The sequence below is a fragment of the Enterobacter sp. HSTU-ASh6 genome, assembly GCF_026319105.1.
Lineage (GTDB): Bacteria > Pseudomonadota > Gammaproteobacteria > Enterobacterales > Enterobacteriaceae > Enterobacter > Enterobacter sichuanensis.
Genome location: NZ_WSPD01000020.1, coordinates 1 through 57,671 on the forward strand (window position 1 = coordinate 1; position 57,671 = coordinate 57,671).

Sequence of the window (57,671 nt, forward strand, 5' to 3'; positions counted from 1 at the left end):
ATGGTGATACCACGAGCTTTTTCTTCTGGTGCGTTATCGATCTGGTCGAATGCACGAGCAGAACCACCGTAGGTTTTAGCCAGAACGGTAGTGATTGCAGCAGTCAGGGTAGTTTTACCATGGTCAACGTGGCCGATAGTACCAACGTTGACGTGCGGTTTTGTACGTTCAAATTTTTCTTTAGACACGGCTATATTCCTTACTATAGTGCTCTCCCCTTGGGAGAGAGCACGGGACTTAGGTTTTAATCCTGTGGATTACTTACCACGGGCTTCAATAACGGCCTGAGCAACGTTGTTAGGCGCATCATCATACTTCAGGAATTCCATGGTGTATGATGCACGACCTTTGGTCAGAGAACGCAGCTGAGTTGCATATCCGAACATTTCAGACAGCGGAACTTCAGCGTGGATCTTAACGCCAGTCACTTCGGATTCCTGACCACGCAGCATACCGCGACGACGGCTCAAGTCACCGATAACGTCACCGGTGTTCTCTTCAGGAGTTTCTACTTCAACCTTCATGATTGGCTCAAGCAGAACTGGTTTTGCTTTCTTAAAGCCTTCTTTAAAGGCAATAGACGCAGCCAGTTTAAACGCCAGTTCAGAGGAGTCAACGTCGTGGTAAGAACCGAAGTGCAGACGGATACCCATGTCAACAACCGGATAGCCAGCCAGAGGGCCCGCTTTCAGCTGTTCCTGGATGCCTTTATCAACGGCTGGGATGTATTCGCCAGGAATTACACCACCTTTGATGTCGTTGATGAACTCGTAACCTTTCGGGTTAGAGCCCGGCTCCAGTGGGTACATGTCGATCACAACGTGACCGTACTGACCGCGACCACCAGACTGCTTAGCGTGTTTACCTTCGATATCGGTAACTTTCGCGCGAATCGCTTCGCGGTAAGCAACCTGAGGTTTACCCACGTTCGCTTCAACGTTGAATTCACGCTTCATACGGTCAACGATGATGTCCAGGTGCAGTTCACCCATACCAGCGATGATGGTCTGGTTAGATTCTTCATCAGTCCATACGCGGAATGATGGGTCTTCTTTCGCCAGACGGCCCAGAGCCAGACCCATTTTTTCCTGGTCAGCTTTGGTTTTTGGTTCAACTGCGATGGAGATTACCGGCTCTGGGAACTCCATACGCTCCAGAATGATTGGGTGATCCGGGTCACACAGGGTGTCACCAGTGGTCACGTCTTTCAGACCGATAGCGGCAGCGATGTCGCCCGCACGAACTTCTTTGATCTCTTCACGTTTGTTAGCGTGCATCTGTACGATACGGCCAAAACGTTCACGCGCCGCTTTCACGGAGTTCAGGATGGTGTCACCGGAGTTAACCACACCAGAGTATACGCGGAAGAAGGTCAGGTTACCCACGAATGGGTCGGTAGCAATTTTGAACGCCAGTGCAGAGAATGGCTCTTCGTCGCTTGCGTGACGCTCAGCCGGAGTATCTTTACCGTCGTCCAGGATGCCGTTGATCGCAGGAACGTCAACCGGGGATGGCAGGTAGTCAACTACCGCATCCAGCATCGCCTGAACACCTTTGTTCTTGAACGCAGAACCACAGGTTACCAGGATGATTTCGTTGTTCAGAACGCGCTGACGCAGAGCTTTTTTGATCTCTTCTTCAGTCAGTTCTTCACCACCCAGGTATTTCTCCATCAGCTCTTCAGAAGCTTCAGCAGCGGATTCGATCAGGTTCTGGTGCCATTCGTCAGCCAGGTCCTGCATTGCAGCTGGGATATCTTCGTATTCGAAGGTAACGCCCTGGTCTGCATCGTTCCAGTTGATGGCTTTCATTTTCACCAGGTCGATAACGCCGGTGAAGCCTTCTTCAGCACCAATTGCCAGCTGCAGCGGAACAGGGTTCGCGCCCAGACGGGTTTTGATCTGGCCAACAACTTTCAGGAAGTTAGCACCCATACGGTCCATTTTGTTAACGAACGCGATGCGTGGAACTTTATATTTGTTCGCCTGACGCCATACGGTTTCAGACTGTGGCTGAACACCACCAACTGCGCAATAAACCATTACCGCGCCGTCAAGAACACGCATGGAACGTTCTACTTCGATGGTGAAGTCAACGTGCCCTGGGGTGTCGATGATGTTTACGCGATGCGGTTCATACTGCTTAGCCATACCTGACCAGAATGCAGTAGTCGCTGCGGAGGTGATAGTGATACCACGCTCCTGCTCCTGTTCCATCCAGTCCATGGTGGCTGCGCCGTCATGAACTTCACCGATTTTGTGGTTTACACCGGTGTAGAACAGAATACGTTCGGTAGTAGTGGTTTTACCGGCGTCGATGTGCGCACTGATACCGATGTTACGGTAGCGTGCGATGGGTGTTGTACGAGCCATTTGATTCCTCGTTTATATCTTTAGACGTTCAGTTAAGTTACCCAGAGCGGGCGGCTTCTCTGAAGCGCCCGCCTGGTGACTAATACTCCGAAGGGATTACCAACGGTAGTGTGCGAACGCCTTGTTGGCTTCTGCCATACGGTGAACGTCTTCACGTTTCTTAACTGCAGTACCTTTGTTGTCTGCAGCATCAGAAAGTTCGTTCGCCAGACGCAGAGCCATGGATTTATCACCGCGTTTACGAGCAGCTTCAACGATCCAACGCATTGCCAGAGCATTACGACGAACCGGACGAACTTCAACTGGAACCTGATAAGTAGAACCACCAACGCGGCGAGACTTAACTTCTACAGTCGGGCGCACGTTGTCGAGAGCGACTTCGAAAGCTTCCAGTTCATTTTTACCAGAGCGCTGAGCCAGGGTCTCCAGCGCGCTGTATACGATTGCTTCTGCAGTAGATTTTTTACCATCTACCATCAGGATATTTACAAATTTTGCCAGCAGTTCTGATCCGAATTTCGGATCTGGAAGAATTTTACGCTGACCAATGACGCGACGACGTGGCATGGGAATACTCCGTTGTTAATTCAGGATTGTCCAAAACTCTACGAGTTTAGTTTGACATTAAGATAAATCAGTTTGGCCTTACTTAACGGAGAACCATTAAGCCTTAGGACGCTTCACGCCGTACTTGGAGCGAGCCTGCTTACGGTCTTTAACACCTGAGCAGTCCAGCGCACCACGAACGGTGTGGTAACGAACACCCGGAAGGTCTTTAACACGACCGCCACGGATCAGGATCACGGAGTGCTCCTGCAGGTTGTGACCTTCACCACCGATGTAGGAAGTCACTTCGAAACCGTTAGTCAAACGCACACGGCATACTTTACGCAGTGCGGAGTTTGGTTTTTTAGGAGTGGTGGTATATACACGAGTACATACACCACGTTTCTGCGGGCAGGCTTCCAGCGCAGGCACGTTGCTCTTTGCAACTTTGCGTGCACGTGGTTTGCGTACCAGCTGGTTAACTGTTGCCATTAAATAGCTCCTGGTTTTAGCTTTTGCTTCGTAAACACGTAATAAAACGACCTCATACAATATGAGGACGCGAAATTTTAGGGCTACGTCGAAAAGGTGTCAAGAAATATACAGCGATCTCAAATCACCAGTTCATTTGACTGGCGTGCGTCACAGTAAGATTGACGAAATCAGTATAGCCAACCACGTCAATTTTGGCTGAAATTTGACCAGAAAGACCCCGCGCATCCAGATCCTCCTTCAGCGCAGAGACCGTTATGGGGGCATTTGTGAGGATTTCAACGAAACGGCTGCCGTCCAGCGCAGCAAGCACGCCATCCTGAATCAGCAGCAGATCATCGCCTTCGCGCAGCATGCTCACGAGCGTGTCGATATCACATTGCCACGGTGAGCGGCTCAGGGTATGGAGCATGGCAGCCTCAGAAAGTCAGAACAGTGTCGTAATGCGAGAGTTGCTCGCGCAGGGCAGCGGACGTCAAGCGCGTCGCATCCAGCACCAGGGGCGTCTTGTCATTCAATCCGCGCGCGGCCAGCGAATCGGCGCAGACATACAACGTTTCAATGTCGTACAGCGGTAACACTTTGAAGGTGGCGATATAATCCCGCGCCAGAATGGCCTGTGGCTGCTGACCCGCCAGAAGCTGAAACACCCCGTCCCCCAAAAAGAAGACGCCGATATCTTCAGTCAACGCGGAAGTCGCGAGCAGCGCATCCAGCCCTTCTCTGCCGGATGCATTGCCGTGCGGTGCCGAGGTAAAAACAAACGCGACACGCTTCATCAGAACTGCACCACTCTGTCGCAGGTTAACGCCGCCTGGGCCAGTGCCCCGAGACCACTCAACGAAAAACCGGGCTGCAGGTTAGCGCCTGCTAAACCAAGACGCCCGGCTTCAGTTGCATCAGCGACACCGCGACGCAGCGCCGCCGCGACGCAGATATGCAGCGCAACGCCCTGCTTTTCGTTTAAAGCCTGCCACGCACGCACCAGATCAAACTCGTCGCTTGCCGGCGACGTAAACTGGTTCGCGTTATACACCCCTTCCCGATAGAAGAAGACGCTCGCCAGCTCATGCCCGGCCGCCAGAAGCGCATGCGCAAACTGCAGCGCGCTGCTGGCCTGCTGTGTACCGTACGCCGGGCCTGTCACCATTAACGCAAAACGCATTACTTGTCTTGTCCCAGGAAATCACCGCTTTTGAACTGGCGGATGTAGAGGTAGACCGTGTGCTTGGAGATGTTCAGACGATCGGCCACCTGGTTGATGGCGTCTTTGATATCAAAAATCCCTTTCTCGTAGAGATTAAGCACGATCTGGCGATTCTTGGCGTTGTTCGAGACGTTGCGATCGGCATTCACCTCTTCAATCGTAAACTCAAGCGTCTGCGTGACCAGATCTTCGACGGAGGAGGCAAAGTTAACCGATGAGCCAACATCCGGCGTTTCAGGTGGAATAAAGGTGCTCATGATTTGCGAGAATGGCACATCAAGGTTCATGTTGATGCACAGCAGCCCAATCACACGATGCTCGCGGTTTCGAATCGCGATAGTTTCTGATTTCATCAGCACGCCACTTTTGGCGCGGGTGAAATAGCATTTGGAGACGCTGCTGTCCGCGCCGGTCATGTCATGCAACATACGCAATGCAAGGTCGGTGATTGGCGAACCAATTTTACGGCCAGTATGCTCACCATTCGCAATGCGGATAGCGGAACACTTCAGATCTTGCAGGGAGTGCAATACGATTTCGCAGTGGGAGCCAATGAGCATCGCTAACCCGTCCACCACCGCTTCATAGGATTTCAGAATATCGAAGTCGGTCTGGTCAAAAGGACGTTGATCCAGCAAATCAAGTTCACTGGTTTCGTTGGTTAAAAGCGACCTGGACATGAAAAAAACACTCCTTTTCAGGAGCCTGTCATTCGGTTTTCAGGGCAGGCTCATTATCTACACGGACAACTAAATTAATACAGCGTGTATAGCGCTTTCCAGTGTTAATTATATCTGCCCCACAATAAAAAAACCGCCGCCTGAAAGGCGGCGGTTTTTGTCACATTACTTCTTAGCGTCTGTCGCTGCTTTTTCTTCAGCCGGCGCGTCTGCCTTCGCATCCGCTTTCGGTGCCGGTTTGATGTCCAGCAGCTCTACGTCAAAGACCAGCGTAGAGTTGGCAGGGATACCCGGAACGCCGGTTTTGCCATAGGCCAGATCTGGTGGGATAACCAGCTTGATTTTGCCGCCTTTCTTGATGTTTTTCAGGCCTTCAGTCCAGCCTGGGATCACACCATCCAGACGGAAAGAGAGTGGCTCACCACGGGTGTAAGAGTTATCGAACTCTTTACCGTCGATCAGCGTACCTTTGTAGTTCACGACAACAGTGTCGCTGTCTTTAGGCGCATCGCCGGTGCCTTCTTTCTCAACTTTGTACACCAGGCCAGTAGACGAGGTTTTCACACCTTTCTCTTTAGCAAAGGTATCGCGGTAGGCTTTGCCTTTCGCTTCGTTGTCTTTCGCGTCCGCTTCCATCTTAGTCTGAGCGGCACCTTTCACACGCGCTTCAAACGCCTGCAGAGTCTGTTCGATTTCCTGGTCAGAGAGCTTGCTCTTATCAGCAAAGGCGTCCTGAACGCCGGCGATCAGCTGGGCTTTATCCAGTTTGATGCCCAGTTTCTCTTGTTCTTTCAGAGAGTTTTCCATGTAACGGCCCAGAGATGCGCCCAGTGCGTAGGCGGATTTCTGGTCGTCATTTTTGAACGCCGCTTTGCTGTCTGCCGTGGCAGCAGGCTTCGCAGCAGTGTCAGCCGCGAATGACAGCGGCGCGTTCAGCGCAACAGCCATTGTCGTTGCCAGCAGCGTTACTTTAAACAGTGATTTCATCCATATCTCCAGGGCCTGGGGACTCTCACCCCAGCATTAAACGTAAAATGAGTGACGTACTATAAAACGTTGCGGAAGAAATCTACAGACAGACACTTCCAATTCTCGCCACTTTTCAGACTATTTTTGTTTAAATAAGTTTCTTGCCAGGGGGATGCAGACTGTACTTAAGGATAAACTCAGTTAAACTGCGCCGCCGCGGGGCCATTATGGCGAATCTGAAATAAACGAGGTGAATGATGAAGGATACAGCATTAGAAGCGAGAATGGCTGAGCTGGAAAGCCGCCTGGCTTTTCAGGACATCACCATCGAAGAACTGAACCAGACCGTGACCGCACATGAGCTCGAAATGGCGAAACTGCGGGATCATATGCGCCTGCTGACGGAAAAGCTGAAGGCCACCCAGCCGTCGAACATTGCCTCTCAGTCGGAAGAGACGCCACCTCCTCATTATTGAGGCATAAAAAAAGCGGGATTCTCCCGCTTTTTTGTGCCCGGTGTCGCGAAGCTTACCGGGCCAGCCTGTCAAACGACAGGCCTTAGTGGCAGCCGCAGCCGCCGTTACCGCAACCACCTTTACCGTGACCGTGGTCGTGACCATGGTCATGGCCGTGGCCACCGCAGCAGCCGTCGTGGCCGTGATCGTGGTCATGGTCGTGACCGTGCGCACCGTGAACGTGGCCATGAGCCAGCTCTTCTTCGGTTGCTTCACGGATAGCGACAACTTCAACGTTGAACTTCAGGTTCTGGCCAGCCAGCATGTGGTTGCCGTCAACCACAACGTGGTCGTCTTCCACTTCGGTGATTTCAACAGGAACCGGACCCTGGTCGGTTTCAGCCAGGAAACGCATGCCAACCTGCAGCTCGTCAACGCCCATGAACACGTCTTTAGGCACGCGCTGAACCAGGTTGTCGTCATACTGACCGTAAGCGTCGTTCGCGCCTACAGCAACGTCAAATTTGTCGCCAACTTCATGACCTTCCAGCGCGTTTTCCAGGCCAGAAATCAGGGAACCGTGACCATGCAGGTAGTCAAGCGGCGCACTCACCGGAGACTCATCAACCAACACACCGTCTTCTGTACGTACCTGATAGGCCAGGCTGACCACCAGGTCTTTTGCTACTTTCATGATATCTCCTGAGCGTGGGAAAATTGCTGGCGCAGATTGTAGCGGAAATCTGCACCCGTGTACCCTTTAGCTTAAAAAAACTCAGGGCATATCGCTAGTCCGGATGAAAAATCCCGATAACTTGCTCTTCTTTGCGCACATGATCGCGGGCCTCTTTATCAGCTTCTCGCATCTGGTGACCGCACTTAACACACTCAACAACATCAATATTATTCTCCCGCCACATTGCCAGGGTATCTTGCGCCTGGCAGGAGGGACATTTTGCACCCGCAATAAAGCGTTTACGTACAACCATCTTTCGTTACCCTTTATTCAAATTCATCCCAGCCATCAAGCTGGCGTCGTTCCTGTTGCATCTCGCGCTGGAAGATCTCCTCCAGTTCGCGACGCGCTTCCCGCACGCGAGAGATCTGCGCCGTATCGGTATGCACCGGCATCAGCTCGCGTAACATTCGCATATCCAGCCGGCGGAAATGCATCTGGGCGCGTTGCGCCTGGTGAGGATGCATCCCCAGCGAGATTAACGCTTTGCGACCCAACTCCAGCGCACTGGAAAACGTTTCACGAGAGAAGTGTTTCACACCCGCCTGCAACAGTTCGTGAGCTTCAACACGTCCACGCGCACGCGCCAGAATGTGCAGATGCGGAAAATGCTGCTGACAGAGCTCCACCAGCTTCATCGTGTCTTCTGGATCGTTGCAGGTAATCACAATGGACTCGGCGGCCTCTGCGCCAGCAGAGCGCAACAGCTCGAGCTGGGTCGCGTCGCCGTAATAAACCTTATAGCCATATTTGCGCATCAGGTTGACCGCGCTGATATCGCGCTCCAGCACGGTAATGCGCATCTTGTTCGCCATCAACAAACGTCCGATAACCTGTCCGAAGCGGCCAAAGCCCACCACAATCACCTGCGGCTTGTCGTCTTCCACCCACGGAGCTTCATCTTCATCGTCAGACGGGTTTAAGCGACGCGACAGAAGTTTATCCACCAGCTTCATCAGCAGCGGCGTGGTCATCATCGACAGCGTAACCGTCACCAGCAAAAGCGCCATCTGATCGTCTTTAAAAAGCTTCTGGGAGGAGGCGGTGGAGAAGAGCACAAACGCGAACTCGCCCCCCTGGCTTAACACGCTGGCAAACTGCATACGCTCCGAACTGCGCAAGCCGTAAATGCGTGCCATGACGTACAGCACCAGTGTTTTTACCGCCACCAGAATGGCAACGCTGACCACAACCCACAGCAGATGGGTATAGAGCACACCGAGATTGAGCGCCATCCCCACCGAAATAAAGAACAGCCCTAACAGCAACCCTTTAAAGGGATCGATAGCAATCTCCAGCTCGTGGCGATATTCGCTCTCTGCCAGCAGCACCCCGGCGATAAAGGTGCCGAGCGCCATCGACAGCCCCAGCGCGTCCATAAACAACGCCGATCCCAGCACCAGCAGCAGCGTCGCGGCGGTAAAGACTTCGCGCACGCCCGAGGCGGCAATAAAACGGAACACGGGACGTAACAGGAAACGTCCGCCAATCAGCATGCCCGCAAAGGCCAGCACCTTCATGGCAATTTTCGCCCAGTCAAAATGATCGTCGCCGGAACCAGCCAGCAGCGGCACCAGCGCCAGCGCCGGGATCACCGCTAAATCCTGGAACAGCAGCACCGAAAAGCCCAGTTGACCGGCTTCGTTGCGGTTCATCCCTTTGTCGCGCATCAGCTGCAGGGCCATCGCCGTCGACGACATCGCAAGGCCTATTCCGCCTATCACCGCCGCCTGCCAGGAAAAGTCCGTCAGCATTAACAGGCCGCCCAGAATCGCGGCGCTGAACAACACCTGCGCGGCACCCACGCCAAAGATAGAGCGTCGGAGCTGCCATAATTTAGAAGGATTCAGCTCCAGGCCGATGATGAACATCAGGAACACCACGCCCAGCTCGGAGAAGTGGAGTATTTCATCCACATCACTGATGAATCCCAGCCCCCAGGGACCAATCGCGATCCCCGCCAGCAGATACCCCAGCACCGCCCCGATTCCAATCCGTGCAGCAAACGGCACCGCGACAACGGCCGCAAATAAAAACAGCACCCCGGCGAGGAGCAAATTCGATCCTTCCATTAACGACCTCCTGCCGGAATCGGTGACGCCAGCCATTCACCATAGGCTCGGGCGTGGCTCGCCAGCTCTTTGGGATCCTGACGCCGCGCCCAGTAGACAATAATCGGGCTCATCCAGTGCATACGGCACATTGCCGCCGTCAGCTCGAAAGGCCGCAGGATGTCGCTCATCGGATAGCGGTTCAGCCCGTCGTGGCGGTAAGCGCTTTCTGGCTCACCGGTGGTGATCACACTACGCCAGTACTTTCCCGCCAGTTGGTTGCCCCCCACCCCGCTGGAAAAGCCCCGGCTCAGCACGCGGTCCAGCCACTCTTTGAGCAGCGCCGGACAGCTGTAGGTATAAAGCGGATGCTGGAACACAATCACGTCATGCTGACGCAGCAGTTCCTGCTCATAAGGAATATCAATAAAGAAATCAGGATAGTGCGCGTAGAGATCGTGCACCGTCACGTTGCTGAGCTGAGTAGCCGGCTTAAGCAGAACCCGGTTCGCCACCGAGTCCTGAGATTCCGGATGGGCATACAGCAGCAGCACTTTTGCTGTCTGAGACATCATTCCCCTCCCGGTCTTGTTTCTGTTTTTGTGTATCGTCGTTGTTTTGGGCTACCATGGCGGCCCGGTGCGGAAAATGGCCCACACCTTACATTATCATAATGACAAATTAACATAGTCGGAACATACGGCGCTTCTATGATTGTTTTCTCCTCGTTACAAATTCGTCGCGGTGTGCGCGTCCTGCTGGATAACGCCACTGCTACCATCAACCCGGGCCAAAAAGTGGGTCTGGTCGGCAAAAACGGCTGTGGTAAATCCACGCTGCTGGCGCTGCTGAAAAACGAGATTAGCGCGGATGGCGGTAACTTTACCTTCCCGGGGAACTGGCAGCTCGCCTGGGTGAATCAGGAGACGCCCGCCCTCAGCGAACCGGCACTCGACTATGTTATCGACGGGGACCGTGAATACCGTAAACTCGAGGCGGAACTCAACGCCGCTAACGAGCGCAACGACGGCCACGCCATCGCCACCGTTCACGGCAAGCTGGACGCCATTGACGCGTGGACCATTCGCTCCCGCGCCTCCAGCCTGTTGCACGGCCTGGGCTTCAGCAATGAACAGCTGGAACGCCCGGTCAGCGACTTCTCCGGCGGCTGGCGTATGCGCCTCAACCTGGCGCAGGCGCTGATCTGTCGCTCTGATCTGCTGCTGCTCGATGAACCGACCAACCACCTCGATCTCGATGCGGTTATTTGGCTGGAGAAGTGGCTTAAGAGCTATCAGGGCACTCTGATTCTGATCTCCCACGACCGCGACTTCCTCGACCCGGTGGTGGATAAAATCATTCACATCGAACAGCAAACGATGTTCGAGTACACCGGTAACTACAGCTCCTTCGAGCGCCAGCGCGCGACGCGTCTTGCCCAGCAGCAGTCCATGTACGAAAGCCAGCAGCAGCGTGTCGCGCACCTGCAGAGCTTTGTGGATCGCTTCAAGGCCAAAGCGTCTAAAGCGAAGCAGGCCCAGAGCCGCATCAAGATGCTGGAACGCATGGAGATGATTGCCCCGGCGCACGTGGACAACCCGTTCCACTTCAGCTTCCGCGCGCCGGAAAGCCTGCCAAACCCGCTGCTGAAGATGGAAAAAGTGAGCGCCGGATACGGCGATCGTACAATTCTCGACTCCATCAAGCTCAACCTGGTGCCGGGTTCACGTATTGGTCTGCTGGGACGCAACGGTGCCGGTAAATCCACGCTGATCAAACTGCTGGCGGGCGAGCTTAACCCGGTCAGCGGCGAAATCGGGCTGGCGAAGGGCATCAAGCTTGGCTACTTCGCCCAGCATCAGCTGGAATTTTTACGCGCGGATGAATCCCCGATCCAGCACCTGGCGCGTCTGGCGCCGCAGGAGATGGAGCAGAAGCTGCGCGATTATCTCGGCGGCTTCGGCTTCCAGGGCGATAAGGTCACCGAAAACACCGAACGTTTCTCCGGCGGCGAAAAAGCCCGTCTGGTGCTGGCGCTGATCGTCTGGCAGCGCCCGAACCTGCTGCTGCTCGATGAACCGACCAACCACCTCGATCTCGACATGCGTCAGGCGCTGACCGAAGCGCTGATTGAGTTCGAAGGCGCACTGGTTGTGGTTTCGCACGACCGTCACCTGATCCGCTCCACCACGGACGATCTCTACTTAGTGCACGACGGCAAAGTCGAGCCGTTCGACGGCGATCTGGAAGACTACCAGCAGTGGCTGACGGACGTGCAGAAGCAGGAAAACCAGCCGGAAGAGCCAACGAAAGAGAACGCCAATAGCGCTCAGGCGCGTAAAGACCAGAAACGCCGTGAAGCGGAGCTGCGCACCCAGACGCAGCCGCTGCGTAAAGAGATTGCCCGTCTCGAAAAAGAGATGGAAAAGCTCAACGCCACGCTTGCTACCGTTGAAGAGAAGCTTGGCGACAGCGGTCTGTATGACCAGAGCCGTAAAGCGGAGCTAACGGACTGCCTGCAAACCCAGGCGAAGACCAAATCGAACCTCGAAGAGTGTGAGATGGCCTGGCTCGACGCCCAGGAACAGCTGGAAGCGATGCTGCAGGCCGACTGAGTATTTCCCCCGTTTTGCGAACAGGATCCGTCCCTGGTTCGGAAATCCTGGCTAAACGGGGTACAATTCGGAAAGTATCGTAAATTTCCGACAAGAATCAGCATCGCGCTTATGACCCAAATCATTCCATCAGACTTCGACATTGCGGCCGAAGACAGCACTGAGTTCGTGCCTATGCGCGGCGTGGCCAATCGCCATTTGCAGACCATGCTGCCGCGACTGATCCGCCGCAAGGTTCAGTTCACCCCGCACTGGCAACGGCTTGACCTGCCGGACGGTGACTTTCTGGATCTCGCCTGGAGCGAAGCACCTGAGCAGGCCCGCCATAAGCCGCGCCTGGTGGTCTTTCACGGTCTGGAAGGCAGTCTGCACAGCCCTTATGCGCATGGGTTAATTGAGGCGGCAAAAGCGCGCGGCTGGCTCGGCGTGGTGATGCATTTTCGCGGCTGTAGCGGCGAACCCAATCGTCAGAAACGCATTTATCACTCGGGTGAAACCGAAGACGGTACGTGGTTTTTGCACTGGCTGCGGGATAATTTTGGCAACGTGCCAACCGCCGCCGTGGGCTACTCGCTGGGCGGCAATATGCTGGCCTGTCTGCTGGCCAAAGAGGGCGAAAGCGTACCGCTGAATGCGGCCGTCATTGTCTCCGCCCCGTTTATGCTGGAGCAGTGCAGCTACCATATGGATAAAGGCTTTTCCCGCGTCTATCAGCGCTATCTGCTCAACCTGCTGAAAGCCAACGCGGCGCGTAAGCTGAAGGCTTACCCGGATACGCTGCCGGTCAGCCTGCGCCAGCTGAAAAAGGTGCGCCGAATTCGCGAGTTCGACGATCTGATCACCGCCAAAATTCACGGCTTCGCCGATGCGATTGATTACTATCGTCAGTGCAGCGCCATGCCGCTGCTCAGCAAGATCACGCAACCGACGCTGATCATTCATGCCAAAGATGACCCCTTTATGGATCACCACTCGATCCCCGCGCAGGAGTTTCTGCCCGACAACGTTCACTATCAGTTGACCGAGCATGGCGGCCACGTCGGGTTTATCGGTGGCACGCTGCGCCGCCCGAAAATGTGGCTTGAGACGCGTATCCCTGACTGGCTAACCCCTTATCTGGACGGTGCAAAATGATTATTCCCTGGCAGGATCTGGCTCCCGAAACGCTCGATAATCTGATTGAAAGCTTTGTATTGCGCGAAGGCACCGATTATGGTGAACATGAACGCTCGCTTGAGCAAAAGGTCAACGATATAAAGCGCCAGCTGAAAAGCGGCGACGTGGTGCTGGTGTGGTCAGAACTGCATGAGACGGTCAATATCATGCCCCGCAACGCGTTTCACGGCTGATCTTCCACCCTTTTCAGTCAGGGAGTTGTTATGTCTGCCAGACATCCGATTATTGCCGTTACGGGGTCGAGTGGTGCGGGAACCACCACCACCAGCCTCGCCTTTCGCAAGATTTTCGCCCAGCTGAATCTCCGTGCGGCGGAGGTCGAAGGTGACAGCTTTCACCGCTACACGCGTCCGGAGATGGATATGGCCATCCGTAAGGCGCGCGATCTGGGTAAACACATCAGTTACTTCGGCCCGGAGGCCAATGACTTCGGCCTGCTGGAGCAAACCTTTATTGAGTACGGACAGAGCGGCAAAGGGCAGTCCCGCAAGTATCTGCATACCTATGATGAAGCCGTTCCCTGGAATCAGGTGCCGGGCACCTTTACTCCCTGGCAGCCACTGCCGGAACCTACCGACGTCCTGTTCTACGAAGGTTTACACGGCGGCGTGGTCACGCCGCAGCATGACGTGGCGCGCCACGTGGATCTGCTGGTCGGCGTGGTGCCTATTGTTAACCTGGAGTGGATCCAGAAGCTGACGCGTGACATGAGCGAGCGCGGCCACTCGCGCGAGGCAGTGATGGATTCGGTGGTGCGCTCCATGGAAGATTACATCAACTACCTGACGCCGCAGTTTTCCCGCACCCATATCAACTTCCAGCGCGTGCCGACGGTGGACACCTCCAACCCGTTTGCCGCCAAAAGTATCCCGTCGCTGGATGAGAGCTTTGTGGTGATCCATTTCCGCAATCTCGAAGGCATTGATTATCCGTGGCTGCTGGCGATGCTGCAGGGCTCGTTCATTTCTCACATGAATACATTAGTGGTGCCGGGCGGAAAAATGGGACTGGCAATGGAATTAATTATGCTACCGCTGGTAAAAAGGCTGGTGGAGGGGAAGAAATCCCAGAGTTGTTAAGAGGATAACCTGTTTCTCGTTCAATTATCTTACGCAAGAATACCGTGCGCGGTGTTCTTGCATTCCCCGCACCATAGCCCTTCCAATTTAAATACATAAAACAAACACTCCTCACCTGAAATGATTATTTAAAAGTAACAAATATTATTATTTAAAAAATCTTAAACCACTTTCAAATATAACTAATTCGCCCAGTTCCTTTTCAAACATTATTATCATCTATGAATAACATCATTTTATTACTCTCTGCACAGGGATACGGATTAATTGTTCCTTGCAAATGAGTTACTTGATAAAAAGGAATTTATTAATGGAAAATAGAAAAAAAGTGCTTGCAGTTTGTATAGCACTCGCACTGAGCAGTAAAGTGTATGCTGAAGAGCTCAGTGATACCCGCAAGTCATGCCCGCAAAATACCAGCAGCCTCACCAAATCCCAAAAAGATAAGTTACCGGATGAATGTAAACGCGAACAGTGGGGGTGGGCTGCGGGGGGGATTGCCGCCCTGCTTACCGGCGTTGCAGTCGGCGTTCACAACAGCGGTGGCGATGGCGATCATACATCGTCAACGCCCGCAGATAATGACAATGACGATGGCGATCATACATCGTCAACGCCCGCAGATAATGACAATGACGATGGCGATCATACGCCGCCAACGCCCCCGGATGATGGCAATGACGACGGCGATCATACACCGCCAACGCCACCGGATGATAACAATGACGACGGTACTGATGACGGTGGCGATGTCACCCCACCGGACACCAGCGTAACAACTTATAATAACGGCGTTACCCTGGACCGCGGCGCGAAAACCGTGACGTTTGATACTGTCACCCTTAATGGCGAGAGTTGGCAAAACGTTACATTCAGCTATGTGCAGGATGGTAACAACTACATCCTTACCGCGCCGGATGGCCGCACGCTTATTATTAATCAGAAATATATCACCAGCGACAACAATGCTGTCATGGCCGGGATACAGAGCGGCACCGGCTATGTCTGGAAATATGACAGCCAGGGGCGCTTCTGGTTTGCCACTGCCGACACAACGATTATTGAGGGTAATGGTCAAACCAACACCCTTGACAACAGTACCACAGCCAGCGGCGCCAACAGCATCGGCACGCTGATTTCAGGTGATAAGACGGAAAATAGTCTTAACGGTGATATTACCGCTGGCGAGAGCGCCATCGGCGTCGTCATCAGCGGTGATGAAACGAACACCACCATCAACGGAAATATTTACGCCTCCGGCGGCGCAACAGGGCTGTTTGTTTCCGGCAATGACGCATCCGTGACCAACAAAGGTACCATTACCGCCGTCGACACCGGCTCCGTCGGCGTGGCGATAGGCGGTAACCATGCCACGTTCAGCAATGTCGGCAACATCGACAGTTCCCTCAGCGGCACCGGGGTCAGCATTACCGGTGACGATGCGACGGTACGGCTTGACGGCGCGGTTAACGTGCATGTTGAGCAGAATAAGGACGGCATTTACCAGGGCGCAACGGGCGTCAGCATCACCGGCGATCGTTCTGACACCACCATTACCGGCAATATCACGCTCACCAACACGGACACGACTAACTCAGCGACGGGATTGTTAACCGGTCTGGACGTCACCGGTGACAACAATAACGTCACCCTGGACGGCACGCTAGCGCTCAATTTGACCTCTTCAGTACAAAGCCCTTTCATGGCGCAAGGTATTGCCGTGAGTGGCACGGGTAATCATGTACAGCTCAAAAGCGGTGTGGCGATAAATGCCACATTATTGGATTACGCGAACCCCATTTTGAGTGCTCTCAGTATCACGGGAGATAATACTGTCAGCGTGAGCGGCAACTCTACACTATCTACGAATGAAGGGGCGTCCCAGACGCCGGTATCGCTGGCGTACGTCGAGGGCGGGGGAACACTGGTTCTTAATACCGATTCCGTACTGGATATCAACATCAAGCCTAACCCTGCTCAGTTCGATTACTATGGCTCTCTGTATGCCACTGGCAGCGGCAGCACGATTGATAATAAGGGGATAATCAATGCCACAGGATTCCCTACTACCATGAGTGCCGCAAATGGCGCAGTGGTCAGCAACAGCGGCGCCATAAATGCCGCGCCATCGTCTGATGCGTTCCGGTCAGCGCTGCTCATAGCAAATGGCGCCAGCAGCATGGCGCTCAACCGTGCTGGCGGTGAGATCAACATCCTTTCAACCAGCACGCCCTTTTCCTCTGGGGGAGTCGCTATTTTCCCTTTAATGTGGATCAAGAATACGGCATACGCCCTGCTGGCAAACAATGGTGGAGCGGTAGAAAACCAGGCGGACGCCACCATTACCCTTCAGGGGGCAGGACTGCACGGCGTGGCAGCATCAATGGGAACGGCCAGCAATGCCGGCACCATCAATATCGATGGTTTCCTCCCTGTGCTGGATGAAAACGGTAAGGTGACGAATAAAACGTTTGTAGCCCCCGACGGGAACAAACTTTTCACCATGGGCGCGGGGGTCATTGCCGGCTCCACCGACAGTGGAAAGGGCCATGCTACCGGTATCAACACGGGCACCATCAACGTCAATAACGAAGGCTTCGGCATGCTGGCGCTGAACGGCGGCACCGTCACCAATCAGGGCACCATTAACCTGACCGCCGACGCGGATGTCGTTAAATCTGCTGATAATCAGCTCATCGGTATGGGCGTGATGAACGGAGGTCTGGCCATCAATGACCAGACCGGGGTGATTAATATCAATGCCGATTATGGCCAGGCGTTCTACAACGACGGCACTGGCTTCATCGTGAATTACGGCACCATCTGTACGAAGGGTAACTGCCAGGACAGTGACTCCTACAATCCAACGGATAATGCGGTCTCAACTGGATACAATGCTAGCCTGCTATCGGAAAAAGACCAGACCGTGACCCTGAGCGAGGATGTCGTCATCGCCGGCGCCGTGGGTAATGACGGTACGGTGAACGGGTCGAATATTAATGTGGTCGGCGCCTCTGCCAGCCTGAATAACAGCGCGACCGGGGTTATCAACGCCAGCGTGAATCTCAAAAGCGTAACTGATACCGCCAGCAGTAATCAGGGCGTCATTGATAAGGTCACCTTCGGCGCTGCCGCCGTATTTAACAATAGCGGCACGGTAAATGATCTTGCCATGACCAGCGGTGCAACGGCGAATAACCTGAGCGGTGGAGTCATCAGCGTCTCAACTGAAATGTGGAAAGGCACGCTCAACAACTGGGGCGAAGTGGATGGCACGATGGATATCGACAGCAGCGCATTCACCTTCTATAACGCTGGCACCTTCAACGGTAAGGTGAAAACAGCTTATGCCAAAGGCGGTATGGTGGTGAATGACGGCGTCATCAATACCAGCGGCAATAACACGGTCGCCATGTCCGCCTCCGGCAGCGCAAAAATGGTTAACAATGGTACCCTCAACCTCGGCACCAAAGGCACCACAGACACCGGTATGGTCGGAATGCAGCTGGAGTCGAATGCCACCAGCTCGGCTGTAGTGGAAAACAACGGCACCATCAACATTTATGCGAATAATTCGTGGGCCTTCAGCCAGCTTGGCAATGATGGTCATATCGTCAACAACGGCACGGTCTATATTGAGGACGGCGTCACAGGCTCAGGGCTTATCAAACAGAGCGATAAAACCATTGAGGGAAGCGGCGAAGGCGGCAACGGTACAGAAACACACTATGTGGACTTCACCACGCCAGTGGCGCCTGGCTCAGACAGCAGCAGTACGGTGAAAAACTCCCTGGCTGGCTATGTGGTCGGCACCAACGCCGATGGCAGCGCCGGCAAGCTGATGGTCAACAACGCCAGTCTGAACGGCGTGGGCATCAACACCGGGTTTACCTCTGGCACCGCCGCGACAACGGTGACCTTTGACAACGTGGTTCAGGGGAGCAACCTGTCCGACGCCGGTAACATTACCTCAACCTCTGTGGTGTGGAACGCGCAGGGCAGCACGGACGCCAGCGGTAATGTTGACGTCACCATGACCAAAAACGCCTACGCGGATGTCACCACCGACAGCGCCGTTAGCAATGTTGCCTCAGCGCTGGATGCGGGTTACACCAACAATGAGCTTTACACCAGCCTTAACGTGAGCACCACGGCAGAGCTTAACAGCGCGCTGAAGCAAATCAGCGGCAGTCAGGCTAACAGTGCATTCAATCAGGCCAGAATGCTCAGCAACCGCTTCGACATGCTGGCCGATACCGCGCCGGTACTGGGCAGCGGCCTTGCGATGAACCTGGTCGCGAAAGACGACCCGCGTGCGGAGCTGGGTAAAAAAACCCGCTACGACATGCTGGCGTTGCGCCAGAAGCTGGAATTAACGGATAACCAGTCACTGTCGCTGGAGTATGGTATCGCCCGCGTAGAGGGTAATAACAGTTCGCTGGCGGGAGACAACAACGTAACCGGCGGTTACAGCCAGTTCTTTGGTCTGAAGCACGAGATGGCTTTCGATGATGGCCTGAGCTGGAATAACGACCTGCGCTACGACGTGCACACCCTCGACAGCAACCGCGCGGTCTCGTATGGCAGCGTGAGCAAATCTGCCGACAGCAGCCTGCGTCAACAGTACCTTGAGCTGCGCAGCAGTGGTGCGAAGCAGTTTGCGCTGAGCGAAGGGCTGACCGTCACGCCGTATGCAGGGGTGAAACTGCGTCATACACTGGAAGACGGTTACAGCGAGCGCAATGCCGGTGATTTTAACCTGAAGATGAACAGCGGGAGCGAAACAGCGGTGGACGGGATTGCCGGGCTGAAGCTGAACTACGCGGGCAAAAACGGCTGGGAGACAATGGCCGCGCTGGAAGGGGGGCCGAACCTGAGTTACGCGAAAAGCCAGCGTAGCGCAAGCCTGCAGGGCGCGGGCGGCCAGCAGTTTAACGTCGACGATGGTCAGAAAGGCGGCGGTATGAACAGCCTTGCGACAGTGGGCGTGAAATACAGCGGTAAAGAGAGTGCGATGAACCTGGAAGCTTTCCACTGGAAAGAGGATGGGATCAGCGACAAGGGGTTGATGATGAAATATAACCTTAGCTTCTAAGTCTCCAGCCCGGTAATGCGTGTGGCGGGCAGGCACTATGCCCCCCGCCACACGATTACGCCTCGATCACTTCGTACGAATGGGTGATTTTTACCGCCTTCTCAAGCATTAACGCCACAGAGCAGTACTTCTCCGCCGACAGGTCCACCGCGCGTGATACCGCCGCGTCTTTCAATGCTTTGCCGGTCACAACAAAGTGCAGATTAATGTGGGTGAACAGGCGTGGCGCCTCTTCACGACGTTCTGAGGTCAGTTTAACTTCGCAATCCGTCACGTCATGACGGCCTTTCTGCAGAATCGACACCACGTCAATGGCGCTGCATCCCCCTGCCGCCATCAGCACCATCTCCATTGGGCTTGGCGCTTTATCGCCGGAGTTGCCATCCATCAAAATCTGGTGTCCGGAAGCGGACTCGCCCAGGAACGTTAAACCTTCAACCCATTTCACGCGCGCTTGCATATTCTTAAACTCCAACGTTGCATTTTTGGTGACAGATTACGCGTGCGTTACATTTCTCGCAATGGAAGGCGACCTGCATCATGCTGAAGCGAGACACCAGGAGACACGCGGCGAAAGCTATGCTAAAACACTCAGGATGCTACAGTAATACATTGACGTTACACGTGTATGCAGAGGACATCAAACTTTACTGGCTGCGAAACGTTACGGTAGCCGACTTCCCAGGGTATGGGTAAGAATTCGATTGCAACCCCAGAGTCCGGATGCATCTGATGACTCTGGTGACAGCTTATAACAGAGGATAACAGCGCATGGTGCTTGGCAAACCGCAAACAGACCCGACTCTCGAATGGTTCTTGTCTCATTGCCACATTCATAAGTACCCATCGAAGAGCACGCTGATTCACCAGGGTGAAAAAGCGGAAACGTTGTATTACATCGTTAAAGGCTCGGTGGCAGTGCTGATCAAAGATGAAGAAGGGAAAGAGATGATCCTTTCTTATCTGAACCAGGGCGATTTCATCGGTGAACTGGGCCTGTTTGAAGAGGGCCAGGAACGTAGCGCCTGGGTTCGTGCAAAGACAGCATGTGAAGTGGCTGAAATTTCTTACAAGAAATTCCGTCAGCTGATTCAGGTTAACCCTGACATCCTGATGCGTCTTTCTTCCCAGATGGCGCGCCGTCTGCAGGTCACCTCTGAGAAAGTGGGCAACCTCGCCTTCCTGGACGTGACGGGCCGTATTGCACAGACGCTGCTGAACCTGGCGAAACAGCCAGACGCCATGACCCACCCGGACGGCATGCAAATTAAAATTACCCGTCAGGAAATTGGTCAGATCGTCGGTTGCTCCCGTGAAACCGTAGGTCGTATCCTGAAAATGCTGGAAGATCAAAACCTGATCTCCGCCCACGGTAAAACCATCGTGGTTTACGGAACGCGTTAATTCCGCTCAAACGGCGTGTCACCGCAAGGTGTCACGCCGTTTTTGTCTCTACTCCCCATGTGGCGCAGGCTGATCTATCACCCGGAAGTTAATTACGCACTGCGACAAACGCTGGTGTTATGTCTTCCTGTGGCCGTGGGCCTGCTCCTCGGACATCTTCAGCAAGGTCTGCTCTTTTCTCTGGTGCCCGCCTGTTGCAACATTGCCGGTCTGGACACGCCGCATAAGCGCTTTTTCAAACGACTCATCATTGGCGGTTCACTGTTTGCCGGCTGTAGTCTCGCCGTGCAGCTTCTGCTGGCGCGCGATATTCCGCTGCCGCTGATCCTGACCGTGCTGGCGATGACCCTGGGTGTTACCGCCGAAATCAGCTCGCTGCACGCCCGTCTGCTTCCCGCCTCGCTGATTGCGGCCATTTTCACGCTGAGCCTCGCCGGAAATATGCCGGTGTGGGAGCCGCTGCTGATCTACGCGCTGGGGACATTATGGTACGGGCTGTTTAACTGGTTCTGGTTCTGGCTGTGGCGCGAACAGCCGCTGCGTGAATCCCTGAGCCTGCTCTATGTGCAGCTGGCGGAGTATTGTGAAGCCAAATACACCTTGCTCACCCAGCATACCGATCCGGAAAGATCGCTGCCCCCGCTGCTGACCCGTCAGCAAAAGGTGGTGGATCTGATAAGCCAGTGCTACCAGCAACTGCATATGCTCGCCGCCAACCAGAATCACGAATATAAACGGCTGCTGCGCACTTTCCAGGTGGGGCTGGATCTGCAGGAGCATATCTCCGTAAGTCTTCACCACCCGCAAGAGGTGCAAAAACTGGTAGAGCGCAGCCACGCAGAAGCGGTGATCCGCTGGAACGCACAGACCGTCTCCGCGCGTCTGCGGGTGCTGGCCGACGATATTCTCTATCACCGCTACCCCACGCGCTTTAACATGGACAAACAGCTCGGCGCGCTGGAGAAAATCGCCCGTCAGCATCCGGATAACCCGGTCGGTCAGTTTGCCGCCTGGCACTTCAGCCGCATCGCCCGCGTGCTGCGTACCCAGCGCCCGCTTTATTCTCGCGATCTGATGGCGGACAAACAAAAACGGCTGCCGTTACTGCCCGCGCTCAGAAGTTATCTGTCGCTTAAATCGTCCGCCCTGCGCAATGCCGCACGAATTAGCGTCATGCTCAGTGTCGCCAGCCTGATGGGCATGGCGCTGCATCTGCCGAAACCCTACTGGATCTTAATGACCGTGCTGTTTGTCACCCAGAATGGCTACGGCGCCACGCGGGTGCGTATTCTGCACCGGGCCGGCGGAACGATGGCGGGGCTGATTATTGCGGGCGTGACGCTGCACTTCCACGTGCCGGAAGGCTATACCCTGGCAGGGATGCTGATGATTACGCTGGTGAGCTACCTGATTATCCGCAAAAACTACGGCTGGGCAATGGTGGGCTTTACGGTGACGGCGGTGTATACCCTGCAGCTGCTCACGCTCAATGGCGAACAGTTTATTGTCGCCAGGCTGATTGATACCCTCATCGGCTGTCTGATTGCCTTTGGGGGCATGGTCTGGCTGTGGCCGCAGTGGCAGAGCGGGCTGCTCAGGCAGAACGCCCACGACGCGCTGGAGGCTGACCAGGAGGCTATCCGCCTGATTCTGAGCGACGATCCTCAGCCCTCCCCGCTGGCTTATCAGCGGATGAAGGTCAACCAGGCGCACAACGCCCTGTTCAACTCGCTCAACCAGGCGATGCAGGAGCCAGGCTTTAACTCGCACTATCTGGCGGACATGAAGCTCTGGGTGACGCACAGCCAGTTTATCGTCGAGCATATCAACGCCATGACCACGCTCGCGCGTGAACATACCATGCTGACGCCAGACCTGGCGCAACGTTACCTGCAGTCGTGTGAGATTGCCCTGCAGCGCTGTCAGCAGCGTCTGGAGTATGACGCGCCGGGTGAGTCAGGGGATTCAAATATTCTGGAAGCGCCGGAGACGCTCACCCACGGGCCAATGAGTACCCTTGAGCAGCATTTACAGCGCATCCTGGGGCATCTGAACACCATGCACACCATTTCATCGGTGGCATGGCGTCAGCGTCCGCATCACGGGATTTGGTTAACCCGTCGCCTGAAGCGGACGGCGTATTAACCTTTTACGATCTTCGCGACTGCCGCGGCAAAGCGGGTTAATCCGTCTTCGATGTCTTTTTCTTCCACCACCAGCGACGGCGCAAAACGCATCACGTCCGGCCCGGCATTGAGCACCATCACCCCTTCGTGGGCGGCGGCGTGCAGGAAATCGCGTGCGCGGCCTTTGTACTGCGGTTTCAGCTCGGCACCGATCAGCAGCCCCATCCCGCGGATCTCGCTGAACACGTCGTACTGGTCATCAATCTTTTGCAGATGTTTTACGAACAGTTCGCGCTTCGCGCCCACGCCATTGAGAACCTCAGGCGTGTTGATAATATCAAACGCCGCGCCCGCCACAGCGCTCGCCAGCGGATTACCGCCGTAAGTGGAGCCGTGCGACCCCACATGGAACGCAGAGGCAATCTCCTGGGTCGTCAGGACCGCACTCACCGGGAAACCGCCGCCGAGCGCTTTGGCACTGGTCAGAATATCCGGCGTCACGCCGTAGTGCATATAGGCAAACAGGGAGCCGGTACGCCCCATCCCGCACTGCACTTCATCAAATACCAGCAGCGCCTGGTGCTCGTCGCACAGCGCGCGCAGCCCTTTCAGGAATTCCGGCGTGGCGGCCGTCACGCCGCCTTCGCCCTGAATCGGCTCCACCACCACCGCGCAGGTGTGATCGTCCATCACCGCTTTTACCGCATGCAGATCGTTAAACGGCACATGGACGATGTCAGCCGGTTTCGGACCAAAACCGTCGGAATACTTCGGCTGACCACCAACGGAGACGGTAAAGAAGGAGCGCCCATGGAAGGCATTGTGGAAAGCGATGATTTTGGTTTTGTATGGGCTGTGGCGCGTGGTGGCATAGTAGCGCGCCAGCTTGAAGGCGGTTTCGTTGGCTTCGGTGCCGGAGTTCATAAACAGCACGCGCTCGGCAAACGTGGCATCAATGATCTTGCGGCCAAGACGCAGCGCCGGTTCGTTAGTGAAAACGTTGCTGGTGTGCCACAGGGTTTCACCCTGGGTTTTCAGCGCCTCGACCAGCGCAGGATGGCAATGACCCAGCGCCGTTACCGCAATCCCGCCCGCGAAATCCACGTACTCTTTACCCTGTTGATCCCAGACGCGGCTGCCTTTTCCCTTTACCGGGATAAACTCAGCCGGTGCATAAATCGGCAGAATCACTTCATCGAATGTCGCGCGGGTAATTGCTGGTTGTTCAGTTGCCATGTCATGCCCATCCATTTTATGTCACATCAATTGTGAAAATATAATCACAAAATATGCATAAAAAATCACAACAAGGCAACAGATATTCAGTGATTGAGGAAATTTGCCAGCAGCGCGTGTCCCTGTTCGCTGAGGATGCTTTCCGGATGGAACTGCACGCCTTCGAGATCCCATTCGCGGTGACGAATCCCCATGATCTCCTGCGTATCGCTCCAGGCGGTCACCTCAAAGCAGTCAGGCAGCGTCGGCGGGTCAATCACCAGCGAATGATAGCGCGTCACGGTCAATGGATTATTGAGCCCCGTAAATACCCCGGTACCCGTGTGTGTGACCGGCGAGGTTTTGCCGTGCATCACTTTCGCCGCACGGACGATGGTGGCCCCAAACGCCTGGGCAATCGCCTGATGACCCAGGCAGACGCCCAGAATGGGCAGCTTGCCGGCATACTGCCGGATAACGTCCAGCGAAATGCCCGATTCCGACGGTGTGCAGGGGCCGGGTGAGATGACGATTTTTTGCGGAGCCAGCGTCTCAATATCGGCAAGGCCAATCTCGTCATTGCGGCGGACAACCACCTCTGCACCCAGTTCACAAAAATACTGGTAAAGGTTCCAGGTGAAGGAATCGTAGTTATCAATCAGCAGAATCATGGCGGCTCCCGAAAAAAATGCCGCCCTATTCTACTCAGATTCCCGCGCTTCGCTCACTACTTTGGCAAAGATAGCGTTTAACTCGCTGAGATCGCCCGTTGCGCCGCTCCGGTTAGCCGCCACCCAATCTTCGGGATCGATATCGCGCCAGTCCAGCGCGTAACCCGCATGGATCGCCAGTTGCTCAAAGAAAACGCGCTGAGCAATACCGTTACCGCTGGCAAAAGGGTGCAGCATGTTGATTTCACAATAGTAATGGCTAATTCGTTCTATAAACGCCGCTTTCTCCAGACCAACCAGATACTTTTCGCTTTCCAGCGCCGCCATCAGTTCGTTGCCCATCTTTTCGATGTACTCAAAATGACAGAAAGGAATGTCACCCTTAAAAATATCGTCAGTACGCAATTCGCCAGCGTGCTTCAACTCTCCGCGGTAGAGATGGCGATGAATAAGGCACAGATGAGGCAAACCGGGAGCGGAAGGCCCAAGCTCCAGCGTTTCAATGTGGGGTTCAGAAGGACCATGACCTTTTTCAAGGAGACAACTGGCCTGAAAATTGACGTTACGCTGCTGCTCCCAGAGACGGGATTTTTGCTTGTCGGTGAGTTTTTTCACTTAACGCCTCCCTGATTATGTCCGTTTGCCACAAGTATAAGCAGCAAAACGCGCTTTCGCAGGGAGGGCTAACAACACGAGCAAGGATCGCCCGTGTCGAAACAGGTTACGGCAAAACTTTCGCGGAGAGGATCACGACAGGTTTTGACGGCACATTCTGGTACGGGCCAACGTCATGGGTAGGAACCTGAGAAATCTTGTCCGCCACGTCCATCCCTTTCACCACTTTACCGAACACCGCATAACCGAAGTCGCGCTGGCCGTGGTCGAGGAAGGCGTTATCCGCCACGTTGATAAAGAACTGGCTGGTCGCGCTGTCTTTATCCGCGGTACGCGCCATGGAAATGGTGCCGCGGGTGTTCAGCAGGCCGTTATCTGCTTCGTTTTTAATCGGCGGGTTCGGCTGTTTCTGCTGCATCTGCTCATTAAAACCGCCGCCCTGCACCATAAACCCAGGGATCACGCGGTGGAAGGTGGTGTTGTTATAGAAACCACTGTTCACATAGTCGAGGAAGTTTTTCACAGAAACCGGAGCTTTCTGGCTATTCAGTTCCAGCTCAATATTCCCGGCGGAGGTGGTCAGCAGAACGTGAGGGTCCCCTTTTGCTGCCAGCGCAGCAGGGGAAACGGCAGAAAGAGCAAACACAGCTGCGACAGCCGCCAGTGTTGATTTGAGCATGAGAATTCCTTAACAAAGCGCAGTATATAAAGCGAATGGCTTGATTCTAAAGAGCAGTATGAACGGAGACCAGCCTTTTACCTAATTTTACGAAATTGAAACAGTTGTAACCACGCAAACGATTGGTTCTGGCGGCTTTTTATGTGATCAAGATCACATAAAAAACTGCAATGAAGTTCGAATTTCTCTTAAAAGATATGAATAGATCACTTTAATGTCTAAAATCTGCCCGCTCTCAGCGCCCGATGGGCGCTTTTCTTATTTTGAACAGGCCAGACATGACTAACAGCAATCGCATCAAGCTCACATGGATCAGCTTCTTCTCCTACGCCCTGACCGGCGCGTTGGTGATCGTCACCGGGATGGTGATGGGAAATATCGCAGACTACTTCCAGCTGCCCGTTTCCAGCATGAGTAACACCTTCACCTTCCTCAACGCCGGGATCCTGATCTCCATCTTCCTGAATGCGTGGCTGATGGAAATCGTGCCACTGAAAACGCAGCTGCGTTTTGGTTTTGTGCTGATGGTCGCCGCCGTGGCGGGTCTGATGCTGAGCCACAGCATCGCTCTGTTCTCCGCCGCCATGTTTGTGCTCGGTCTGGTCAGCGGCATTACCATGTCGATCGGGACCTTCCTGATTACCCATATGTATGAAGGCCGTCAGCGTGGCGCGCGCCTGCTGTTTACCGACTCCTTCTTCAGCATGGCCGGGATGATTTTCCCGATGGTGGCTGCCGTTCTGCTGGCGCGCAGCATTGAGTGGTACTGGGTGTATGCCTGCATCGGCCTGGTCTACGTGGCGATCTTTATTCTGACTTTCGGCTGCGAGTTCCCGGTGCTGGGCAAAAAAGCGCAGACCACGGCAGAGCCTGTCGCGAAAGAGAAATGGGGGATCGGCGTACTGTTCCTCTCCATCGCCGCCCTGTGCTACATCCTCGGCCAGCTGGGCTTTATCTCCTGGGTACCGGAATACGCCAAAGGCCTGGGCATGAGCCTGAACGACGCGGGTAAACTGGTAAGTGATTTCTGGATGTCTTACATGTTCGGCATGTGGGCGTTTAGCTTCATCCTGCGCTTCTTCGATCTGCAGCGCATTCTGACCGTACTGGCGGGCCTGGCTACCGTATTGATGTATCTGTTCATCAACGGCTCACCGGAACATATGCCGTGGTTCATTCTGACCCTGGGCTTCTTCTCCAGCGCGATCTACACCTCGATCATTACCCTGGGCTCCCTGCAGACCAGGGTGGCCTCGCCGAAGCTGGTTAATTTCGTTCTGACCTGCGGCACCATCGGCACCATGCTGACCTTCGTGGTCACCGGCCCAATCGTCGCCCACAGCGGCCCGCTGGCCGCGCTGCACACGGCGAACGGTCTGTACGCCGTGGTGTTTATCATGTGCTTCATCCTGGGCTTTGTGACCCGCCACCGCCAGCATAACGCTGCAGCGGCGACGCACTAATCCCGTCCCCCTCTGCGCTACGCAGAGGGGGTGTTTCTGGCAAAGCTCACCTCTTCTCCCCCGTTATCCATCTGGATCCAGGTCTGCGCCAGCTGTGTGGTGGCAATAATTCGTCCCTGACGAATGGACCAGCGCACCGGCACCTGACAGCGTACCGCTTCAAACCCGCTCTCCGCAGGCAGAATAATCAGGTTCGCCGGGTTGCCCGTCTCAATCCCGTAATCGCTCAGGCCAAAGGTTCGGGCACTGTTATGGGTGATCAGGTTCAGGCCGCTGTCGATTTGCGGATAGCCCATCATCTGACAGACGTGCAGCCCCATATGCAGCACCTGCAGCATATTGCCGGTACCAAGCGGGTACCACGGGTCAAAGACATCGTCATGCCCAAAGCAGACGTTAATGCCCGCTGCCTGTAGTTCTTTCACCCGGGTGATGCCGCGACGCTTCGGATAATCATCAAAGCGCCCCTGCAGGTGGATATTGACCAGCGGGTTCGCGACGAAGTTAATCCCCGACATCTTCAGCAGTCGGAACAGCCGCGAGGTATAGGCGCCGTTGTAGGAGTGCATGGCGGTGGTGTGGCTGGCCGTTACCCGTGCGCCAATACCGGCCTCATACGCCAGCGTGGCCACCGTCTCGACAAAGCGAGACTGCTCGTCATCAATTTCATCGCAATGAATATCCAGCGGACGGTCATATTTCTTCGCCAGCTCAAAGGCGATATGCAGCGACTGCACGCCGTACTCGCGGGTGAACTCAAAGTGGGGGATCGCCCCCACCACATCCGCACCCAGCCGTAATGCCTCTTCCAGCAGCGCCGCGCCGTTCGGGTAAGAGAGGATACCTTCCTGCGGGAACGCGACGATTTGCAGCGTCACCCACGGCGCAACCTCCTGCTTCACTTCCAGCATCGCCTTCAGGGCGGTGAGCGTCGGGTCGGAGACATCCACATGAGTGCGGACAAACTGGATCCCGTTGGCGATTTGCCACTTCAGCGTTTTCCACGCCCGCGCCTTCACGTCGTCATGGCTGAGTAGCGCCTTGCGCTCCGCCCAGCGCTCAATGCCCTCAAACAGCGTTCCGGACTGGTTCCAGTTCGGCTCGCCCGCCGTCTGGGTGGTATCAAGATGGATATGCGGCTCAATAAACGGGGGAATAGCCAGCCCACCGCGCGCATTTAACACTTCATAGCTTTCGGTATGGGTGTTATCCATGGGGGTGATGTCACCAAATCGCCCGTTCTCAATGGCAAGCTGCCACAGCCCTTCCCGACCCGGTAAACGAACATTCTGAACAAGCCATAACGGTGTAGTAGACATATCTTTCCCCTAAAAACGCAGCTGCTGTACAGGCGTATCGATTTTTGCAAAACCGCTACTGATTTGTACACAAATTCAACTAACCCGAAAAGCCTGCGATTTCCATAACTTATAAAAATCCTGACAAATCAGTCATATACCACCTAAGGAGTAGGCGAAGACGTATTTGATTTGCATCAATAAGCGCCCCTGCTGAATCGTTAAGGTAGGCAGTAATAGAAAAGAAATCGAGGCAATAATGAGCAAACTCAGACTCGCTATCATCGGTAACGGCATGGTCGGTCACCGCTTTATTGAGGATCTTCTCGATAAAGCCGATGCCGCTCAGTTCGATATTACCGTGTTCTGTGAAGAACCCCGCAAGGCGTACGACCGTGTGCACTTATCTTCCTACTTCTCCCATCATACTGCCGAAGAGCTCTCACTGGTGCGTGAAGGGTTCTACGAGAAGCATGGCGTAAAGGTGCTGGTGGGCGAACGCGCTATCACCATCAACCGTCAGGAGAAAGTGATCCACTCCAGCGCCGGGCGTACGGTTTTTTACGACAAGCTGATCATGGCGACCGGCTCTTATCCGTGGATCCCGCCGATTAAAGGCGCTGAAACGCAGGATTGCTTCGTCTATCGTACCATTGAAGATCTCAACGCCATTGAGTCCTGCGCTCGTCGCAGTAAACGCGGTGCGGTGGTGGGTGGTGGCCTGCTGGGCCTGGAGGCCGCGGGCGCGCTAAAAAACCTCGGCGTTGAAACCCACGTCATCGAATTTGCTCCGATGCTGATGGCCGAACAGCTCGACCACATGGGTGGCGACCAGTTACGTCGCAAAATCGAAAGCATGGGCGTGAAGGTTCACACCAGCAAAAACACCAAAGAGATCGTGCAGGAAGGCACCGAAGCGCGCAAAACCATGCGCTTTGCCGACGGCAGCGAGCTGGAAGTTGACTTCATCGTCTTCTCCACCGGGATCCGCCCGCGCGACAAGCTGGCAACCCAGTGCGGTCTGGCCGTCGCCCAGCGCGGCGGGATCATGATTAACGACACCTGCCAGACCTCCGATCCGGATATCTACGCCATTGGCGAATGCGCCAGCTGGAATAACCGCGTGTATGGTCTGGTGGCGCCGGGTTACAAAATGGCGCAGGTCGCCGTGGACCACATCCTCGGCAACGAAAACGCCTTCGAAGGCGCGGACCTGAGCGCCAAGCTGAAGCTGCTGGGCGTGGACGTTGGCGGTATTGGCGATGCGCACGGCCGCACGCCGGGTGCCCGCAGCTACGTTTATCTCGATGAGAGCAAAGAAGTTTATAAGCGCCTGATCGTCAGTCAGGACAACAAAACCCTGCTTGGGGCGGTACTGGTGGGTGACACCAGTGATTACGGCAACCTGCTCCAGCTGGTGCTGAATGCCATCGAACTGCCGGAAAACCCGGACGCGCTGATCCTCCCGGCGCACGCCTCCAGCGGCAAGCCGTCTATCGGCGTGGATAAACTGCCGGACAGCGCGCAGATCTGCTCCTGCTTTGACGTCACCAAAGGCATGCTCATCTCTGCCATTAACAAAGGCTGCCACACCGTTGCGGCGCTGAAAGCGGAAACCAAAGCCGGCACCGGCTGCGGCGGTTGTATTCCGCTGGTCACCCAGGTGCTGAACGCCGAGCTGGCGAAACAGGGCATCGAAGTGAACAACAACCTGTGCGAGCACTTCGCGTATTCTCGCCAGGAGCTCTACCATCTGATCCGCGTGGAAGGCATCAAGTCTTTCGACGAACTGCTGGCGAAGCACGGCCAGGGCTACGGCTGTGAGGTATGTAAACCCACCGTCGGCTCGCTGCTGGCCTCCTGCTGGAACGAGTATGTCCTCAAACCCGAGCATACGCCGCTGCAGGATACCAACGACAACTTCCTGGCCAACATCCAGAAAGACGGTACCTACTCCGTGATTCCACGTTCCGCCGGTGGCGAAATTACCCCGGAAGGGCTGGTGGCGGTGGGCCGTATCGCGCGTGAATTTAACCTGTACACCAAAATCACCGGTTCCCAGCGTATTGGCCTGTTTGGTGCCCAAAAAGACGATCTGCCGGAGATCTGGCGTCAGCTGATTGACGCTGGCTTCGAAACCGGTCACGCGTACGCTAAAGCGCTGCGTATGGCGAAAACCTGCGTGGGCAGCACCTGGTGCCGCTACGGCGTCGGCGACAGCGTCGGTTTCGGCGTGGAGCTGGAGAACCGCTACAAAGGCATCCGTACGCCGCATAAAATGAAGTTCGGCGTCTCGGGATGTACCCGTGAATGTGCGGAAGCCCAGGGTAAAGACGTGGGGATTATCGCCACCGAAAAAGGCTGGAACCTGTATGTCTGCGGCAACGGTGGGATGAAACCACGCCACGCGGACCTGCTGGCCGCAGATCTCGATCACGACACGCTGATTCAGTATCTCGACCGCTTCATGATGTTCTACATCCGTACCGCCGATAAGCTGACCCGTACCGCCTCCTGGCTCGATAACCTGGAAGGCGGCATTGACTACCTGAAATCGGTCATTATCGACGACAAGCTGGGCCTGAACGAGCATCTGGAAGCGGAGATGGCACGCCTGCGTGAGGCGGTGATTTGCGAGTGGACTGAAACCGTCAACACCCCGGCGGCACAAACGCGGTTCAGACATTTTATCAACAGCACTCAGCGCGACCCGAATGTGCAGGTTGTGCCAGAGCGTGAACAGCATCGTCCGGCGACACCGTATGAACGTATTCCGGTCACGCTGGTGGAGGAAAACGCATGAGCCAGTGGATAACCATCTGCGATATTAACGACATTCTCCCCGCAACCGGCGTCTGCGCACTGCTGGGCAACGAGCAGGTTGCGATTTTCCGCCCTCGCTACGATGAACAGCTCTTTGCCATCAGCAACATCGACCCGTTCTTCGAGGCCAGCGTGCTCTCCCGTGGGTTGATTGCGGAGCATCAGGGCGAACTGTGGGTCGCCAGCCCGCTGAAAAAGCAGCGCTTCCGTTTACGTGACGGGCTGTGCATGGAAGATGAAAACTACTCGGTGAAGCACTACGACGTTCGCGTGAAGGACGGCAAGGTGCAGCTACAGGGCTAATTCCCTCGCCTTTTCAATATGAAAAGCTTATGACCCCTTATGGGTAACGGCAGGAAAAACCGTATATTTTCGGCGATTCCTGCTGTTATCCTGACGTCAATTCCTGTCCCTCCATGAATGCTGTGAGGTAATGTCGTGGATCACCTGCCGATTTTTTGTCAATTACGCCATCGCGACTGCCTGCTTGTGGGCGGCGGCGACGTGGCTGAGCGCAAAGCGCGCCTGCTGTTAGAGGCGGGCGCCCGACTGACCGTCAACGCCATTGCCTTCGCCCCCCAGTTTAACGTCTGGGCCCAGGAAGGGATGCTGACGCTGGTGCAGGGAGAGTTTGATGAATCCCTGCTGGAGACCTGCTGGCTGACCATTGCCGCGACGGATGACGATGCAGTGAACCAGCGGGTCAGCGATGCCTGTGAGGCGCGCCGTATCTTCTGTAACGTGGTGGATGCGCCGAAAGAAGCCAGCTTTATCATGCCGTCGATTATTGACCGTTCACCGCTGATGATCGCCGTGTCATCCGGGGGCCGCTCGCCCGTTCTGGCGCGCCTGCTGCGGGAAAAACTGGAAGCCCTGTTGCCGCAACATCTCGGTCAGATTGCCCACTATGCAGGGCAATTGCGCTCACGCGTGAAGCAAACCTTCGCGACCGTTGGCGAGCGTCGTCGTTTCTGGGAAAAATTCTTTGTGAATGACCGGCTGGCTCAGTCGCTGGCGAATCAGGACAGTAAAGCGGTTGAAGAGACGACGGCGCAGTTACTCGCTGAGCCGCTGGATCATCGTGGCGAAGTGGTGCTGGTCGGTGCAGGTCCTGGCGATGCGGGCTTGCTGACGCTGAAAGGCCTGCAGCAGATCCAGCAGGCGGATATTGTGGTGTATGACCGCCTGGTCTCGGATGACATCATGAACCTGGTACGCCGCGACGCTGACCGCGTCTTCGTGGGCAAACGGGCGGGCTACCACTGCGTACCGCAGGAAGAGATTAACCAGATCCTGCTGCGCGAGGCGCAAAAGGGAAAACGCGTGGTGCGCCTGAAAGGGGGCGATCCGTTTATCTTCGGTCGCGGCGGCGAGGAGCTGGAAACCCTTTGCAACGCGGGCATTCCCTTCTCCGTGGTGCCTGGCATTACCGCGGCATCCGGCTGTTCTGCGTACGCGGGTATTCCACTGACCCACCGGGATTACGCCCAGAGCGTGCGTCTGGTGACGGGCCACCTGAAAACGGGCAGCGAACTGGACTGGCACAACCTCGCCGCCGAAAAGCAAACGCTGGTGTTCTACATGGGGTTAAACCAGGCCGCCACCATTCAGGCGAAGCTGCTGGAGCACGGCATGGCGGCAGATATGCCCGTCGCGCTGGTCGAAAACGGTACCGCCATTACGCAGCGCGTGGTGGATGGCGTACTGACACAGTTAGGCGAACTGGCGCAGCAGGTTGAAAGCCCGGCGCTGATTGTGGTTGGCCGTGTGGTTGCGCTGCGCGACAAACTCAACTGGTTCTCAAACCACTAACGCACACTCTTCCTTTCCGGAGTAGTCCTGAAGCGGACTACTCCCCTCTTACCGCTGTCGATAACATACCGCCCCGAAGTGGAACGTTTCCCTTTATTCCCTTGAGTAACATCTGATTTTCGTTTTTAAGACAAGGAATGCGTATGTTTAAACTGGCAAAAGCCGCCGTACTGGTCGGCCTGTTAACCACTCTGACGGCCTGCACTGGTCACGTCCAGAACACCAAAAACAACTGCAGCTATGATTATCTGCTGCACCCGGCGATCTCCATTTCGAAGATCATCGGTGGTTGCGGCCCGGCGGCACAGCAGTAAGCGTTTTTCAGGCGTAAAAAAAACCGGGAGATCCCGGTTTTTTTGTTGGTGCGGAGCGGTTTTTTGTCGGGTGGCGCTAACGCTTACCCGACCTACACTGTTTCGTAGGCCGGGTAAGGCGAAGCCGCCACCCGGCAAGCAGACTTACGGCTTCGCAACAAACCCAATCGCTTCGTACACCGCTTTCAGGGTTTCGGACGCGCGGGCGCTGGCTTTTTCCGCACCCTCTTTCATCACTTTCTGCAGGAAGGCTTCGTCGTTGCGGTAGCGGTGATAACGCTCCTGCAGCTCGGTCAGCATGCCGGAAACGGCATCGGCCACTTCGCCTTTCAGGTGGCCATACATCTTGCCTTCGAAGTGCTGTTCCAGCTCAGGGATGCTCTGGCCGGTAACACCGGAGAGAATATCCAGCAGGTTGGAAACGCCCGCTTTATTCTGCACATCGTAGCGCACCACAGGCGGCTCGTCAGAGTCGGTCACTGCGCGCTTGAGTTTTTTCACGACCGATTTCGGATCTTCCAGCAGGCCGATAACGTTGTTGCGGTTATCGTCAGACTTGGACATCTTCTTGGTCGGCTCCAGCAGCGACATGACGCGCGCACCCGATTTCGGAATAAACGGCTCTGGCACTTTGAACACCTCGCCATAAAGCGCATTAAAGCGCTGGGCGATATCGCGGCTCAGCTCCAGGTGCTGCTTCTGGTCTTCACCCACCGGCACCTGGTTTGTCTGGTACAGCAGAATGTCTGCCGCCATCAGCACCGGATAGTCAAACAGACCGGCGTTGATGTTTTCAGAGTAGCGCGCGGATTTATCCTTGAACTGGGTCATGCGGCTCAGTTCACCGAAATAGGTGTAGCAGTTCAGCGCCCAGCCCAGCTGCGCGTGCTCTGGCACATGGGACTGAACGAAAATGGTGCTCTTCTCAGGGTCGATCCCGCAGGCCAGATACAGGGCGAGGGTGTCCAGCGTGGCTTTACGCAGCTTCTCAGGATCCTGACGGGCGGTAATCGCATGCAGATCCACGATGCAGTAAATGCAATGGTAATCATCCTGCATGCTGACCCACTGACGTAACGCACCCATGTAGTTACCAATGGTCAATTCACCTGAAGGCTGTGCGCCACTAAAAACGATGGGCTTAGTCATTATTCAATTCCTGATGTTCACTGTGCGAAAGCCCGAGAGCGGGCAACAAATCTTTGAAGTGGTCGAACACAACATCCGGCTCACTTAGCGTGATGGCCTCACCGTAGTTGTAGCCATAGGTTAATCCGACGGAAGGACATCCAGCCGCTCGGGCAGCCAGAATATCATTGCGTGAATCACCGACAAAGAGCAGCTCCGCAGGTGTTAAGGATAATTTTCCTGCCACCAGCAGCAGCGGTTCCGGATGCGGTTTTTTGTTTTGCACATCATCACCGCCCACAATCACGGAGAAGTACTTCGCGATATCCAGCGCTTCCAGCAGCGGTGCCACAAACGGCGTCGGTTTGTTGGTGACCAGCCCCATCGGAATGCCCTTCGCGTGCAACACGCTCAGCGTTTCCAGAACGTCCGGGAAGAGGAAACTGCCCTCTTCGACGGTCTCTTCATAGAAACGATCGAACAGTTTGCGCAGAATACGCAGTTGCTCTTCCTGTGGAATGTCCGCATGGTCAACGCTCGGTTTACCCTGTGCAGAACGCTGCGATGCGCGCTCCTGACGCGCCCAGGTCAGCGCGCGCTCCATCAGGACATCAGCGCCGTTGCCAATCCACGTGACGACACGATCTTCACCCGCCACGGGCAGCTCAAGGGCATACAGCGCCTGGTCTACGGCACTCGTTAAGCCTGGCGCGCTGTCGACCAGCGTGCCGTCGAGGTCGAATGCCACACCCCGAATTGCCTGCAATTTATCCATGACTTACCTTCGCCAGCTCACGGCGCATTTCATCAATGACTTTTTTGTAATCCGGTTGGTCGAAAATCGCCGAACCTGCAACGAACATATCCGCGCCCGCTGCCGCGATTTCACCAATGTTATTGACTTTCACCCCGCCGTCCACTTCCAGACGAATATCGTAACCTGACTCATCAATACGACGGCGTACTTCACGCAGCTTATCCAGCGTGTGAGGAATAAACGACTGACCACCAAAGCCCGGGTTAACGGACATCAGCAGGATCACGTCCAGCTTATCCATCACATAGTCGAGATAGCTCAGCGGCGTTGCCGGGTTAAACACCAGACCTGCTTTACAGCCGTTCTCTTTGATGAGCTGCAGGGTGCGATCCACATGTTCAGAGGCTTCCGGATGGAAGGTGATGATGCTGGCGCCCGCCGCGGCGAAATCCGGCACGATACGGTCAACCGGTTTCACCATCAGATGCACGTCAATCGGGGCGGTAATGCCGTAGTTACGCAGCGCCTTAAGCACCATTGGGCCAATGGTCAGATTGGGAACGTAGTGGTTATCCATCACGTCGAAATGGACAACATCTGCGCCAGCCGCGAGAGCTTTAGCGGTGTCTTCACCCAGGCGGGCAAAATCGGCCGACAGAATTGAGGGAGCAATCAAAAACTGTTTCATCCGCATCTCCTTGAAATGTGTTTACCGGCGGGCAAAACGGCTCAGGGGCGATAAAGAGCCAGGAGTTCGTCCACCTTTTTACGTGTGCCGCCGTTGCTGCTAATGCTACGCCGCACTTTAACCTGAAAATGCGTCGCGGCTTTGTACCATTCGCGCGTATCAGGGGTATCGTGATTCGAAATTAACACCGGAATTCTTTTGCTGACCAGCTTTTCCGCCATCTCCGCCAGGCGGGCCTGTTCGGCCGGGCTGAAGCTGTTGGTGTGATAGGCGGTGAAATTCGCTGTAGCAGACAGCGGCGCGTACGGAGGGTCACAGTAAACCACCGAGTTTACGCCTGCCAGCTCCATACACTCTTCATACGAGAGGCAGTGGAATTCCGCATGCTGTGCTTTTTCGGCGAAGTGATACAGCTCGTCCTGCGGGAAATAGGGGCGCTTATAACGGCCAAACGGCACGTTAAATTCCCCACGAAGATTATACCGGCACAGACCGTTATAACCATGTCGGTTGAGATAGAGGAACAGCAGTGCCCGCCGGAACGGATCCTGACTCTGGTTAAACTCCGCACGGAACTGGTAGTAAACGTCCGGGTTATTATTCTCCGGCGTAAACAGTTTGCGCGCCTCTGCGACATACTCTTCGGTACGCAGCTTAACGATGTTATAGAGGCTGATAAGGTCGCTGTTGATATCCGCCAGGATATAACGCGAAAAATCGGTGTTCAGGAACACCGATCCCGCGCCAACGAAAGGCTCGATAAGACACTCGCCCTCAGGCAGGTGCTTTTTAATATCATCGAGCAGGGGGTATTTCCCCCCTGCCCATTTCAGAAAAGCGCGATTTTTTTTCATGCTGACTAACTGATTACACCTTCTCCGGCTGTGGAGAAAGCTCCGACAGCATCCTGCGCTTTAAACATTACTTCAGATCGGCCTGAACCTGATGAATCGGCTTCGCCCATGGGTTTTTTGCCTGAACATCAGCAGGCAGGGCCGCCACGGCACGTTTTGCTTCATCTTTGGATGAATACACACCGCTGACCAGCACATACCACGGCTGACCGTTACGGGTCGTCTGATAAACCACATAGTTTTTCAGATTGGATTTCTTCGCCCAACTGTTGAGGTTGTCATAGTTAGACGAACTGCTCAGCTGCAGCGTGTAATTGCTGGATGGCGCAGACTTCAGCGAACCGACGTTGCCTGCCGTTTTACCTGCCGCGCTGCTGGATGCTGTTGCCGTCGCGGCTGGAGCCGTGGTGGCAGCCGGTGCCGTGGTGGTCGCCGTTGCTTTCGGCGCGGTCTGCGTGACAGGCGCTTTTGCAGGCTCGCTCACCGCAGCCATTTCAGTGTGTTTCGGCTGTGCCGGTACGGTTTTCACTTCAGGCGCTTTTACCACAGCCTGAGGTTTGGTTTCACGCTTAGGCTCAATTACCGCCTGCTTACGTTCAGGACGCGAGGTGGTTTGCGTCTGACGCGGTTTGGTTTCCGTCGCCGCCGTTTGTGGCTGAGCGTTAGCACCGCGAATCGGGGCAACCGTTGCAGGTTCAGTTGGCAGCGTAGAGTTAACCACGACGTTATCAACCTGCTGCTGATTCTGCGGCTGCGTCAGGGCATTGTTCAGGTCACCCTGAACTTCTACGCGCTGCTGGCCTTCAGGCGTAACAGGTGCCTGACCCTGAGCGGGGGTTGAAGATACGGGCGGCAGAGAAACATCCTGCGGCGCAGCGGTATTGCCTGCCGTCTGCTCTGCAGAGGTGGTTCCCGGTGCAGGCTGTGCGCCATTCGCCTGATCGCTTGCATCGTTACCGGAAAGGTTGATGCTCTTCTCAGCGGAAGCGGTTTGCTCGGTTGAGTTCGATGACGGTGCTTTTAGCGCAGAGCCAATGCCAACAATCAGCAGCACCAGCACCAGAACGCCAAGGCCCATCATGATGTACTGACGGGAGGCTGGTTTTGGCGCAGCGGCTTTTTTACGTTTACGCGGGCGACGCTCTACAGGCTCTTCGTCCATTGAATCTTCTTCGGACTCATAATCCTCTTCTTCTCGCTCATCACGCGCGTTGCGGCTGCGCGAAGGGCGACGATCGTCTGCATCCAGATCAACATCGTCAAAGTTGATCTGCGGCTCGTTATCACGTTCTGAAGATTGACGAGAACGACCAGTACGACGATCGCTGGGATCGGGTTTCAGCTCGTCTTCTGGTTTGAATTCATCCATTTAACACCCCACTCAAAGGCTTATGCCAACGACTTTGCATTTCACCTGAAGCTAAACGACCACCTGCAACAGTGGCCTGACCTTTCTAGTTGTTACGCCTGCTGACAATCAGCGATAGCGCCAAGAACGACATCGTGCGGCACTCCGCCGCGTACTTCACTCTTCCCTATTGCAAGCGGGAGTACAAGACGCATCTCGCCTGCCAATACTTTTTTATCGCGCATCATGTGGGGTAAATACGCGTGTGCCGACATCTCCTGCGGCCCGGTTACCGGCAAACCAGCACGCTCAAGCAGCGCAACAATACGTGCCGTCTCTTGCGGTTTGAACTGGCCAAGACGTTCAGAGGTGCGGGCGGCCATCACCATGCCAGCCGCGACGGCTTCACCGTGCAGCCAGTTGCCGTAACCCATTTCGGCTTCAATCGCGTGACCAAACGTATGCCCAAGATTCAGTAAAGCACGTAAGCCCGTTTCACGCTCGTCCGCAGCGACAACTTCTGCTTTCAGCTCACAACAACGACGAATGCAGTATGCAAGCGCAGCCTCATCCAGGCGCAGCAGCGCATCCATATTCTCTTCAAGCCAGTTAAAGAACTCGCCATCCAGAATAATGCCGTATTTGATCACTTCCGCCAGACCAGAAGCCAGCTCGCGCGCCGGCAGGGTTTTCAGACAGTCGAGATCCACCACCACCGAGGCAGGCTGGTAGAACGCGCCAATCATGTTTTTGCCGAGCGGATGGTTAACGGCCGTTTTGCCGCCAACAGAGGAGTCGACCTGAGACAGCAACGTGGTCGGGATTTGAATAAAGCGAACACCACGCTGATAGCTTGCGGCCGCAAAGCCGGTCAGATCGCCCACAACACCACCGCCCAGGGCAAGCAGTGTTGTATCGCGACCGTGCGGTTTTTGCAGCAAGGCGGTAAAGACGGTATCCAGTACCGTCAGGCTTTTATACTGCTCGCCATCGGGGAGAATCACACTGTCGACTTTAACGCCCGCCTGCTCAAGCAGGTGGCGTACACGGTCGAGATAAAGCGGAGCCAGCGTCTCATTGGTGACCAGCATCGCCTGATCACCCGCTTTCAGTGGTAAAAAGGAAGCTGGGTCGTTAAACAAACCAGCCGCGATGGTGATAGGGTAACTACGTTCCCCGAGAGTAACTGTAATCCTCTCCATGACGCGACATCCACCTTTAATGCTTTTACCCGCAGGCGAGTGTATATAAAGCCAGAATCAGTTGCTTTCCAGCATATGAATAATCTGGTTTGCAACCACTTTAGCGCTCTGATCGTCAGTACGAATGGTCACATCGGCAATCTCTTCATACAGCGGATTGCGTTCATCGGCCAACGCTTCCAGAACTTCGCGTGGTGGCGTTTCAACCTGCAGCAGCGGGCGCTTTTTATCGCGCTGCGTACGTGCCAGCTGTTTCTCAATGGTCGTCTCAAGATAGACCACTACGCCACGGGCGGAGAGACGGTTGCGGGTTTCGCGAGATTTCACAGAGCCGCCGCCTGTTGCCAGTACGATGCCCTGTTTTTCCGTGAGTTCGTTGATCACTTTTTCTTCTCGGTCACGGAAACCTTCTTCGCCTTCTACGTCGAAAACCCAGCCCACATCAGCTCCGGTTCGTTTCTCAATCTCTTGATCAGAATCGTAAAATTCCATATTGAGTTGTTGAGCTAACTGACGCCCAATAGTGCTTTTGCCGGCACCCATAGGCCCAACCAGAAAGATATTGCGTTTCTCTGCCATTTTATCGGTACTACTAAGACTATTCGTTAATGGTAATCCCCGCTTCGCAGACACCCGGCGTAGCAGGACATGAACTGAAACCTCATATGCAATAGAGCGAGAGTCAGACTAAAAATTATCTCAATACTCCGGCTTGTTTGGCAACTGATTAAATCACCGCGCCGGGCGCATAAGGTAATAAGACGTAAGTCCAACTCAAATCGGTACTCCTTGTATGCTAATTCATGCCCCACGTCAAACATCTGCAACAAACTGAATGCAAAATCATTGCGGGGATCGTTACCCGTCAGTGAATACCGACCAGACGTGGTGTAATAAACACCACTAATTCACGTCGTTCCTGGTCTTTCCCGTCATGGCGAAAAAGCGCCCCCAACCAGGGGATGCTCCCCAACCCCGGCACGCTGTCACTGCCGGTTTTGTTCTTCTGCGAAAAAATTCCGCCCAATACCAGCGTTTCTCCACTTTTTACCTCAACCTGCGTCTCTATCTCTTGTTTGTCGATAGCCAGCGTTTCGCCGTCAGCCTGCTGCAGGACCTGTCCCGGCATATTTTCGCTGATGTGCAATTTCAGGCGCACGCGTCCCCCCGGCAATACCACCGGCGTCACTTCCATCCCCAGTACGGCCTCTTTGAACTCAACGGAGGTGGCGCCGCTTTCCCCGCTGGAGACCTGATAGGGGATCTCGCTCCCCTGTTTGATACTGGCCGGCTGCATATGCGAGGCCAGCAGTCGCGGGCTGGCAATAATATCGACCTGCTGTTTTTGCTCCAGCGCAGACAGTTCCAGATCCAGCAGCCGACCGTTGATCCGCCCGATATTAAACCCTACGTGGCTGGTGGCGCTGGCCACGGACAGATCGCTGCCAAGCGTCGTGAGCTGTCCCACCTTCCCCGCGTCGGTGGCATCGGCGAGCGCCCACTTCACCCCCAGTTCACGCAGGCTTTTTTCAGTCATGGTCACAATATGCGCAGCCAGCTCTACCTGCTCGACGGGAATGTCCATTTGAGTGGCCCAGCGCACCAGCGTATCCATCACCGTCTGGCTATCCCGAATCAGCAGGCGATTGGTCCGTTTGTCGACAGATAAACTTCCCTTTGGGCTCAGGAGTTTTTCCGCTGCTTTTTGCAGCTCTCCGGCATCGGCATAGGAAAAAGGGATGCTATGTGAAACCAGCGGCGCATCAAGCTGTCGACGCGCCTTCTCCTGTTCTGAATGTTCCCGCTGTTCACGCTGCCAGGCTGCGGTATGAACATAGAAAATGCCCCCCTCCTCGCGCAAAACGAGTCCGGCGCTGGAGACAACCGTCTGTAGCGCCTGCCGCCAGGGGACATGCGTCAGGTTGAGCGAAAGCGTGCCGCCGACATCAGGCGATACCACCAGATTACGGCTCTCCTGAGTGGCCAGCGCCTGCAACACCTGAACGACCGGAACATCATCCACCACCAGCGTGACCGGCTTTGGCGCGGCGGCCCACAGCGGATGGCTGAACATCAGCAGCAACAGCGTTATCCGTAAATTCATTCTTCTCGATTCCTTCTCGTTGCCACGTCCACTGGACGGGTTCACAGGTGTCTCCCACCTCAACAACCAGTTCCGATTCAGTAATGGCGGTTATTTGCCAGCCCGCCGGGAAGCGCTCATCCATTTTTAGTCGGTGCCAGCGCTTTTGCCCATCCTGCAAAATGCCGATAGCCTCGCGTCCCCCCACCATGCCGCGATAGCGCCACTGCGTCAGTTCACCCGTCGCGCAGGGATCGTCCGGCGGGCGAAAGGGATCGCGCATGCCGGTCAACAGCAATACTGAGCACACCAGCCAGTATCGTGTACTATTTCGCATGATCCAGCTCCAGCCGCAGGCGTAACGCCTTACCTTCAGGTGCAATTGCGAAAGCCGCAATCTCGACATCCCGCTGCGCCAGCCGGGAAAAAAGCCCCGGGATGGCCTGCCACTCCGCCTCCAGCGTCAGCTCTCCTCCGTTCTGCAGCGGCTTCCAGTGAACCAGCGTCGTCTCATCCCCCTGAAAATCAAGCGGCGAAAACGGCTTCATTTCTGGCGCTTGCGCGGTTTCTGTGCGCAGCGGCACCGTGCTGACGACAGGCCATAACGATGCGTTGGTCCTCGCCTCCTGGATCAGCTGGCTTTGTCGTTCAGCACACTGTCTCTCTACCGGTCTGAGCAGGGTGCCCCACGCAGCCAGCCCAGCCAGGAAAGTGCTCAGACACCAGCAGAGACCGCGGATCCAGGGACGGCTTTCGCACCAGCGCTCCAACAGGATATTCACGCGTTACCCCTCGCTAAGATGAAAGGTGAACGACCAGCGCCCCTGGCTATCCTGCCGAAGCTCACCCGCTGTCCCGGGGGTAAAGCCCGGGAGTTGTCCAAGCGCATCACGCAGCGCAGACAGGGCCGGCAGGGTGGTGGCAAACCCGGTAAACATCAGAGCGGGAGGCTGGTAGCGCAGTTCCGTCAGCCAGATCTGCGCAGGAAGGGTGGCGGACAGCGACTCCAGCACCGGCTGCCATGCGCGCCGCTGGCGAGCGGGGCTTTGCACGGATGTCGCGAGTCTCTGGCGAGCAACGAGGCCGTGCTGCACGGACTGTATCCCCGTCAGATCCGTTTGCAGGGCGTGCAGCCGCAAAAGCGGGGTCATCCGCAAACAGGCGATGGTCGTGACCATCAACAGCGCCGTGCAGACAAACGTTGCTCCCCAGAAACGCAGGCATCGCGCGCGCCGCTGCTGCCGCCACGGCAGAAAATTCGTGATGCTCATGCGGGCACCTCACTCATGGCTAACGCCAGCGCAACGGTATAGTCCGCGCCGCATTCCGGTAACGGGGCATGGCATCGCTGCAGGGTTTCCCATGGATTACGCTGGCTATCAAACAGCGCGATATCCGCCGGCTCCACGGCCAGCAGAGCTGAGAGCTCAGCCACGTTTTCAGCTTCTGCGGCAACACGGCGCCCCCACTGGTGGCGCATCGCCCAGAGCCACTGCCGTTCATCCCGCCAGACGACACACTGCGCCGGTGCCACCGCCGGAAGAAGATTCTTCAGCGCACTGGCATCCGGGGTAATGGTCGCCAGCCGCAAACGTAACGTTTTGGCCAGCGTCAGCAGGGTTTCGACCTCGTTGTTTTGCGCCGCCGTCACGTGAAATGTGCTGCTAAAGGTGTCCTGCGCGTAATCGAAACAGAGCGTATCGGCAGACATCTCCAGCTCCCGCGCCAGCGCCGCGCCAAGCCATGAGAGCTGTTCGCTGTCGCGCAGCGCAATGGCCAGGCGGGGAAGCGACCTTTGCAGGGTGCGTGCTGCCGGAAAAGAGAGAAAAACCCGGTGATAGTGCGGCAACGTTTTTCGCCAGTCGCGTAACGCATCAATCAGCTGTTCTGGCTGATAAATCTTGCCGTCACCAATGATCCCTTCGGCCAGAGGAACGGCCCACCAGCGGCGTAAACTCCAGCCCGACTTCTCTCGCACCAGCGCGACAATCAGCACCCTATCCTGTTGAATATGAACGCCCGTTTGCCATGTTTTAAAAGCCATGTTTCACGATCTCCTTATCGCCCGTCGCCTTGACGGCTATATCAATGAATCAGGCTTGCCTTTATACTACCGCGCGATTGTTTAGAAACTGCCCAAGTGAAACCAAATGGGAAATCTCCGGTGAAGTTCGTAAAGTATTTATTTATCCTTGCAGTCTGTTGCATTCTGCTGGGAGCAGGCTCGATTTACGGTTTATACAAATATATTGAGCCACAGCTACCTGATGTCGCCACGCTTCGCGATGTGCGTCTCCAGATCCCGATGCAGGTCTATAGCGCCGATGGCGAATTAATGGCGCAGTATGGCGAGAAGCGTCGTATCCCGCTGACCTTAAACCAAATTCCGCCCGTGATGGTGAAAGCCTTTATCGCCACAGAGGACAGCCGTTTTTACGAGCACCACGGTGTCGATCCGGTGGGGATTTTCCGTGCCGCGAGCATTGCGCTGTTCTCCGGCCATGCCTCCCAGGGGGCAAGTACCATTACGCAGCAGCTGGCGCGTAACTTCTTCCTCAGCCCTGAAAAGACGCTGATACGTAAGATCAAAGAGGTGTTCCTTGCGATCCGTATTGAGCAGTTGCTGAGCAAAGACGAGATCCTTGAGCTGTACCTCAATAAAATCTACCTGGGCTACCGTGCCTATGGCGTGGGGGCGGCCGCGCAGGTGTACTTCGGTAAGCCTGTTGAGCAGCTCACCTTAAGCGAAATGGCGACCATCGCCGGTCTGCCAAAAGCGCCCTCAACCTTTAACCCGCTCTACTCGCTCGATCGCGCCACCGCGCGTCGCAATGTCGTCCTGTCACGTATGCTGAGCGAAGGCTACATTAGCCAGAGTGAGTACAACCAGGCGCGCAACGATGTCATTGACGCCAACTACCATGCCCCGGAGATCGCCTTCTCTGCCCCTTATCTGACCGAAATGGTTCGCCAGGAGATGGTGAACCGCTATGGCGATAAGGCCTATGAAGATGGCTACCGCGTTTACACCACCGTCACCCGCAAAGTGCAGCAGGCGGCTCAGGACGCGGTGCGCAACAACGTGATGGATTACGATATGCGTCACGGCTATCGCGGCCCGTCAAACGTGCTCTGGAAAGTGGGCGAAAGCGCATGGGACAGCAAAAAAATCACCAGTACGCTGAAAGCGCTGCCGACCTATGGTCCGCTCCTTCCGGCCGTGGTGACGCAGGCCGATCCTCAGGAAGCCGTGGCAACGCTCGCGGATGGGACATCCGTCTCCCTGCGTATGGAGGGGATTCGTTGGGCGCGTCCGTACCGTTCGGATACCCTGCAGGGCGCAACACCGCGTAAAGTGACCGATGCAGTCCAGACCGGACAACAAATCTGGGTGCGCAAGGTGGGCGATGCCTGGTGGCTGGCACAGGTACCGGACGTCAACTCCGCCCTGGTCTCCATCAACCCGCAGAATGGCGCCGTGCTGGCGTTGGTCGGTGGATTCGATTTCAACCAGAGCAAATTTAACCGCGCCACTCAGGCGCTGCGTCAGGTGGGTTCCAACATTAAGCCGTTCCTCTACACGGCGGCAATGGATAAGGGCCTGACCCTGGCCAGCATCCTTAACGACGTGCCTATCTCACGCTGGGATGCCGGAGCAGGTTCCGACTGGCAGCCGAAGAACTCCCCTGCGGAATATGCCGGCCCTATTCGTCTTCGCCAGGGTCTGGGACAGTCGAAAAACGTGGTGATGGTGCGAGCCATGCGCGCGATGGGCGTCGACTATGCCGCTGAGTATCTGCAACGCTTCGGTTTCCCGGCGCAGAACATCGTGCGTACCGAATCGCTGGCGTTAGGCTCTGCGTCATTCACCCCGCTTCAGGTGGCGCGTGGATATTCCGTGATGGCCAACGGCGGCTTCCTGATTGACCCGTACTTCATCAGCAAAATTGAGAACGATCAGGGCGGCGTGCTGTTTGAGGCGAAGCCGAAAATTGCCTGTGCAGAGTGCGATATTCCGGTGATTTACGGTAATACACCGAAATCTGACGTGCTTGAGAATAAGGACATGGAAGACCCTGCCGTGTCGCAGGAGCAGCCGAACGGCGTTGTACCGCAGCCACAGCTGGAACAGGCGAACCAGGCGCTGGTCGCACAGACGGGTGCGCAGGAATATGCCCCGCATGTGATCAATACCCCGCTGTCATTCCTGATCAAGAGTGCGCTGAACACCAACATCTTCGGTGAACCCGGCTGGCAGGGTACCGGCTGGCGCGCAGGGCGTGATTTGCAGCGCCATGATATCGGCGGTAAAACGGGGACCACCAACAGCTCGAAGGATGCCTGGTTCTCGGGTTACGGCCCGGGCGTGGTGACCTCGGTGTGGATCGGTTTCGACGATCACCGCCGTGATTTAGGTCGTACAACGGCGTCTGGCGCGATAAAAGATCAGATTTCCGGCTACGAAGGCGGCGCGAAAAGCGCGCAACCGGCCTGGGATGCCTACATGAAATCGGTCCTTGAAGGTGTGCCGGAGCAACCGCTGACGCCACCGCCGGGCGTGGTGACGGTCAATATCGACCGCAGCACGGGCCAGCTCGCCAACGGCGGCAACAGCCGCGAAGAGTATTTCATCGAGGGCACGCAGCCGACCACACAGGCGGTGCATGAGGTGGGTACCGAGATTATTGATAACGGCGAAACGCACGAGCTGTTCTAAATATAAAAATGCCCGGTAAAAGCCGGGCAAAACATCGCAGGCCGGGTCAGGCGAAGCCGCCACCCGGCTTTTTTTATGGACTACAGTCGCCCCTGCCCCTTCAGCCACTCCCGGACCAGGAACAGCGCGCTCACGTTGCGAGCTTCATTGAAGTCAGGGTCTTCAAGCAGATCCATCAGATGCGCCAGCGGCCAGCGAACCTGCGGCAGCGGCTCCGGCTCGTCCCCTTCCAGCGATTCAGGGTAGAGGTCTTCAGCCACCACGATATTCATTTTGCTGGAAAAATAAGACGGTGCCATGCTCAGTTTTTTCAGGAACGACAGCTCATTGGCACCAAAACCCACCTCTTCTTTCAGCTCGCGGTTTGCCGCTTCAAAGACGGTTTCGCCCGGGTCGATAAGCCCTTTCGAGAACCCAAGCTCGTAAGATTCCGTTCCCACAGCGTATTCGCGGATCAAAATCAGATGATCGTCGACAATCGGAACTATCATCACCGCTTCGCGCGACGAGGGGCGCATACGCTCATAAACGCGACGCACACCGTTGCTGAACTCCAGGTCCACACTTTCGACATTAAACAGGCGCGATTTTGCGACAGTTTCAACATTCAGAATGGTGGGTTTTTGTAGTGGTTTGCTCATCTTGATGGGTCTTAGCAGTGAGAACTGGCGTTATTGTGCGATACGCTGCACGGTTTCGGCAATGTCAATCGTTCTTTATTTACATTTGTGCAACGTAGCAGGGATCAATCCTCAATTCAAAACAAATGTCAAGAGGTTGAAATGTTTCCAGGAATTTGCTGATATCGCGCCCTATCAGGCTTTGCTATTATCAGCGGTCACTGGGATGCGCTTCAGAATGCTCAAGTTCGACTCCATACTTGCCGATAGCCAGCCACAGAAACTCATTCATTGTAAAGGTGCTACTGACTTTACCCTAAATAATTCGAGTTGTATGAGAGCGGCGACGCAGCGAATCCTCAGGAGCGTACATCAGTACGTGACTGAGGTGAGCGAGGACAAACTGGCCTTGCCAGTTTGAACAGCGCTTGCGCTGGCCTCGAAGGGGCGAGGCCACAGGCCGAGTCAAGCCAACGCACAGACAACTCGAAGTATGACGGGTATACACCTGTAAGAAGATAAGTAAGATGGGGAAAGCATGAGCACCATTTTGATTGTTCTCGCTGCTATGCTGGCCGGCGCATTGGTTGCAGGATGGATCTACAGGCGTCGCGTACAGCGCCGTTACCGTCTGCCCTTTTTGAATGCTTTTGCGGGTGCGAGCACGCGTAAGCTTACACAAGACGAGCGCGATGCGGTTGAAAACTATCTTGAAATACTGAACCGTTCTCAGCTGACCCCTGGGCCGACGGGAGCCACTGCTGCGCCCGTTGCGCTAAAGCTTAATGCGCAAAGCGATACCGTACTTTGCGTGACGCGCTCCATCACGCGGTATGGCATCACCACCGACGATCCCAACAAATGGCGCTATTACCTTGATTCTGTCGAAGTGCATCTGCCCCCGTCCTGGGAGCAATACATTAATGACGAAAACAGCGTTGAGCTGATCCATACCGATTCATTGCCCCTGGTTATCTCACTGAACGGCCACACGCTGAATGAGTACCTTCAGGAAGCCCCGCGTTTTGCGCTTGAGCGCGCAAGTTCGACCCAGGCCTCCATCCGTGGCGAAGAGACTGAGCAGATCGAGCTGTTGAACATTCGCCAGGAGACGCATGAAGAGTATGCCCTGAGCCGCCCGGACGGCATTCGTGAAGCCGTTCTGATCGTCGCTGCCTTCCTGCTCTTTTTTGTCTGCCTGCTGACGCCGGATGTGTTTGTCCCCTGGCTAGCCGGAGGTGCGGTGCTGCTGCTGGCTGCCGGGCTGTGGGGACTGTTCGCCCCGCCTGCCAAAACCTCGCTGCGAGAGATCCACTGTCTGCGCGGTACGCCCAAGCGCTGGGGTCTGTTTGGTGAAAACGATCAGGAACATCTCAACAATATCTCGCTCGGTATTATCGACCTTATCTACCCGCGTCACTGGCAACCGTGGATTGCGCAGGACTTAGGTCAGAAAACCGATATTGATATCTACCTTGACCGCCACGTTGTGCGCCAGGGACGCTTCTTATCCCTGCATGATGAAGTAAAAAATTTCCCGCTTCAGCACTGGCTACGCAGCGCGGTCATTGCCGGCGGCGCTGCGCTGGTCTTTATCATGTTGCTGCTTTTCGTGCCGCTGGATATGCCCATCAAATTCACCCTGTCGTGGATAAAAGGGGCGCAAACCATCGAAGCGACCAGCGTCAATCAACTGGATGAAGCCGGTGTGCGCGTGGGAGACACGCTGCGCCTGAAGGGAACCGGGATGTGTAATATTCACACCCCAGGGGCGTGGAACACGCGCCAGAACTCACCGTTCACGCCGTTCGATTGCTCGCAAATTATCTGGAACGACGCACCGCCGCTGCCGCTGCCGGAATCCGAAGTGGTGAACAAAGCCACGGCGCTTACCCAGACGGTCAATCGCCAGCTGCACCCGAAACCGGACGATGATTCGCGCGTCAGCCCTGCGCTGCGCTCGGCCATTCAGAAATCGGGCATGGTTCTGTTGGATGATTTTGGTGACATCGTGCTGAAAACACAGGATCTCTGTGCCTCTCAGGACGAGTGCATACGTCTCAAAAATGCGCTGGTCAACCTGGGGAACAGTAAAGACTGGGACTCGCTGGTGAAACGTGCCGAAGCGGGACGACTGGATGGCGTTAACGTGCTGCTGCGCCCGGTTAGCGCTGAATCGCTGGATAACCTGGTCGCCACCTCGACATCACCGTTCATGATGCGCGAAACCACCCGTGCGGCGCAGGCGCTGAACAGCCCGGCACCCGGCGGGTTTGTGATTGTCAGCGATGAAGGCAGCGACCTGGTCGATCAGCCTTACCCGCAGGTCGCGCTTTATGACTACCCGGCGCAGGAACAGTGGAGCCAGTTCCAGCGCCTGGCGCAGATGCTTATGCAGACGCCGTTCAGCGCCGAAGGCATCGTCACGAGTATTTATACCGATGCCAATGGCACCCGCCATGTCGGCCTGCACCGGATGCCGGATAGCGCAGGGTTGTGGCGTTACATCGGCACCTCACTGCTGATGATCGCGATGCTTGCCGCCATATTCTGGAACGGTGTTATGGCCCTGCGCCGCTACCAGCGCTCGCGCACCCGGCTGGCCGAGATCCAGCAATATTACGAAAACTGCCTCAATCCTAAGCTGATCCCCTCTTCTGAGAGCCTGATCTGATAACGTCGCTGCGCGACAAGATGTGCTACCCTGTCGCGCACGTTTCTTCTGGCTGGAGTTCCCCCTTATGCATCTTGATATCGCCTGGCAGGAGGTTGATACCGTTCTGCTGGATATGGACGGCACGCTGCTCGATCTCGCCTTTGATAACTATTTCTGGCAAACGCTGGTTCCTGAAACCTATAGCGAGCAACAGGGGATCACCCCGGCAGAAGCGCAGGCATTCATTCGTTCGCAATATAGCGCGGTGCAACATACGCTAAACTGGTACTGTCTTGACTACTGGAGCGAGCGCCTCGGTTTAGATATTTGTGCCATGACTACCGCCCAGGGCCCACGCGCCGTTTTGCGCGAGGATACGGTTCCGTTCCTGGATGCGCTGAAAGCGAGCGGCAAGCGCCGTATCTTGCTGACCAACGCGCATCCGCACAACCTGGCCGTGAAGCTGGAGCATACGGGGCTGGCGTCGCACCTTGATTTATTACTTTCCACCCACACATTTGGTTATCCGAAAGAGGATCAGCGTTTGTGGCATGCGGTGAAGGAAGAGACGGGTTTGCAGCCGGAGCGCACGTTGTTCATTGATGACAGCGAACCCATTCTGGATTCCGCCGCGACGTTTGGCATTCGCTATTGTCTGGGCGTCACCAATCCTGACTCTGGCCTGGCTGAAAAAAGCTATCTGCGCCATCCGGGACTGAACGACTATCGCCAGATGATCCCCTCACTGACCGTGAAGGAGACGCCACATGAAAGAAAAACCCTCTGACGGGGTAAGACTGGATAAATGGCTGTGGGCGGCGCGTTTTTATAAAACACGCGCCCTTGCCCGCGAGATGATTGACGGCGGTAAAGTGCATTACAACGGCCAGCGCAGCAAACCGAGCAAGCTGGTTGAGCTGAATGCCACCTTAACGCTGCGTCAGGGCAACGATGAACGAACGGTGGTGATTAAAGCCATTACCGAACAACGACGGCCCGCCTCTGAAGCCGTACTGCTTTATGAAGAGACGGCGGAAAGCATTGAAAAGCGCGAGAAGACCGCGCTGGCGCGCAAAATGAACGCGCTGACCATGCCCCACCCGGACCGGCGACCGGATAAAAAAGAGCGCCGCGATCTGATGAAATTTAAACACGGTGAGACCGAGTAACCTCACCTGCACGAGAGACTATTATGGCCCAACACGACCAATTACACCGCTATCTGTTTGAACAATTCGCCGTGCGTGGCGAGCTGGTCACCGTATCCGAAACCTGGAAACAGATTCTGGAAAACCACACCTACCCGCTGCCGGTGAAAACCCTGTTGGGCGAACTGCTGGTTGCCACCAGCCTGCTGACCGCTACGCTGAAATTTGCCGGTGATATCACCGTGCAGCTGCAGGGTGACGGCCCGATGTCGCTGGCGGTCATCAACGGCAATAACCAGCAGCAGATGCGTGGCGTGGCGCGCGTTCAGGGCGACGTGCCTGAAAATGCGGACCTCAAAACGCTGGTGGGTAATGGTTACCTGGTGATCACCATCTCCCCGGAAGAAGGTGAACGCTATCAGGGTGTGGTCGGTCTGGAAGGCGACACCCTGGCTGCCTGCCTGGAAGATTACTTCATGCGTTCTGAACAGCTGCCAACGCGTCTGTTTATCCGCACCGGTGAAGTGGACGGTCAGCCTGCTGCGGGCGGTATGCTGCTGCAGGTTCTGCCGGCACAGGATGCTCAGACCAATGATTTCGAACACCTGGCAACGCTGACCGAAACCATCAAGGCAGAAGAGCTGTTCAACCTGTCGGCGACCGACGTGCTGTGGCGTCTGTACCACGAGGAAGAAGTGACCGTCTACGATCCGCAGACTGTTGAGTTTAAGTGCACCTGCTCTCGCGAGCGTTGCGCTGGCGCGCTGAAAACCCTGCCTGATGAAGAGATCGACAGCATCATGGCGGAAGATGGCGAAATTGATATGCACTGTGACTACTGCGGTACGCACTACGTGTTCAATTCAATGGATATCGCTGAGATCCGCAACAATGCCTCCCCGGCGGATCCGCAGGTCCACTAATACTCTTTGCCCCTCACCCTAACCCTCTCCCCAAAGGGGAGAGGGAACCTGGACACTCTCTCCCCTTTGGGGAGAGGGCTCGGGTGAGGGGGTAAAAAAACCTCCCCCAGCTGAATCGTTTTCACAATGTAACACTTACGTAATTTTCTTACGTGTATGCGATTACATTCACATTCCTTCCGATAAAATCACCAGCGTTTAACCTTTTCGGAACATTTTCCCCAACAAAAAAGCGATTCCTGCGATAATCCGCCTGCACTGTGACTGGAGTCGCAGCGTTTTCCGTTAGTAAGGGTTTTGTCCAGATGCGTAAATCTATGAGCCCCGTCGCGGTTAGCAACCTCAGAAAAACCCTACAATTTTAGGCAGTACATATTGGCTAAGGAGCAGTGATATGCGTGTTACTGGTTTAACCCCGCAAGATCTCAAGGCTTATGGTATTCACGACGTCCAGGAAATCGTCTACAACCCCGACTACGATACGCTGTATCAGGAAGAGCTCAATCCAGCACTGGAAGGATACGAGCGCGGTGTGTTGACTAATCTTGGTGCTATCGCCGTCGATACCGGTATTTTTACCGGTCGTTCGCCGAAAGATAAGTATATCGTCCGTGACGATACCACCCGCGATACGCTGTGGTGGGCTGATAAGGGCAAAGGAAAGAACGATAACAAACCGCTCTCTCCGGAAACCTGGCAGCATCTGAAAGGGCTCGTCACTCATCAACTTTCCGGCAAGCGTCTGTTCATTGTCGACGCTTTCTGCGGCGCTAATGCCGACACCCGTCTCTCCGTACGTTTTATCACCGAAGTGGCCTGGCAGGCACATTTCGTGAAAAACATGTTTATTCGTCCAACCGACGAAGAGCTGCAGGATTTCACCCCAGATTTCATTGTGATGAACGGCGCGAAATGCACGAACCCACAGTGGAAAGAGCAGGGTCTGAACTCCGAAAACTTTGTTGCCTTCAACCTGACCGAGCGTATCCAGCTGATTGGCGGTACCTGGTACGGTGGCGAAATGAAGAAAGGGATGTTCTCCGTCATGAACTACCTGCTGCCGCTGCGGGGCATCGCCTCCATGCACTGCTCGGCGAACGTCGGGGAAAAAGGCGACGTGGCGGTGTTCTTTGGTCTTTCCGGCACCGGGAAAACTACGCTGTCCACCGATCCAAAACGTCGTCTGATTGGCGATGACGAACACGGCTGGGATGACGACGGCGTATTCAACTTTGAAGGCGGCTGCTACGCGAAGACCATTCGTCTTTCTGAAGAGGCCGAACCGGATATCTTCCACGCCATCCGTCGCGATGCGCTGCTGGAAAACGTCACCGTGCGTGCTGACGGCTCCATCGACTTCGACGATGCGTCGAAGACGGAAAACACCCGCGTCTCTTATCCGATCTACCACATCGACAATATCGTCAAGCCGGTGTCAAAAGCGGGTCATGCCACGAAGGTCATTTTCCTGACGGCGGATGCGTTCGGCGTGCTGCCGCCGGTCTCTCGCCTGACCGCCAGCCAGACGCAGTACCACTTCCTCTCCGGCTTCACCGCGAAGCTGGCCGGTACCGAGCGCGGCGTGACGGAGCCAACCCCGACCTTCTCCGCCTGCTTCGGCGCGGCGTTCCTGTCGCTGCACCCGACGCAGTACGCGGAAGTGCTGGTGAAACGCATGCAGGCATCCGGGGCACAGGCATATCTGGTAAACACCGGCTGGAACGGCACCGGCAAGCGTATCTCCATCAAAGATACCCGCGCCATTATCGACGCCATTCTGGATGGTTCTCTGGACGACGCCGAAACCTTCACGCTGCCGATGTTTGATCTGGCCATCCCGACGTCGCTGCCGGGTGTGGATACGCATATCCTCGACCCGCGCAATACGTATGGTTCGCCGGAGCAGTGGCGTGAAAAAGCGGAATCGCTGGCGAAACTGTTTATTGAGAACTTCGAGAAGTATACCGATACCCCGGCAGGTGCTGCGCTGGTGAGTGCGGGACCGAAGCTGTAGGTAAAAACAAAAAGGCAACGAAAGTTGCCTTTTTTAATGTTTTCTCCCTCTCCCCTTGGGAGAGGGTCGGGGTGAGGGCATCAGACCGCACTATCCCTCTTTCACCTGCCCCCGCGTAACCGGCACCGGCAACCAGGCGCGAATGCTTAAACCGCCCCGCTCGCTGGTACCAATCTCCAGCAACCCGTTATGGTTATCCACAATACGCTGCACAATCGCCAGGCCCAGGCCCGTACCGCTGGTGCTGCGGGCGCTGTCGCCGCGCACAAACGGCTGGAACAGATGTTTACGCTGCTCCGGCTTAATGCCAGGACCGTCGTCTTCGACCTGGAACCAGGCGCGGTTGAGTTCAGAACCACTGCTCACCTTGATCCAGCCATTGCCGTAGCGCGCCGCGTTGACCACCATGTTCGCTACCGCGCGCTTAATGGAGAGCGGGTGCATGCGAACCTGAATTTCACCCGCCTGAAGGTCGGTATCAATTTCACGTTCATAGCCACTTTCCGCTGCCACCACTTCACCCAGCACCGCGTTCAGATCGGCCATCTCCATCGGCATCTCCTGCCCGGTGCGCAGGTAGTCGATGAACTGCTCGATGATGGCGTTACACTCTTCGATATCCTTGTTGATGGACTCGGCGAGATAACCGTCTTCTTCTCCCATCATCTCCGTCGCCAGACGGATACGCGTGAGCGGCGTGCGCAGGTCATGGCTGACCCCCGCCATCAGCAGCGTACGATCATCCGCCAGCTGCTTCACGCCTGCCGCCATATGATTAAACGCACGCGTCACCGAACGGACTTCCGAAGCGCCATACTCGCGCAGCGGGGGAGGAATAATGCCCTTACCGACCTGCAGCGCCGCGTGCTCCAGGTCGACCAGCGGTCGGTTCTGTATACGGATAAACAGCCACGCACCGCCTATCGCCAGCAGCATAATCGCCAGGGTGTAGCGGAACAGCGGCGAGAAATCGCCCTGATGGATTTCGGTCAGCGGGACGCGCACCCAGATGTTGGGCGACAGCCAGGTTTTCAGCCAGACGACAGGCGAGCTTTTGTTTACCTCAACGCGCACTTCCGTCGGGCCGCCCAGCTGCTGCGCCATCTGCTGACTGAGAAATTCGTAGTGCTGCGCCCAGCGCAGGCCGGCGTCTTCCGCTGCTTCATTGGAATAGAGCGAAATGCCCAGCTCACGGTAGATTTCACGGCGAAACGCCGGAGGAACAACCAGTTGCGTGCCGTCCTCCAGCTGCAGCTTATCGGTCATCAGCATACGGACTTCATAGGCCAGGACCTTATTAAACTGCTGGAGGCTAGGCAAAATTGCAAAGTTCAGCACGACCAGGTAGGTCGTCACCAGGCTGACGAACAGCAGGGTGACGATCAGTAACAGGGTGCGGGCAAACGAGCTTCGCGGTGAGAAGCGCATTCGCCTCATGCTTTAGAGCCGTCCGGGACGAACACGTAGCCCAGACCCCAAACGGTCTGAATATAACGAGGATGCGCTGGATCTTCTTCCACCATGCGGCGCAGACGGGAAATCTGCACGTCGATGGAGCGTTCCATTGCGGAGTATTCACGACCACGCGCGAGGTTCATCAGCTTATCACGGGAGAGCGGTTCACGCGGGTGGCTGACCAGCGCTTTCAGCACCGCAAATTCGCCGCTGGTGAGCGGCATAGGCTCGTCTTCACGGAACATCTCGCGCGTGCCGAGGTTCAGCTTAAACTTGCCGAAGGCGATGACGGCTTCTTCCTGCGACGGTGCGCCCGGCAGTTCGTTCGCCTGACGACGCAGCACGGCACGAATACGCGCAAGCAGTTCACGCGGGTTAAACGGTTTAGGAATGTAGTCGTCCGCGCCGATTTCGAGGCCCACGATACGGTCCACTTCCTCGCCCTTCGCCGTCACCATGATGATCGGCATCGGGTTGCTCTGGCTACGCAGACGGCGGCAGATCGAGAGCCCGTCTTCGCCAGGCAGCATCAGGTCGAGAACCATCAGGTGGAAAGATTCACGGGTCAGCAGACGGTCCATCTGCTCAGCGTTCGCGACGCTACGAACCTGGAAGCCCTGCTCGGTCAGATAACGTTCCAGCAGCGCACGCAGGCGCATGTCGTCATCCACGACCAGAATTTTGTAGTTCTCTTGCATTGTGTGTACTCCCAAAGGTTCGGATAGTCTAATAACAGCGTATTCTAAAAAAGTGCACGTGTTCGACCAGCTAATTCTGGTATAAATTCTAGTCGAAATTGTTACAAAGCATATTTAACAGCAGCTTATCTGCACATTTCATCACATAAATCATTATTAACGCTGTCAGATATGCGATGTGATACGTAATGTGCGCAAGGTTTGCAATGATGTCGAGTCTGAAGGTCACCCAATGAAAACGCCCCTGATCACCCGCGAAGGGTACGAAAAACTCAAAAGAGAGATGGACACCCTGTGGCGCGAAGAGCGCCCTGAAGTGACCAAAAAAGTGACCTGGGCAGCAAGCCTGGGCGACCGCAGCGAAAACGCTGACTACCAGTACAACAAAAAGCGGCTGCGTGAGATCGACCGCCGGGTACGCTATCTGACCAAATGCCTTGAAAACCTTAAAATTGTCGATTACTCCCCCCAGCAGGAGGGCAAAGTGTTCTTTGGCGCGTGGGTTGAGATTGAGAACGACAACGGTGATACCCTGCGTTTTCGCATTGTCGGCTACGATGAAATTTTTGGTCGTAAGGATTACATCTCCATCGACTCCCCGATGGCCCGCGCGCTGCTAAAAAAAGAGGTGGGCGACCTCGCCGTCGTGCAGACACCCGCCGGTGAAGCCAGCTGGTACGTCAATGAGATCGTCTACGTAAAATAGTCCGAGAGCGCCCTCCCCGGCTGGCATTTTGCCGTGTCAGCCCGTATAACTATCCCCTGATTTTTGACCCACAAGATGATAAAGCCATGATGAAAGATTCGCTCTGCCGCATTATTGCGGGTGAACTTCAGGCCAGAGCCGAACAGGTAGAAGCTGCCGTTCGCCTGCTTGATGAAGGGAACACCGTGCCGTTTATTGCACGTTATCGTAAGGAAGTCACCGGCGGGCTGGATGACACGCAGCTGCGTAACCTGGAAACCCGTCTGGGTTATCTGCGCGAACTGGAAGAACGTCGTCAGGCGATCCTCAAATCCATCGGCGAACAGGGCAAACTGACCAGCGAGCTGGAAGCCGCCATCAACGGCACCCTGAGCAAAACCGAGCTCGAAGACCTCTATCTGCCGTACAAGCCGAAGCGCCGCACGCGCGGGCAGATTGCGATTGAAGCGGGCCTTGAGCCGCTGGCAGAGCTGCTGTGGAACACGCCGTCACATGATCCGGAAACCGAAGCGGCGAAATTTATTGATGCCGATAAAGGCGTGGCGGACACCAAAGCCGCTCTTGATGGCGCACGCTACATTCTGATGGAGCGCTTCGCCGAAGACGCAGCCCTGCTTGCCAAAGTGCGTGATTACCTGTGGAAGAATGCACACATCGTCTCTACCGTCGTCGCGGGTAAAGAGGAAGAGGGCGCGAAATTCCGCGACTACTTCGATCACCACGAACCGATTTCTACCACCCCTTCTCACCGTGCGCTGGCGATGTTCCGTGGCCGCAACGA

Annotated in this window: 54 protein-coding genes and 2 pseudogenes (1 of these 56 running past the window's edge); 21 read left to right on the forward strand and 35 right to left on the reverse strand. The window is 55.6% G+C overall.

Translation table 11 applies throughout. The features are described 5' to 3' along the window. From GM298_RS19510 to fkpA, 9 genes are all read right to left on the reverse strand, one after another. A partial coding sequence (locus tag GM298_RS19510) for a GTP-binding protein (protein ID WP_044347782.1) occupies positions 1-188 on the reverse strand: 188 nt, incomplete at its 3' end. Between the two features lie 69 nt (positions 189-257). Continuing rightward, a complete protein-coding gene (gene fusA, locus GM298_RS19515) occupies positions 258-2,372 on the reverse strand; it encodes an elongation factor G (RefSeq protein WP_021242224.1) in 2,115 nt (704 codons plus the stop codon). 96 nt (positions 2,373-2,468) lie between these two features. After that, a complete protein-coding gene (gene rpsG, locus GM298_RS19520) occupies positions 2,469-2,939 on the reverse strand; it encodes a 30S ribosomal protein S7 (protein ID WP_004106370.1) in 471 nt (156 codons plus the stop codon). Positions 2,940-3,035: 96 nt separating this feature from the next. Then, on the reverse strand, positions 3,036-3,410 hold the full coding sequence (gene rpsL / locus GM298_RS19525; RefSeq protein ID WP_000246815.1) for a 30S ribosomal protein S12: 375 nt from the start codon (positions 3,408-3,410) through the stop codon (positions 3,036-3,038). Between the two features lie 124 nt (positions 3,411-3,534). Then, positions 3,535-3,822 (reverse strand): sulfurtransferase complex subunit TusB, encoded by a 288-nt coding sequence (gene tusB, locus GM298_RS19530; RefSeq protein WP_025758055.1) that lies wholly within the window; start codon positions 3,820-3,822, stop codon positions 3,535-3,537. A 7-nt stretch (positions 3,823-3,829) separates the two neighbouring features. Then, a complete protein-coding gene (gene tusC, locus GM298_RS19535) occupies positions 3,830-4,189 on the reverse strand; it encodes a sulfurtransferase complex subunit TusC (RefSeq protein ID WP_266155087.1) in 360 nt (119 codons plus the stop codon). Next, entirely contained in the window at positions 4,189-4,575 is a 387-nt protein-coding gene (gene tusD / locus GM298_RS19540; RefSeq protein WP_025758057.1) for a sulfurtransferase complex subunit TusD, read from the reverse strand. Before tusD ends, tusC begins: the two co-directional genes overlap by 1 nt. Further along, the gene (locus GM298_RS19545; RefSeq protein WP_003861697.1) at positions 4,575-5,297 is read right to left on the reverse strand and encodes a helix-turn-helix transcriptional regulator; all 723 of its coding nucleotides are present in this window, start codon (positions 5,295-5,297) and stop codon (positions 4,575-4,577) included. Before GM298_RS19545 ends, tusD begins: the two co-directional genes overlap by 1 nt. 165 nt (positions 5,298-5,462) lie before the next feature. Then, positions 5,463-6,284 (reverse strand): FKBP-type peptidyl-prolyl cis-trans isomerase, encoded by an 822-nt coding sequence (gene fkpA / locus GM298_RS19550; protein ID WP_025758059.1) that lies wholly within the window; start codon positions 6,282-6,284, stop codon positions 5,463-5,465. A 239-nt stretch (positions 6,285-6,523) separates the two neighbouring features. Here fkpA and GM298_RS19555 point away from each other — a divergent pair, with 239 nt between their 5' ends. Further along, positions 6,524-6,742 (forward strand): protein SlyX, encoded by a 219-nt coding sequence (locus tag GM298_RS19555; protein WP_024907948.1) that lies wholly within the window; start codon positions 6,524-6,526, stop codon positions 6,740-6,742. A gap of 82 nt (positions 6,743-6,824) precedes the next feature. On the opposite strand, the gene slyD is transcribed toward GM298_RS19555, so the two are convergent. The 4 genes from slyD to kefG form a co-directional block, all read right to left on the reverse strand. Beyond that, on the reverse strand, positions 6,825-7,415 hold the full coding sequence (gene slyD, locus GM298_RS19560; protein WP_008503010.1) for a peptidylprolyl isomerase: 591 nt from the start codon (positions 7,413-7,415) through the stop codon (positions 6,825-6,827). 94 nt (positions 7,416-7,509) lie between these two features. Continuing rightward, entirely contained in the window at positions 7,510-7,710 is a 201-nt protein-coding gene (locus tag GM298_RS19565) for a YheV family putative zinc ribbon protein (RefSeq protein WP_126801292.1), read from the reverse strand. Positions 7,711-7,723: 13 nt separating this feature from the next. Next, a complete protein-coding gene (gene kefB / locus GM298_RS19570; protein WP_025758061.1) occupies positions 7,724-9,529 on the reverse strand; it encodes a glutathione-regulated potassium-efflux system protein KefB in 1,806 nt (601 codons plus the stop codon). Next, positions 9,529-10,083: a glutathione-regulated potassium-efflux system ancillary protein KefG gene (gene kefG, locus GM298_RS19575; protein WP_021242220.1), complete on the reverse strand. Its 555-nt coding sequence runs from the start codon at positions 10,081-10,083 to the stop codon at positions 9,529-9,531. Before kefG ends, kefB begins: the two co-directional genes overlap by 1 nt. 135 nt (positions 10,084-10,218) lie before the next feature. On the opposite strand from kefG, the gene GM298_RS19580 reads away from it, so the two are divergent. The 5 genes from GM298_RS19580 to GM298_RS19600 all read left to right on the forward strand — a co-directional run bounded on the left by GM298_RS19580 (position 10,219) and on the right by GM298_RS19600 (position 19,473). Further along, the gene (locus tag GM298_RS19580; protein ID WP_266155090.1) at positions 10,219-12,123 is read left to right on the forward strand and encodes an ABC transporter ATP-binding protein; all 1,905 of its coding nucleotides are present in this window, start codon (positions 10,219-10,221) and stop codon (positions 12,121-12,123) included. 111 nt (positions 12,124-12,234) lie between these two features. Then, on the forward strand, positions 12,235-13,257 hold the full coding sequence (locus tag GM298_RS19585) for a hydrolase (RefSeq protein ID WP_045285963.1): 1,023 nt from the start codon (positions 12,235-12,237) through the stop codon (positions 13,255-13,257). After that, positions 13,254-13,472, forward strand: a complete 219-nt coding sequence (locus tag GM298_RS19590) for a YheU family protein (protein WP_266155091.1) — start codon at positions 13,254-13,256, stop codon at positions 13,470-13,472. The genes GM298_RS19585 and GM298_RS19590 overlap by 4 nt, the downstream gene beginning before the upstream one ends. Before the next feature lie 30 nt (positions 13,473-13,502). Beyond that, the gene (locus tag GM298_RS19595; protein WP_025758067.1) at positions 13,503-14,378 is read left to right on the forward strand and encodes a phosphoribulokinase; all 876 of its coding nucleotides are present in this window, start codon (positions 13,503-13,505) and stop codon (positions 14,376-14,378) included. Positions 14,379-14,688: 310 nt separating this feature from the next. After that, entirely contained in the window at positions 14,689-19,473 is a 4,785-nt protein-coding gene (locus tag GM298_RS19600; protein WP_266155092.1) for an autotransporter adhesin BigA, read from the forward strand. 55 nt (positions 19,474-19,528) lie between these two features. Here GM298_RS19600 and GM298_RS19605 read toward each other — a convergent pair whose 3' ends face one another. After that, positions 19,529-19,933 (reverse strand): OsmC family protein, encoded by a 405-nt coding sequence (locus GM298_RS19605; protein WP_014885509.1) that lies wholly within the window; start codon positions 19,931-19,933, stop codon positions 19,529-19,531. A gap of 311 nt (positions 19,934-20,244) precedes the next feature. Between GM298_RS19605 and crp the strand changes: the two genes are divergently transcribed. Next, positions 20,245-20,877, forward strand: coding sequence for a cAMP-activated global transcriptional regulator CRP (gene crp, locus GM298_RS19610; protein WP_000242758.1), 633 nt, complete (start codon positions 20,245-20,247; stop codon positions 20,875-20,877). Positions 20,878-20,934: 57 nt separating this feature from the next. Further along, complete coding sequence (locus GM298_RS19615; protein ID WP_045285965.1) at positions 20,935-23,022, forward strand: YccS/YhfK family putative transporter; 2,088 nt, start codon at positions 20,935-20,937, stop codon at positions 23,020-23,022. Here the strand turns inward: GM298_RS19615 and argD are convergent. The 5 genes and pseudogenes from argD to ppiA form a co-directional block, all read right to left on the reverse strand. After that, positions 23,019-24,239: a bifunctional acetylornithine/succinyldiaminopimelate transaminase gene (argD, locus tag GM298_RS19620; RefSeq protein ID WP_104557033.1), complete on the reverse strand. Its 1,221-nt coding sequence runs from the start codon at positions 24,237-24,239 to the stop codon at positions 23,019-23,021. The genes GM298_RS19615 and argD overlap by 4 nt on opposite strands. Before the next feature lie 86 nt (positions 24,240-24,325). Then, entirely contained in the window at positions 24,326-24,889 is a 564-nt protein-coding gene (pabA, locus tag GM298_RS19625; RefSeq protein ID WP_266155093.1) for an aminodeoxychorismate synthase component 2, read from the reverse strand. Positions 24,890-24,919: 30 nt separating this feature from the next. After that, a pseudogene (locus GM298_RS19630) lies at positions 24,920-25,387 on the reverse strand (putative adenosine monophosphate-protein transferase Fic); the annotation flags it as partial. 45 nt (positions 25,388-25,432) lie between these two features. Beyond that, a pseudogene (locus GM298_RS23290) lies at positions 25,433-25,504 on the reverse strand (YhfG family protein); the annotation flags it as partial. A gap of 106 nt (positions 25,505-25,610) precedes the next feature. Then, a complete protein-coding gene (gene ppiA / locus GM298_RS19635; RefSeq protein WP_025758075.1) occupies positions 25,611-26,183 on the reverse strand; it encodes a peptidylprolyl isomerase A in 573 nt (190 codons plus the stop codon). A 278-nt stretch (positions 26,184-26,461) separates the two neighbouring features. Here ppiA and tsgA point away from each other — a divergent pair, with 278 nt between their 5' ends. Then, positions 26,462-27,646 (forward strand): MFS transporter TsgA, encoded by a 1,185-nt coding sequence (gene tsgA / locus GM298_RS19640; protein ID WP_095442058.1) that lies wholly within the window; start codon positions 26,462-26,464, stop codon positions 27,644-27,646. Positions 27,647-27,663: 17 nt separating this feature from the next. On the opposite strand, the gene GM298_RS19645 is transcribed toward tsgA, so the two are convergent. Further along, entirely contained in the window at positions 27,664-28,965 is a 1,302-nt protein-coding gene (locus GM298_RS19645) for a cytosine deaminase (RefSeq protein WP_025758078.1), read from the reverse strand. Between the two features lie 238 nt (positions 28,966-29,203). Here GM298_RS19645 and nirB point away from each other — a divergent pair, with 238 nt between their 5' ends. From nirB to GM298_RS19665, 4 genes are all read left to right on the forward strand, one after another. After that, on the forward strand, positions 29,204-31,747 hold the full coding sequence (gene nirB / locus GM298_RS19650; protein ID WP_045285971.1) for a nitrite reductase large subunit NirB: 2,544 nt from the start codon (positions 29,204-29,206) through the stop codon (positions 31,745-31,747). Continuing rightward, positions 31,744-32,070, forward strand: coding sequence for a nitrite reductase small subunit NirD (gene nirD / locus GM298_RS19655; RefSeq protein ID WP_262784541.1), 327 nt, complete (start codon positions 31,744-31,746; stop codon positions 32,068-32,070). The genes nirB and nirD overlap by 4 nt, the downstream gene beginning before the upstream one ends. A gap of 135 nt (positions 32,071-32,205) precedes the next feature. Further along, on the forward strand, positions 32,206-33,579 hold the full coding sequence (cysG, locus tag GM298_RS19660) for a siroheme synthase CysG (RefSeq protein ID WP_025758082.1): 1,374 nt from the start codon (positions 32,206-32,208) through the stop codon (positions 33,577-33,579). Positions 33,580-33,722: 143 nt separating this feature from the next. Next, positions 33,723-33,893, forward strand: coding sequence for a YhfL family protein (locus tag GM298_RS19665; protein WP_003861638.1), 171 nt, complete (start codon positions 33,723-33,725; stop codon positions 33,891-33,893). 144 nt (positions 33,894-34,037) lie between these two features. Here the strand turns inward: GM298_RS19665 and trpS are convergent, their stop codons facing one another. The 12 genes from trpS to GM298_RS19725 all read right to left on the reverse strand — a co-directional run bounded on the left by trpS (position 34,038) and on the right by GM298_RS19725 (position 43,997). Further along, positions 34,038-35,042 (reverse strand): tryptophan--tRNA ligase, encoded by a 1,005-nt coding sequence (trpS, locus tag GM298_RS19670; RefSeq protein ID WP_020687783.1) that lies wholly within the window; start codon positions 35,040-35,042, stop codon positions 34,038-34,040. Beyond that, entirely contained in the window at positions 35,035-35,796 is a 762-nt protein-coding gene (gph, locus tag GM298_RS19675) for a phosphoglycolate phosphatase (RefSeq protein WP_025758086.1), read from the reverse strand. The genes trpS and gph overlap by 8 nt, the downstream gene beginning before the upstream one ends. Next, a complete protein-coding gene (gene rpe, locus GM298_RS19680; protein ID WP_024907923.1) occupies positions 35,789-36,466 on the reverse strand; it encodes a ribulose-phosphate 3-epimerase in 678 nt (225 codons plus the stop codon). Before rpe ends, gph begins: the two co-directional genes overlap by 8 nt. 41 nt (positions 36,467-36,507) lie before the next feature. Beyond that, on the reverse strand, positions 36,508-37,320 hold the full coding sequence (gene dam, locus GM298_RS19685; protein ID WP_025758088.1) for an adenine-specific DNA-methyltransferase: 813 nt from the start codon (positions 37,318-37,320) through the stop codon (positions 36,508-36,510). A gap of 67 nt (positions 37,321-37,387) precedes the next feature. Then, positions 37,388-38,689, reverse strand: a complete 1,302-nt coding sequence (damX, locus tag GM298_RS19690; RefSeq protein WP_266155096.1) for a cell division protein DamX — start codon at positions 38,687-38,689, stop codon at positions 37,388-37,390. Between the two features lie 92 nt (positions 38,690-38,781). Then, positions 38,782-39,870, reverse strand: a complete 1,089-nt coding sequence (gene aroB, locus GM298_RS19695; protein WP_025758090.1) for a 3-dehydroquinate synthase — start codon at positions 39,868-39,870, stop codon at positions 38,782-38,784. A gap of 57 nt (positions 39,871-39,927) precedes the next feature. Further along, positions 39,928-40,449: a shikimate kinase AroK gene (gene aroK / locus GM298_RS19700; RefSeq protein WP_003861630.1), complete on the reverse strand. Its 522-nt coding sequence runs from the start codon at positions 40,447-40,449 to the stop codon at positions 39,928-39,930. A 286-nt stretch (positions 40,450-40,735) separates the two neighbouring features. Further along, entirely contained in the window at positions 40,736-41,974 is a 1,239-nt protein-coding gene (hofQ, locus tag GM298_RS19705; RefSeq protein WP_266155098.1) for a DNA uptake porin HofQ, read from the reverse strand. Beyond that, the gene (locus tag GM298_RS19710) at positions 41,886-42,290 is read right to left on the reverse strand and encodes a HofP DNA utilization family protein (RefSeq protein ID WP_053060170.1); all 405 of its coding nucleotides are present in this window, start codon (positions 42,288-42,290) and stop codon (positions 41,886-41,888) included. The genes hofQ and GM298_RS19710 overlap by 89 nt, the downstream gene beginning before the upstream one ends. Further along, positions 42,280-42,735 (reverse strand): hypothetical protein, encoded by a 456-nt coding sequence (locus tag GM298_RS19715; protein ID WP_025758093.1) that lies wholly within the window; start codon positions 42,733-42,735, stop codon positions 42,280-42,282. The genes GM298_RS19710 and GM298_RS19715 overlap by 11 nt, the downstream gene beginning before the upstream one ends. A 3-nt stretch (positions 42,736-42,738) precedes the next feature. Further along, positions 42,739-43,224 (reverse strand): PilN domain-containing protein, encoded by a 486-nt coding sequence (locus GM298_RS19720; protein WP_262784538.1) that lies wholly within the window; start codon positions 43,222-43,224, stop codon positions 42,739-42,741. Further along, complete coding sequence (locus GM298_RS19725; protein WP_262784537.1) at positions 43,221-43,997, reverse strand: pilus assembly protein PilM; 777 nt, start codon at positions 43,995-43,997, stop codon at positions 43,221-43,223. The genes GM298_RS19720 and GM298_RS19725 overlap by 4 nt, the downstream gene beginning before the upstream one ends. Positions 43,998-44,117: 120 nt before the next feature. On the opposite strand from GM298_RS19725, the gene mrcA reads away from it, so the two are divergent. Further along, on the forward strand, positions 44,118-46,670 hold the full coding sequence (gene mrcA / locus GM298_RS19730) for a peptidoglycan glycosyltransferase/peptidoglycan DD-transpeptidase MrcA (RefSeq protein WP_088244399.1): 2,553 nt from the start codon (positions 44,118-44,120) through the stop codon (positions 46,668-46,670). 80 nt (positions 46,671-46,750) lie between these two features. On the opposite strand, the gene nudE is transcribed toward mrcA, so the two are convergent. Continuing rightward, a complete protein-coding gene (nudE, locus tag GM298_RS19735; protein ID WP_008503041.1) occupies positions 46,751-47,311 on the reverse strand; it encodes an ADP compounds hydrolase NudE in 561 nt (186 codons plus the stop codon). Positions 47,312-47,828: 517 nt separating this feature from the next. Between nudE and GM298_RS19740 the strand changes: the two genes are divergently transcribed. From GM298_RS19740 to pckA, 5 genes are all read left to right on the forward strand, one after another. Beyond that, positions 47,829-49,964, forward strand: coding sequence for an intracellular growth attenuator family protein (locus GM298_RS19740; protein WP_045285980.1), 2,136 nt, complete (start codon positions 47,829-47,831; stop codon positions 49,962-49,964). A gap of 67 nt (positions 49,965-50,031) precedes the next feature. Continuing rightward, positions 50,032-50,733, forward strand: coding sequence for a GMP/IMP nucleotidase (yrfG, locus tag GM298_RS19745; protein WP_025758101.1), 702 nt, complete (start codon positions 50,032-50,034; stop codon positions 50,731-50,733). Next, positions 50,714-51,115 carry a ribosome-associated heat shock protein Hsp15 gene (gene hslR / locus GM298_RS19750; RefSeq protein ID WP_025758102.1) on the forward strand — a complete coding sequence of 134 codons (402 nt, stop codon included), beginning with the start codon at positions 50,714-50,716 and terminating at the stop codon, positions 51,113-51,115. Before yrfG ends, hslR begins: the two co-directional genes overlap by 20 nt. Positions 51,116-51,138: 23 nt before the next feature. Beyond that, the gene (gene hslO / locus GM298_RS19755; RefSeq protein ID WP_025758104.1) at positions 51,139-52,017 is read left to right on the forward strand and encodes an Hsp33 family molecular chaperone HslO; all 879 of its coding nucleotides are present in this window, start codon (positions 51,139-51,141) and stop codon (positions 52,015-52,017) included. Between the two features lie 394 nt (positions 52,018-52,411). Further along, positions 52,412-54,031: a phosphoenolpyruvate carboxykinase (ATP) gene (gene pckA / locus GM298_RS19760; RefSeq protein WP_025758106.1), complete on the forward strand. Its 1,620-nt coding sequence runs from the start codon at positions 52,412-52,414 to the stop codon at positions 54,029-54,031. 90 nt (positions 54,032-54,121) lie between these two features. Here pckA and envZ read toward each other — a convergent pair whose 3' ends face one another. Together envZ and ompR are read right to left on the reverse strand one after the other, a co-directional pair. Next, entirely contained in the window at positions 54,122-55,468 is a 1,347-nt protein-coding gene (envZ, locus tag GM298_RS19765) for a two-component system sensor histidine kinase EnvZ (protein ID WP_029882169.1), read from the reverse strand. Next, complete coding sequence (gene ompR / locus GM298_RS19770) at positions 55,465-56,184, reverse strand: two-component system response regulator OmpR (RefSeq protein WP_001157751.1); 720 nt, start codon at positions 56,182-56,184, stop codon at positions 55,465-55,467. Before ompR ends, envZ begins: the two co-directional genes overlap by 4 nt. 232 nt (positions 56,185-56,416) lie before the next feature. Between ompR and greB the strand changes: the two genes are divergently transcribed. Then, on the forward strand, positions 56,417-56,890 hold the full coding sequence (gene greB / locus GM298_RS19775) for a transcription elongation factor GreB (protein ID WP_025758107.1): 474 nt from the start codon (positions 56,417-56,419) through the stop codon (positions 56,888-56,890). Positions 56,891-56,976: 86 nt separating this feature from the next. After that, positions 56,977-57,671, forward strand: partial view of a Tex family protein gene (locus GM298_RS19780; RefSeq protein ID WP_126801281.1) — the 5' end (the start) only. Its footprint extends 1,636 nt past the window's final position; only the first 695 of its 2,331 coding nucleotides appear in the window; the start codon lies at positions 56,977-56,979; the stop codon falls past the right edge of the window.

What these genes read in the sequence shown, in the direction of transcription:
- fusA (WP_021242224.1), bottom strand. Translation starts at nt 2,372, where the DNA reads ATGGCTCGTACAACACCCATCGCACGCTACCGTAACATCGGTATCAGT.
- rpsG (WP_004106370.1), bottom strand. Translation starts at nt 2,939, where the DNA reads ATGCCACGTCGTCGCGTCATTGGTCAGCGTAAAATTCTTCCAGATCCG.
- rpsL (WP_000246815.1), bottom strand. Translation starts at nt 3,410, where the DNA reads ATGGCAACAGTTAACCAGCTGGTACGCAAACCACGTGCACGCAAAGTT.
- tusB (WP_025758055.1), bottom strand. Translation starts at nt 3,822, where the DNA reads ATGCTCCATACCCTGAGCCGCTCACCGTGGCAATGTGATATCGACACG.
- tusC (WP_266155087.1), bottom strand. Translation starts at nt 4,189, where the DNA reads ATGAAGCGTGTCGCGTTTGTTTTTACCTCGGCACCGCACGGCAATGCA.
- tusD (WP_025758057.1), bottom strand. Translation starts at nt 4,575, where the DNA reads ATGCGTTTTGCGTTAATGGTGACAGGCCCGGCGTACGGTACACAGCAG.
- GM298_RS19545 (WP_003861697.1), bottom strand. Translation starts at nt 5,297, where the DNA reads ATGTCCAGGTCGCTTTTAACCAACGAAACCAGTGAACTTGATTTGCTG.
- fkpA (WP_025758059.1), bottom strand. Translation starts at nt 6,284, where the DNA reads ATGAAATCACTGTTTAAAGTAACGCTGCTGGCAACGACAATGGCTGTT.
- GM298_RS19555 (WP_024907948.1), top strand. Translation starts at nt 6,524, where the DNA reads ATGAAGGATACAGCATTAGAAGCGAGAATGGCTGAGCTGGAAAGCCGC.
- slyD (WP_008503010.1), bottom strand. Translation starts at nt 7,415, where the DNA reads ATGAAAGTAGCAAAAGACCTGGTGGTCAGCCTGGCCTATCAGGTACGT.
- GM298_RS19565 (WP_126801292.1), bottom strand. Translation starts at nt 7,710, where the DNA reads ATGGTTGTACGTAAACGCTTTATTGCGGGTGCAAAATGTCCCTCCTGC.
- kefB (WP_025758061.1), bottom strand. Translation starts at nt 9,529, where the DNA reads ATGGAAGGATCGAATTTGCTCCTCGCCGGGGTGCTGTTTTTATTTGCG.
- kefG (WP_021242220.1), bottom strand. Translation starts at nt 10,083, where the DNA reads ATGATGTCTCAGACAGCAAAAGTGCTGCTGCTGTATGCCCATCCGGAA.
- GM298_RS19580 (WP_266155090.1), top strand. Translation starts at nt 10,219, where the DNA reads ATGATTGTTTTCTCCTCGTTACAAATTCGTCGCGGTGTGCGCGTCCTG.
- GM298_RS19585 (WP_045285963.1), top strand. Translation starts at nt 12,235, where the DNA reads ATGACCCAAATCATTCCATCAGACTTCGACATTGCGGCCGAAGACAGC.
- GM298_RS19590 (WP_266155091.1), top strand. Translation starts at nt 13,254, where the DNA reads ATGATTATTCCCTGGCAGGATCTGGCTCCCGAAACGCTCGATAATCTG.
- GM298_RS19595 (WP_025758067.1), top strand. Translation starts at nt 13,503, where the DNA reads ATGTCTGCCAGACATCCGATTATTGCCGTTACGGGGTCGAGTGGTGCG.
- GM298_RS19600 (WP_266155092.1), top strand. Translation starts at nt 14,689, where the DNA reads ATGGAAAATAGAAAAAAAGTGCTTGCAGTTTGTATAGCACTCGCACTG.
- GM298_RS19605 (WP_014885509.1), bottom strand. Translation starts at nt 19,933, where the DNA reads ATGCAAGCGCGCGTGAAATGGGTTGAAGGTTTAACGTTCCTGGGCGAG.
- crp (WP_000242758.1), top strand. Translation starts at nt 20,245, where the DNA reads ATGGTGCTTGGCAAACCGCAAACAGACCCGACTCTCGAATGGTTCTTG.
- GM298_RS19615 (WP_045285965.1), top strand. Translation starts at nt 20,935, where the DNA reads ATGTGGCGCAGGCTGATCTATCACCCGGAAGTTAATTACGCACTGCGA.
- argD (WP_104557033.1), bottom strand. Translation starts at nt 24,239, where the DNA reads ATGGCAACTGAACAACCAGCAATTACCCGCGCGACATTCGATGAAGTG.
- pabA (WP_266155093.1), bottom strand. Translation starts at nt 24,889, where the DNA reads ATGATTCTGCTGATTGATAACTACGATTCCTTCACCTGGAACCTTTAC.
- ppiA (WP_025758075.1), bottom strand. Translation starts at nt 26,183, where the DNA reads ATGCTCAAATCAACACTGGCGGCTGTCGCAGCTGTGTTTGCTCTTTCT.
- tsgA (WP_095442058.1), top strand. Translation starts at nt 26,462, where the DNA reads ATGACTAACAGCAATCGCATCAAGCTCACATGGATCAGCTTCTTCTCC.
- GM298_RS19645 (WP_025758078.1), bottom strand. Translation starts at nt 28,965, where the DNA reads ATGTCTACTACACCGTTATGGCTTGTTCAGAATGTTCGTTTACCGGGT.
- nirB (WP_045285971.1), top strand. Translation starts at nt 29,204, where the DNA reads ATGAGCAAACTCAGACTCGCTATCATCGGTAACGGCATGGTCGGTCAC.
- nirD (WP_262784541.1), top strand. Translation starts at nt 31,744, where the DNA reads ATGAGCCAGTGGATAACCATCTGCGATATTAACGACATTCTCCCCGCA.
- GM298_RS19665 (WP_003861638.1), top strand. Translation starts at nt 33,723, where the DNA reads ATGTTTAAACTGGCAAAAGCCGCCGTACTGGTCGGCCTGTTAACCACT.
- trpS (WP_020687783.1), bottom strand. Translation starts at nt 35,042, where the DNA reads ATGACTAAGCCCATCGTTTTTAGTGGCGCACAGCCTTCAGGTGAATTG.
- gph (WP_025758086.1), bottom strand. Translation starts at nt 35,796, where the DNA reads ATGGATAAATTGCAGGCAATTCGGGGTGTGGCATTCGACCTCGACGGC.
- rpe (WP_024907923.1), bottom strand. Translation starts at nt 36,466, where the DNA reads ATGAAACAGTTTTTGATTGCTCCCTCAATTCTGTCGGCCGATTTTGCC.
- dam (WP_025758088.1), bottom strand. Translation starts at nt 37,320, where the DNA reads ATGAAAAAAAATCGCGCTTTTCTGAAATGGGCAGGGGGGAAATACCCC.
- damX (WP_266155096.1), bottom strand. Translation starts at nt 38,689, where the DNA reads ATGGATGAATTCAAACCAGAAGACGAGCTGAAACCCGATCCCAGCGAT.
- aroB (WP_025758090.1), bottom strand. Translation starts at nt 39,870, where the DNA reads ATGGAGAGGATTACAGTTACTCTCGGGGAACGTAGTTACCCTATCACC.
- aroK (WP_003861630.1), bottom strand. Translation starts at nt 40,449, where the DNA reads ATGGCAGAGAAACGCAATATCTTTCTGGTTGGGCCTATGGGTGCCGGC.
- hofQ (WP_266155098.1), bottom strand. Translation starts at nt 41,974, where the DNA reads ATGAATTTACGGATAACGCTGTTGCTGCTGATGTTCAGCCATCCGCTG.
- GM298_RS19710 (WP_053060170.1), bottom strand. Translation starts at nt 42,290, where the DNA reads ATGCGAAATAGTACACGATACTGGCTGGTGTGCTCAGTATTGCTGTTG.
- GM298_RS19720 (WP_262784538.1), bottom strand. Translation starts at nt 43,224, where the DNA reads ATGAGCATCACGAATTTTCTGCCGTGGCGGCAGCAGCGGCGCGCGCGA.
- GM298_RS19725 (WP_262784537.1), bottom strand. Translation starts at nt 43,997, where the DNA reads ATGGCTTTTAAAACATGGCAAACGGGCGTTCATATTCAACAGGATAGG.
- nudE (WP_008503041.1), bottom strand. Translation starts at nt 47,311, where the DNA reads ATGAGCAAACCACTACAAAAACCCACCATTCTGAATGTTGAAACTGTC.
- GM298_RS19740 (WP_045285980.1), top strand. Translation starts at nt 47,829, where the DNA reads ATGAGCACCATTTTGATTGTTCTCGCTGCTATGCTGGCCGGCGCATTG.
- yrfG (WP_025758101.1), top strand. Translation starts at nt 50,032, where the DNA reads ATGCATCTTGATATCGCCTGGCAGGAGGTTGATACCGTTCTGCTGGAT.
- hslR (WP_025758102.1), top strand. Translation starts at nt 50,714, where the DNA reads ATGAAAGAAAAACCCTCTGACGGGGTAAGACTGGATAAATGGCTGTGG.
- hslO (WP_025758104.1), top strand. Translation starts at nt 51,139, where the DNA reads ATGGCCCAACACGACCAATTACACCGCTATCTGTTTGAACAATTCGCC.
- pckA (WP_025758106.1), top strand. Translation starts at nt 52,412, where the DNA reads ATGCGTGTTACTGGTTTAACCCCGCAAGATCTCAAGGCTTATGGTATT.
- envZ (WP_029882169.1), bottom strand. Translation starts at nt 55,468, where the DNA reads ATGAGGCGAATGCGCTTCTCACCGCGAAGCTCGTTTGCCCGCACCCTG.
- ompR (WP_001157751.1), bottom strand. Translation starts at nt 56,184, where the DNA reads ATGCAAGAGAACTACAAAATTCTGGTCGTGGATGACGACATGCGCCTG.
- greB (WP_025758107.1), top strand. Translation starts at nt 56,417, where the DNA reads ATGAAAACGCCCCTGATCACCCGCGAAGGGTACGAAAAACTCAAAAGA.